Raw genomic sequence first — 56,602 nt, 5'->3', positions numbered from 1 at the left:
GTCCTGGTGCTGGGCGGTGGGGCGATCGGCGTCGAGTACGCCTCGCTGCACCGCTCGATGGGGGCGCGCGTGACCCTGGTGGAGGCGGCGGAGCGGCTGCTGCCGCTCGAGGACGCCGAGGTGTCGCGCCATCTGACGCGCGCGCTGAAGCGGCGCGGGATCGAGGTGCGGGTGGGTGCGCGGCTGCTGGACACGACGCTGCTGGAGGACGGGGTGCGCGCCACGGTCCGCACCCCGCGCGGGGAGAGCCGGACGGTGGAGGCGCGCCGGCTGCTGGTCGCGGTGGGCCGGGTTCCGGTGACGGACGGTCTGGGGCTCGCGGCGGCGGGGCTGGCCCCGGACGGGCGCGGCCATGTGGCACCGGCCGACTGGGCGCGGCTGGAGACCGCGGTGCCGGGCATCCACGTGGTGGGCGATCTGCTGCCGCCGCCCTCACTCGGCCTGGCGCACGCCTCGTTCGCCGAAGCGCTGGTGGTGGCCGAGACGCTGGCCGGGCTGCGCCCCGCGGCGGTGGACTACGCGGCGGTGCCCCGGGTCACGTACTCCGCGCCGCAGACGGCGGCGGTCGGCCTGTCCGAGGCGGCGGCCCGGGACGCCGGGCACGACGTCGTGGTCACCACGATGCCGCTGACGGGGGTGGCCAAGGGTCTGGTGCACGGGCAGGGCGGCATGGTGAAGGTGGTCGCGGAGCGGGGCGGCCGGGTCCTCGGGGTGCATCTGGTGGGGCCGCATGTCTCGGAGATGGTCGCCGAGAGTCAGCTGATCGTCGGCTGGGACGCCGAGCCGTCCGATGTGGCCCGCCATGTCCACGCCCATCCGACGCTCTCCGAGGCGGTCGGCGAGGTCTTCCTGACCCTGGCGGGCCGGGGCCTGCACCAGCGGGTGTGACCGGGGCGCCGGTCCGGGCGTACGCGCGAGGGCGGGCGCGCGGGCGGTCAGACCGGCGGGCGCGGGGCGGGGGCGGCGAGGCGGAAGGCCATCCGTCCGAAGCTCACCTGGTCGCCGTCGCGGACCGGCACGATTCCCGTGACGCGCTGCCCGTTGACGCAGGTGCCGTTGGTCGAGCCGAGGTCGCGCAGGGTCCACCGGCCGCCGTGCGCGAGGAGTTCGGCGTGCATGCGGGAGACCGTCTCATGGGTGAGGCGCAGTCCGTTGCCGGGGTCGCGGCCGATCAGCAGCGGGTGCGGACTCGGGGCCGGCAGCAGGAGTTTCGGCAGCCGCTCCGCGCGCCACGCCCGGCGCACCCGCTCGGGGAAGCCGGAGATCCCGCCCACGACCCGGACCAGGTGCCGCGACCAGCGGCCCTCGCCCTCCAGATCGGCGGTGAGCGCGTCCAGTTCCTCGGCGCGGCTCGCGTGCAGGGCCAGCTCCATGCGGCGCATGAAGGTGTCGTGGGAGAGCCTGCCCTGGGCCGCGCCCTCCCTGAGCACACCGAGGACACGGTCGCGCTGGGCGTCGGACAGCCGCACGGGGTACGTGTGGGACTCGAAGGAGGACGTCACAGCACCGATTGTCGGTCCGACGCCCCCGGGGTGTCCAGAACAACCCCGTTTTCCGCCTGCCCGGACCTCCCCGGGGCTCTGACCTGGGCTGTCGGTGCCGGATATACGCGAGCGGGTATCAGGGGGAGTTGTTAGGGTCGGCCGCCGTGCCGCTCGGCGACCTGCCGTGACGGCCTTTCCGTCCCTGGGGGATACGTGCCCGACGCACCACTCGATCTGACCGTCCGTCCGCTCACCGGGCTCGAGGAGCTGGGCCTGTTCCGCTCGCTGTCCTATGTCCTCGACCACGAACTCGCGGACGATCTCGCGACGGGCCGGCGCCGTCCCGAGTGGATGTGGGTGGCGCTGCGCGGTGACCGGGTGGTGGCCCGGATCGCCTGGTGGAGCAAGGACGGTGCCGCGCCGCTGGTGCTCGACTTCTTCGATCTGGACGACACGCTGCCGGAGCCGGAGCGGGGTGAGGCCGGGCTGCGGCTGGTGGAGGCGGCGACCGCCGCCGTCGTGCCGGCCGGCGCCCCGCGCCCGGAGTACGGGCGGTTCGTCCCGCCGGACTGGCGGGAGGACCCGGTGGCCCGGGACGTCGTGGAGTCCCGGGTCCGGGTCATGGAGCGCACCGGGGCCCGGATGCTGGTGGAGCGGCTGCGGCTGGAGTGGCGGGCGGGGACACCGGTGCCGGCCGGCTCCGGCCGGCTGCGGTTCCGTGAGGTGACCGGGCGGGAGGACCTGCTCGCGCTGATGACCCCGGTGCTGGAGGGCACCCTGGACGCCCACGGGCAGCAGGACCTGGCCTCGGGCCTGACGCCCCGCGAGGCGGCGGAGAAGCACTACGACGGGGAGCTGGCCGGCTACACCACCCCGCGCGCGTGGTGGCGGATCGCGGAACTCCCGGACGGCTCCCCGGTCGGCTTCGTGATCCCGGCTCGCAACAGCTACAACCCCGTCATCGCGTACATCGGGGTGCTGCCGGAGCGGCGCGGCCACGGATACATCGACGACCTGCTGGCCGAGGGCACCCGGGTACTCGCCGCCCAGGACGGGGTGGAGCGCGTCCGGGCGGCCACCGACCTCGGCAACGTCCCCATGGCGAAGTCCTTCGCCCGGCTGGGCTACGTCACCTTCCAGCGGGCCTTCGACATGGTCTGGGACGACTGACGCGAGCTCAGCTCCCCGACGAGCGCTGCGCCTTGATGACGTCGCGGTACCACGCGTACGAGTCCTTCGGGGTGCGGCGCAGCGTCTCGTAGTCGATGTGGACCAGGCCGAAGCGCTTGCTGACGCCCTCGGTCCACTCGATGTTGTCGGTGAGGGACCAGGTGAAGTAGCCGCGGACGTCGACGCCCGCGTCGATGGCCTCGCGCAGCGCCCCGAGGTGGCCGTCGAGGAAGGCGATGCGGCGGGCGTCGTTCGTGGGTTCGTCGACGGCGCAGCCGTTCTCCGTGATGTAGAGCGGCGGGAGCCGGTCGCCGTAGCGGTCCCTGAGCTGGACGAGGGTCTCGCGCAGTCCGTCGGGGACCACGGGCCAGCCGAAGTCCGTCTTCTCGTAGCCCTCGATCTCCCGGATGCCGAAGGGCAGTTCGGCGGGCATGCCGAATCCGGCGAAGGTGTCGAGGGCGTCCGGCCGGGGGGCGCCGACCAGCGTCGGGTTGTAGTAGTTGACGCCGTACCAGTCGAGCCGGGCGGAGATGGTGCGCAGATCGTCCTGGACGGGGCCGGGCATCAGCGCGGCGAGGTTCTCGTCCGGGTAGCGCCCGGTGAGGAGCGGGTCGGCGAACAGCCGGTTGGTGAGGGTGTCGTACAGCTCGGCGGCGAAGCGGTCCTCGTCGGTGTCGCCGGCCGTCCAGACCGGCGAGTGCGAGACCGCTATGCCGATGTTGTCGGCGCCCGCCGCGCGCAGGGCGCGGACCGCCAGTCCGTGGGCGAGGAGCTGGTGGTGGGCGGCGGGGAGCGCGTCGAAGAGGAGGGTGCGGCCGGGGGCGTGCTCGCCGAGCGCGTAGCCGAGCAGGGTCACCTCGGCGGGTTCGTTGAGGGTGATCCACATGGGGACGCGGTCGGCGAGCCGTTCGGCGACGATGCCGGCGTACTCGGCGAAGCGGTAGGCGGTGTCCCGGTCCAGCCAGCCGCCGGCCTCGTCCAGCGGGAGCGGGGTGTCCCAGTGGTAGAGGGTGGGGGCCGGGGTGATGCCGTGGGCGCAGAGTTCGTCGACGAGGCGGTCGTAGAAGTCGAGCCCCTGGGGGTTGACCGGTCCGCTGCCGCCGGGCACCACGCGCGGCCAGCTCACCGAGAAGCGGAAGGCGTCGGCGCCGAGCCCGGCGAGCAGCGCGACGTCCTCGCGGTAGTGCCGGTGGAAGCCGGTGCCCCGGGTGGTGTCGGTGCCGTCCTTGATGCGCCCGGGCTGGGCGGCGAAGGCGTCCCAGCCGGAGGGGCCCTTGCCGTCGGCGTCGACGGCGCCCTCCGTCTGGAAGGCGGAGGCGGAGGCTCCCCAGAGGAAGCCGGGCGGGAACGGCGGGACAGTCATCGCGGCCTCCACAGCCGTACGAGGTGAGTAGGGCAACCTGACCGGGCAGTGATCAGAACCAGACCCTAACGGCCGGTAACGTCCCCGATCCAGCGTCCTGGAGAAGTGAGCGGGGCTTCGGCGGGCCGGCACACGGAGACGAGGGAGCGCCGCATGTTGTTCGAGGTTTGGGCCCCGGAGGCGGAGTCGGCCGTTCTGCGGCTGGCCGGTGAGGCGCGGACGATGCGGCCCGATCCGGAGCGCGCGGGCTGGTGGACGGTCGAGGCGGAGGCCGCCGACGGCGACCGCTACGGCTTCCGGCTCGACGGCGGCCCGGTGCGGCCCGATCCGCGCTCGCGCCGCCAGCCGGACGGCCCGGACGGCGAGAGCGCGGTCGTCGACCACGGGGCGTTCGTCTGGCGGTCCGACTGGGCGGGGCGGGGGCTGCCGGGCGCCGTGCTGTACGAGCTGCACATCGGTACGTACACCCGGGAGGGCACCTTCGACGCGGCGGCGGCCCGGCTGGGGCATCTGGCCGAGCTGGGGGTCACGCATGTGTCGCTGATGCCGGTCTGCCCGTTCCCCGGCGTCCACGGCTGGGGGTACGAGGGGGTGTCGCTGTGGGCCGTGCACGAACCGTACGGCGGCCCGGAGGGGCTGAAGCGCTTTGTCGACACGGCGCACGGGCTGGGGCTCGCCGTGGTCCTGGACGTGGTCCACAACCATCTGGGCCCGTCGGGCAACCATCTGCCCGCCTTCGGCCCGTACTTCACCGAGACGCACCACACCCCGTGGGGCGCCGCGGTCAATCTGGACGCGCCGGGCTCGGACGAGGTGCGGGCGTTCCTGCTGGGCAGCGCGCTGGCCTGGCTGCGCGACTACCGGCTGGACGGGCTGCGGCTGGACGCCGTCCACGCGCTGGCCGACACCCGGGCGCTGACCTTCCTGGAGGAGCTGTCCACCGCCACGGACGCGCTCGCGGCGGAGCTGGGCCGGCCCCTCGCCCTGATCGCGGAGTCCGATCTGTGCGATCCGAGGACGACGGCACCGCGCGAGGAGGGCGGTCTCGGGCTGCACGCGCAGTGGAACGACGACTTCCACCACTGTCTGCACACCGCCCTGACGGGTGAGTCGCAGGGCTACTACGCGGACTTCGCGCGGGCGCCGCTGGCCGGGCTCGCGAAGACGGTGACGCACGCCTTCTTCCACGACGGCACCTACTCCAGCTTCCGGGGCCGCCGGCACGGCCGCCCGGTCGATGTCGCCCGCGTCCCCGCCCACCGCTTCGTCGGCTACGCCCAGACCCACGACCAGATCGGCAACCGGGCCCTCGGTGACCGGCTGTCCGCGTCCCTCTCCCCCGGGCTGCTGGCCTGCGCCGCCGCGCTGGTGCTGACCGGCCCCTTCACCCCGATGCTGTTCATGGGCGAGGAGTGGGGCGCCCGGACGCCCTGGCAGTTCTTCACCGACCACACCGATCCGGAGCTGGCCGAGGCCGTGCGCACCGGCAGGCGGCGGGAGTTCGCCGCGCACGGCTGGGCGGAGGAGGAGATCCCCGACCCGCAGCACCCCGCCACCCGCGACCGCTCCTGCCTGGACTGGGAGGAGCCGGAGCGCGAACCGCACGCCCGGCTGCACGCCTGGTACCGCGAGCTGATCGCGCTGCGCCGGGCCCTGCCGGACCTCGGTGACCCGGACCTGGGCGCGGTGCGCACGGCCTGCGACGAAGCGGCCCGCTGGCTGGTGCTGCGCCGGGGCGATCTGCGGATCGCGGTGAACCTCGGCGAGCGGCCGGCCGCGATCCCGCTGGGCTCCGGGGGCAGGGTGGTGGCCGCCTGGCTGCCGGTCGACCCGCCCGGGGCGGACGGGACGCTGCGGCTGCCGGCGGAGTCGTGCGTGGTGCTGTCCGACGACTGAACGCCGTAGGCCGGCGGGCGCGCTACTCGACGATCGCCATGTCGCGGGCGGTGGCGTTGAGACGGCGCCCGCCGTCCTCGGTGACGGTGACGATGTCCTCGATACGGACGCCGAAGCGGCCCGGCAGATAGATGCCGGGCTCCACGGAGAAGCACATCCCGGGCACCAGCGGCTGCTCCTCGCCCTCGATCATGTACGGCGGCTCATGGGTGGTGACACCGATGCCGTGGCCGGTGCGGTGGATGAAGCGCTCCCCGTAGCCGAACTCGGTGATGACGGCGCGGGCCGCGCGGTCGATCTCCTGGCAGGCGACGCCGGGCCGCACCGCCGCGCACCCCGCCGCCTGGGCCTCGCGCACGATGTCGTGGACCCGCTGCTCCTCGGCGGTGGGCTCGCCGACGTGGACGGTGCGGGAGGTGTCGGAGCCGTAGCCGTGCTTGAGGCCGCCGAAGTCCAGGACGACCATGTCGCCGCGTTCGATGGTGCGCTCCCCCGCCTCGTGGTGCGGGTTGGCGCCGTTGGGCCCGGAGCCGACGACGGTGAAGTCGACCTGGGAATGCCCGTGTTCGGTGAGCAGCCGGGCGAGATCGGCGGCGACCTCGGTCTCCTTGCGGCCGGCGAAGCGGACCCCGAGGATCTCCTCGTACGCGGCGTCGGCGGCGGCGCCCGCCGCGGCGATCCGCTCCAGTTCATGGGCGTCCTTCACCGCGCGGAGCATGGGCAGCGCGTCGGTGAGCGAGGCGTAGGTGGTTTCGGGCAACTGCCCCTGGAAGCCCAGCAGATGCATCGCCCAGGCGTTGTCGCTGATGCCGAAGCGCCCCCGGGCGTCGAGGAGCGGGGCGGTCACGGCGTAGGGGTCCTTGCCGTCGGTCCAGTCGCGAAGGGCCAGCGCGGGGGCGCCGACGGCCCGCTCCGCGTCCGGGGCCTCCAGCGTGGGCACGACGAGCACCGGGTCCTGTCCGGCGGCGAGGACGAGCACGGTGAGGCGTTCGGTGATCGCGGTGGGCTGGTAGCCGGTCAGATAGACGAGATCCGGGCCGGGGGCGACGAGGAGGCCGGCCAGTCCGGCGGCGGCGGCGCTCTCGGCGGCCCGCTCCATCCGGGCCCGGTAGTCGTCTGCGGTGAACGGCGCGGGCGCGTCGGGGCTGGGCATGCGGGACCTCCTGGCGGCACGGAACGGCTCTCCGTATCCTGCCCGTCCGCGCGCCGCGCCGCGAGCCGGAAGGCGGCGGTCCGTCAGGACGGCGGGGGCGGGGCGGGGCGTACGACGAGGTCGGCGCGGTCGCGCCCCGGGGCGACCAGCCGGGCGTTCGCCTCGTCGGAGCGGGCCACCCACCGCTCGGCGGCCTCCCGGGACCGGCCGAACCGCACGTGCCGCTCGACCAGTCGGCGCACCCGGACCCCGTCGTCCGGCTCCAGGTACCACGCCTCGTCGAGCAGGTCCCGCACCGGCGCCCAGGGCCCTTCCCCGTACAGCAGGTAGTTCCCCTCGGTGACGACCAGCGGGACCTCGGGGGGTACGGGGACCGATCCGGCGACCGGCTCCTCCAGGGCGCGGTCGAAGGCGGGGGCGTAGACGACCGTGCCCGGTTCGGGGGTGCGCAGCCGGCGCAGCAGCGCGAGGTACCCGGCCGCGTCGAAGGTGTCGGGGGCGCCCTTGCGGTCCGCCCGGCCGAGCCGGTCCAGTTCGGCCCCGGCGAGGTGGAAGCCGTCCATCGGGACGAGCACGGCGAGCGGTGCGAGCGCCTCGGTGATCCGGGCCGCGAGCGTCGACTTCCCGGCGCCGGGCGGCCCGGCGATGCCGAGCACCCGCCGTCCCCCGGCCGTGGCGAGACGGTGGGCGCGGGCGGTGAGTCCGGGCAGGTCGGCGGGGTCGCTGAGGTCCATGCCGGATAGTCTCCCGTGCGGGGCCCCGGCCCCGTACCCCGTGTCCCCCGACGCACCGCGAGGAATCCGCATCCATGTCCTTCATCGCCCTGGTGACCCTGGTCGTCCGCGACTACGACGAGGCGCGTGCCTTCTACACCGGCGCGCTCGGCTTCGAGCTGGTGGAGGACACCGACCGGGGCGACGGCTCGCGCTGGGTGGTGGTGCGCCCGCGCGGCACCGGCGGCACGGCACTGCTGCTGGCCCGCGCGAAGGGCGGGGAACAGGAGGCCGCCGTCGGGGCGCAGACCGGCGGCCGGGTCGGCTTCTTCCTGCACACCGAGGACTTCGCGGGCGACCACGCGCGCATGGTGGCGGCCGGGGTGCGGTTCCTGGAGGAGCCCCGGCACGAGGCGTACGGCACGGTCGCGGTCTTCGAGGACCTGTACGGCAACCGCTGGGACCTGCTGCAGCCCGCGTGAGGGTCGTCCGGGCCGGCGGCAGGGCGTTGCCGGGAGCCGGACGGAGCGGGTCGGCGCCGTGGCCGGCCGGGCGGCGAACGGGGCCGGGCGTCAGCGGGGCGCTGTTCCGTCCAGGTAGGCGAGGACGGCGAGGACCCGGCGGTGGACGGAGCCGTCGTCGGCCTCCAGGCCGAGCTTGGCGAAGATGGAGCCGATGTGCTTGCTCACCGCCCGTTCGGTGACGACGAGTTTGGCGGCGATGGTGCCGTTCGCCTTGCCCTGGGCCATCAGTTCCAGCACCTCGCGCTCGCGCGGGGTGAGGCTCATCAGGGGTTTCGCGGACGCCTTGCGGGTGAGGAGCTGGCCGACCACCTCGGGGTCGAGCGCGGTGCCGCCCGCCACCACCCGGTCCAGCGCCTCCAGGAACTCGTCGACCCGGCCCACCCGGTCCTTGAGGAGATAGCCGATGCCCTGCGCGCCCCGGGCGAGCAGTTCGGCGGCGTACGTCTCCTCGACGTACTGGGAGAGGACCAGGATCGGCAGCTCCGGCAGCTGTTCGCGGGCGGCGACGGCGGCGCGCAGCCCCTCGTCGCGGAAGGTCGGGGGCAGGCGTACGTCGAGGACGGCGGCGTCCGGGCGGTGCTCCAGGAGGGCCGGCAGGACCTCGGGGCCGGCCGCCGCGTCGGCCACGACCTCATGGCCCGAGCTGGTGAGGAGCAGGATGAGCCCCTCCCGCAGCAGGGCGTTGTCCTCGGCGATCACGATCCGCACGGCAGCTCCACCTCGATGTCCGTCGGCCCCCCGAGGGGGCTGCTGATGCGGGTGGTGCCGTCCAGGGCGGCGATGCGCCGTCTGATCCCGACCAGTCCGCTGCCGCCGCGTTCCTCCGCGCCGCCGTGCCCATCGTCCCCGATGGCGACGGAGAGCGTGCCGGGGGCCCGGTGGATCCGTACGGTCGCGGCCGTGGCGCCGCTGTGCTTGCCGATGTTGGTGAGCGCTTCGGCCACGACGAAATAGGCGGCGGCCTCGACGGCGGCCGGCAGCCGGTTCGTCTCGTCGATCCCGTCGAGGTCCACGGCGACCGGGACGGCGCAGTCGGCCGCCAGCGCCCGTACGGCGCCCGCGAGTCCCCGGTCGGTGAGGACCGGCGGGTGGATGCCGCGCACCACGTGCCGCAGCTCCGCGAGGGCGGCGTCGACCCCGTCCTGGGCCTCGTCCAGGCGCTGCCGGGCGGCGGCCGGATCGCGGTCCAGGAGCTGTTTGGCCAGGCCGATGCGCATCGACAGGGCGACGATCCTCGCCTGGGCGCCGTCGTGCAGATCCCGTTCGATGCGGCGGAGTTCGGCGCCGTGCGCCTCGACCGCGCCCGCCCGGCTCTCCGTCAGTTCCGCGACGCGCGCGGCGAGCGCGGCGGACTGCGGCGGGGTGAGCAGCGCCCGGGTCCAGTCGGCCGCGAGCCGGGCGAGGACGGGGTGCCAGCGCAGCACGAGACCGGGCCGCTCGGGAGGTTCGGTGCCGTACTCGTCGGCGGCCCGCCGATCCAGCAGCAGCATCACGGGCAGCACGGCCCCGTCCACCAGCAGCCCCACCGGCCACAGCACCATCGTGGCGTAGCCCAGGAGGTTGCCCGCGAGCGCCTGGAACGGCAGCCACAGCGCCTCGCGCCGCACCACGGGGTCGGTGAGCACCCGCCGCACCCGCTCGCCGAGTTCGCCGTCGCCGTACGCCGGAGGCGCGATCGGATGGCAGGGAACGCCCAGGTACGCCGCCGCCCTGCGTCGTTCGCACTCCGCCCACCGGTGCAGCACCTTCGCCGCCTCCGGAAGCGCGGGCAGCCCGATGAGCACGGCCGCGAAGAGCAGCACCGCCACCACCAGGAACGTGGCGACGTAGGCGCAGAGCGCGACCGGGATGCCGATGAGCAGATAGCGGGAGGCCCGCCACGATCTTCGGATCGCGGTCGTCAGCGGGGCGGGGGCGGTGCTCATGTCGCACCACGGTACGGGGGCGGGCCCGCCCCCGGAGGAGGGACGGCCCCCGGGCCGGGGGTGTAGCCCGCTGCACCCCCGCCCGGGACCGCGCACCCTCGCCCGCGCCTGGCCGCCGCTTCTACCGTTTACGCAGGTCAGAAGGTACGGGGCAGGAACGAGGGGTTCACGGTGGAGACAACCACGACGGTGCGCGCTGCGGCGCTGGAGCTGACGGCGGTGACCCGGCGGCACGGGCGGCCGGGCAGCGGCCGGGAGACGGTCGCGCTGGACGCGGTGAGCTGCGCGGTGCCGGTGGGCGGCTTCACCGCCGTGGTCGGGCCCTCGGGCTCCGGCAAGAGCACGCTGCTCCAGTGCGCGGCGGGCCTGGACCGGCCGACCTCCGGGACCGTGCGCATCGCGGGCACCGATCTCGGCTCGCTCTCCGAGGCCGCGCTGACCCGGCTGCGCCGGGACCGGATCGGATTCGTCTTCCAGTCCCACGCACTCAATCTGGTGCCCTCGCTGTCCATCGTGGAGAACGTGGTGCTGCCGCTGGTCCTGGCCGGGGCCGACCCCCGGAGCACGCGGGTGCGGGACCGGGGGCGGCTGCTGCTGGAGCGGGTGGGCCTGTCCGGCCGGGCGGACGACGCCCCGGGCACGCTCTCCGGCGGCCAGCAGCAGCGGGTCGCGGTGGCCCGCGCGCTGGTGACCGAGCCCGATGTCGTCTTCGCCGACGAACCGACCGCCTCGCTGGACCCGGAGGCGGCGGCCCTGGTGCTCGGTCTGCTGCGGGACGCGGTGCGGCTGGACGGCCGTACGGTCGTGATGGTCACCCATGACCCGGTGGCGGCGAGCTGGGCGGACACCGTGCTGACCATGGACGGGGGCCGGCTGCGATGAACCGCACCGCTACACGGACGGACCGGAACCACGACGTGCGCCGCACCGGCCCCCCGGCGCGGCACGGGGTGCGGCGGGCCTCGGCCTTCCTGGCCCGCCGTTCCCTGACGCACCACCGCAGGGCCTGGGCGGCGGTGTTCGCGTCGGCGGTCGCCGCCTCGGCGCTGCTGGGCGCGTTCGCGCTGGTGATCGGAACACTGCTGCTGGCGCGGCCCCCGGTGGATCGCTACACCGGGGCGGACGCGGTCGTGGTGGCCGACCAGCGCGTCACGTACACCGCGAAGCCCTGGGGCGGCGAACCGGAGACCGTGCGCGCGGATCTGCCCGAGCGGGTGCGGCTGGACCGTTCGGTCCTGGCCCGGGTGGCCGCCGCCGACGGGGTGGCACGGGCCGTGGCGGACGACACGGTGCCCGTCACGACGGGCACGGGCGAGGCGGCGGAGGGCCGCTCCTGGGAATCCGCGGTGCTCACCCCGTACCGGCTGGCCGAGGGGCGCGCGCCGAGGACCGGGTCCGAGGTGGTCGTGGACCGCTCCCTCGCGGGGTCCGGCGGACCGGGCCGGCGGATCCTGCTCCGGACGGACGGGACGCCCCGGTCCTACACCGTCACCGGGATCGCGTCCGGTGCGCACGGCGGCGGACCGGCCGTGTTCTTCACCGGGGCCCGGCTGACCGCGCTCGCCGGGCACCCCGGCACGGTCGACGCCATCGGCGTGGTCGCCCGGGACGGGGTCTCCGGAGGCGCGCTGCGCGCCTCGCTGGAGAAGGCCGTGTCCGGGCGGCACGGCGGCGAGCGCGGGCCCCGGGTGCTGACGGGTGACGGGCGCGGGGCGGCCGAGCACCTGGGCGCGATCGGCGGACGCGACGCACTGACCGAGATGCTGGCGGCGATCTCCGGGACGGTCGTCATGGTCGCGCTGCTCGTGATCGGCACGACGCTGGCCCAGGCCGTCCACCAGCGCTCCGGCGAGCTGGCGCTGCTGCGTGCGGTCGGGGCCACCCCCCGCCAGCTCCGGTCGGCGATCGGGCGCGAGGCGGGCCGGGTGACGGCCGCCGCGGCGCTGCTGGGCGCGGTCGCCTCGGTGCCGCTGGGGCTGCTGATGCGGTCCGAGCTGGCCACGGACCCGCTGCCGCTGCCGGTCCCCTGGTGGCTGCCGGGCGCGGCGGGGGCGGCCGGTGCGCTGGTCGTCGCGCTGGCGGCGCGGCCGGTGGCGCTGCTCGCCGCCCGTCCGATCACCCGGCTGCGCCCGGCGGCGGCGCTCAGCGCGGCAGGGGCCCCGGAGCCGGACCGGCCGGGCCGGCTGCGGACCGGCGCCGGGGCGCTGGCCGGGTTCGCGGGGCTCGGCTCGGCGGGCGCGGCCGCGGCCCAGGGCGGGCAGGGGGCCGCGATCGCCGCCTCGGGCGCGGCCACCGCGCTGATCATCGCGGTGGCGCTGCTCGGTCCGTGGATCGCCCGGGGCGCGATGCGGGTCCTGGGCGCCCCGGCCCGGCGCGCGGGCGGGGCCTCCGGCTTCCTCGCCGCCCGGTCCGCCGCCACGCACCACCGCAGGCTGGGGGCCGCGCTCACCCCGATCGTGCTGGTCGTCGCGTTCGTCTGCGTGCAGCTCGCGGCGGGCAGCACGCTGGAGCGGGCCTCCGCCCGGCAGGCGGCGGACGCGCTGCGGGCGGACCTCGTGGTGACGGGCCCCGCCACCGGTGTCCCCGGTGGCGCGGCGGACGCCGTGCGCGGGGCCCCCGGGGTCGCGGCGGCGACGGGTGTCCTGCGCTCGACCGTCGTTCTCGCCCACCGGGAGGCCGGCGATCCGGTACTGGACAGCTTCCCCGTCCTCGGCGTCACCCCGGACGGGCTCGCCGCGACGCTCGACCCCCGGGTGACGGCCGGCGCGCTCTCCCGCCTCACCGGCCGCGACACGATCGCCCTCGGCGAGGACCGGGCCGACAGCCTCGGGGCCGGTGTGGGCGACCGGGTGCGGCTGCGGCTCGGCGACGGCACACAGATCCGCCCCACCGTCGTCGCGGTCTACGAACGCTCCCTGGGCGTCGGTGAGTTCCTGCTCCCCCGCCGGGCCCTCACCGGCCATGTCACCGCCCCGCACGACCAGCGGATCCTGGTCCGCTCGGCGGGCGGCGAGGACGCGGCGGCCGCCGTACGGCGCGCGCTCGCCCCCTACGCGGGTCTCTCCGTCCGCCCGGCGGCACCCGACGACGTCCGGATCTCCCCCTCCTCCGACGGGGACGACGCGCTCGTCCTCATCGGCGTCGGCGTGATCGGCGGCTTCGCCCTCCTCTCGGTGGTCAGCACCCTCGCCCTCATCACCGCAGGCCGGCGCCCCGAGTTCCGCCTGCTCCGCCTGGTCGGCGCGAGCCGTGCCCAGGTCCGGCGGATGCGCCTCGTCGAAACCGTCCTGGTCACCGTGGCCGGCCTGCTCATCGGCACCGCGGTCGCGGCCGTCCCCCTCCTCGCGTTCGCCCTCCCCGTGACGGGCGGACCGCCCTATCTGCCCCCCGAGCGGTACGCCCTCCTGGTGGCCGCCGTGGCCACGGCCGCGACGGCGGGCACGCTGCTGGGGCGGGGCGGGGCGGCCAAGCGGCGGGGATAGGGCCTGTCCGGCCGTTCGCCGTCGCCCGCCGGGGCCTCGTCTTCAGGTGTGTGCCACCTGGCTCGTACGCGGGTGTATGGGGGCGGGCGCGCAGGCGCACGAGGCAGCCGGGGATGCCGGACACCGCCCGGGGTCGGGGCCCGAGGGGTCGGGCACACGGGCCATGGGACGGGGCACGGGGCACGGGGCACGGGGCACGGCGAGAGGCCACACGGTCCGAGCCGGGCTCACCGCGCCTCAGCCCGCCCCCTCCCGGTCCGGTCCCGCGCGCAGCGGATCGTCGGCCGCCGCCCCCGCCAGGGCGGCCAGGACCGGGGCGATGAGCGGGTGGGCCTCGGTGCCGCGGCGGACGGCGGCGAAGACGCGGCGGGTCGGGGCGGTGCCCCGGACCGGGCGGACGACGGCGCCGGGCGGGGTGGTGCCGCTGAGGGCGGAGCGGGGGACGAGGGCCACCCCGGCGCCGGCGCCGGCGAGGGCGACGACCGCGTGGAAGTCGTCCGAGGAGTGTTCGAGGTTGGGTGCGAAACCGGCGTACTCGCAGGCCAGAACGACGACGTCGTGGCAGGGGTTGCCGGGGTAGGGGCCGATCCAGCCGTCCTTGGCGAGGTCGGCGACGGCCACCTCGTCCTGTCCGGCCAGCCGGTGCCCGACGGGGAGCACGGCGTCGAAGGGTTCCGAGTACAGGGGAACGCGGGTCAGCCGGCGGTCGTCCTCGCCGGGCGTGCCCCGGTACTCGACGGCGACGGCCACATCGGCCTGCCGGCCGAGGACCATGGGGACGCTGGCATCGCCCTCCGCGTCCTGGACGCGGACCTTGATCCCGGGGGCGGTCCGGCTCAGCCCCGCGATCGCGGGGGCGAGAACCCGTCCGATGCCGGTGGCGAAGGCGGCGACGGTGACCGTGCCGGCCTCGCCCGATCCGTACGCGGCGAGTTCGGCCTCCGCCCGCTCCAGCTGGGCCAGCACCTCATTGGTGTGGGTGAGGAGGATCTCACCGGCCGGGGTGAGCCGGGCGCCGCGCGAACCGCGCTCGACGAGGTGGTGGCCGGTCTCCTGCTCCAGGGCGGCGAGCTGCTGGGAGACGGCGGAGGGGGTCAGGTACAGGGCGGCGGCCGCGGCGGTCACCGTGCCGTGGTCCGCCACCGCGCGCAGGACGCGCAGCCGCCGTGCATCGATCATGTGCCTATTGTCCCAGGTCGCGGGGGCGCCCTGACCGCCCCCGCGACCGGCCGGGATCAGCTCTCCAGAGCCGCGCGGGCGGCGACGAAGGCGTCGACGGCCCGGTTGACGTCGGCCGTCGAGTGGGCCGCCGAGAGCTGGACGCGGATCCGGGCCGCGCCCTGCGGGACGACCGGGTACGAGAACCCGATCACGTACACACCGCGCTCCAGGAGCAGCTCCGCCATCCGGCCTGCCTTCGCCGCGTCCCCGATCATGACGGGGGCGATGGCGTGGTCGCCGGGCAGGATGTCGAAGCCCTCCTCGGTCATCCGGGAACGGAAGAGCGCGGTGTTGGCGTTGAGCCGCTCGCGCAGGTCCCCGGCGGACTCCAGCAGGTCGATGACCTTCAGGGAGGCCGCCGCGATGACCGGGGCGAGCGAGTTGGAGAAGAGGTACGGGCGCGAGCGCTGGCGCAGCAGGGCGACGATCTCGGCGCGGGCGGCGACATAGCCGCCGGAGGCGCCGCCGAGGGCCTTGCCGAGGGTGCCGGTGATGATGTCGACGCGGTCCATGACGTCGTGCAGCTCGGGGGTGCCCCGGCCGCCGGCGCCGACGAAGCCCACGGCGTGCGAGTCGTCGACCATGACCATGGCGTCGTAGCGCTCGGCGAGGTCGCAGATCTCGCGCAGCGGGGCGACGTATCCGTCCATGGAGAAGACGCCGTCGGTGACGATGAGCCGTCGCCGGGCCCCGGACGCCTCCTTGAGCCGCTGCTCCAGGTCGGCCATGTCGCGGTTGGCGTAGCGGAAGCGCTTGGCCTTGGAGAGGCGGATGCCGTCGATGATCGAGGCGTGGTTGAGGGCGTCGGAGACGACCGCGTCCTCGGGGCCGAGGATCGTCTCGAACACGCCGCCGTTGGCGTCGAAGCAGGAGGAGTAGAGGATCGTGTCCTCCTGGCCCAGGAAGGCGGAGAGCCGCTGCTCCAGCTCCTTGTGGACCTCCTGGGTGCCGCAGATGAAGCGGACCGAGGCCATGCCGTAGCCCCAGCGGTCCAGCGCCTCGTGGGCGGCGGCGATCACCTCGGGGTGGTCGGCGAGGCCCAGGTAGTTGTTGGCGCAGAAGTTCAGCACCTCGCCGGGGCGCCCGCCGGAGGTGACGGCCACGGTCGCGGACTGCGGGGTGCCGATGACGCGCTCGGGCTTGTGCAGCCCGGCGGCCTCGATCTCTTCGAGGGTGGTGCGCAGGTCGTCGCGTACGGAGTCGAACATGCCGGTTCCTTAGGGGTCGGGACTGGTACGGACAGGGCTCAGGCGGTCCAGTCGAGGATGACCTTGCCGCCGCGCCCGCTCGCGGCGTCGTCGAAGGCCGCCTCGAAGTCGCGGTAGCCGTACCGGCCGGTGATCACGGGGGCGAGGTCGAGTCCGCCCTCCAGCAGGACGGACATGGCGTACCAGGTCTCGTACATCTCGCGGCCGTAGATGCCCTTGACCGTGATCATGGAGGTGACGATCCGGGCCCAGTCGACGGCGAACTCCTCGGAGGGCAGTCCGAGCATGGCGATCCGGCCGCCGTGGGTCATGTTGGCGATCATGTCGCGCATGGCCTCGGGGCGGCCGGACATCTCCAGGCCGATGTCGAAGCCCTCGCGCAGGCCCAGTTCCTTCTGGCCGTCGGCGATGGTCCGCGCGGAGACGTCGAGGGCGAGGCTGACGCCGACCTTGCGGGCCAGTTCCAGGCGGGCCTCGCTGACGTCGGTGATCATGACGTTGCGGGCGCCGGCGTGCCGGGCGACGGCGGCGGCCATGATGCCGATCGGGCCGGCGCCGGTGATCAGGACGTCCTCGCCGACCAGTGGGAAGGACAGGGCGGTGTGCACGGCGTTGCCGAAGGGGTCGAAGATCGCGGCGACGTCGAGGTCGACGGGGACCCGGTGGACCCACACGTTGGAGGCGGGCAGCGCGACGTACTCCGCGAAGGCCCCGTCGCGGCCGACGCCCAGGCCGACGGTGGAGCGGCACAGGTGGCGGCGGCCGGCCAGGCAGTTGCGGCACTTGCCGCAGACGAGGTGGCCCTCGCCGCTGACCAGGTCGCCCACGGCGACGTCCACGACGTCGGCGCCGATCGCGGCGACCTCGCCCACGAACTCGTGGCCGAGGACGAGCGGGGTGGTGACGGCCTGCTGGGCCCATCCGTCGTAGGCGCGGATGTGGAGGTCGGTGCCGCAGATGCCGGTGCGGAGCACCTTGATCAGCACGTCGGAGGGGCCGGTCTGCGGTTCGGGCACGTCCATCAGCCAGAGTCCCGGCTCGGCCTTCTGCTTCACGAGTGCCTTCACGGCTGCGGCTCCCTGGTGCGTGGTGCGGCGTTGATGTCCCCGGGCCGGGGGCATGCCTGAGGAAGCCTGCGGCCCGGGGAAGTGAGAGGGACGGCATGGCAGCGCGCTTCGTCCGGCTGCCGCGCACCATCCTCCGCCGTCACGGAGCAATCTGCCGTACCCCGCGCCCCAGGTCCATCGAGGTTTTCTTAAGCACGCCCGCAGCCTGGCTTCACGCCCGGCGGCCACTGCTCCGTACGGGGGGCGCGGTGGCCCCGGGACGGTCCGGGGCCACCGCGCTCACTCCTCGGCGCTCACTCCTCGACCAGGAACGCCCTCGGGTGCCGCGCCGGCTCCTGCGGCCGGTCCTCGGGGATGAGGGTGCCGCTGTCCGCGGTCACGGCGACGGCGAGGACGAGCGAGCCGAAGGGTTCGCCGACGCGGTGGGCGATGACCTCGGCGTGGTTCCCGCCGAGAGCTCCAACTCGGCCATTCGGTAACCCCATTGCCCGAGTGGACTGGCGGAGCGCGGCGACCGGGGCCGCCGATCGCCACCGTACTCGGGCGGCGGGTGAAGAGGTCTTGACCACTGGCTCGGCCCCTCCTACGGTGAGCAGGCGTCAGACGTCTGCTGTCCGATTTCAGGCTCGCAAGCCTTCCACCCACACGCGGGAGTCCCCCATGACCGCACGTCGCACCACGCTCCTCCTCGCGGCCCTGTTACCGCCCCTGGCGTCCCTCCTGGCCGCGACGCCCGCGCCCGCGGCCGCCCCGGCCGCCGCACGGTCCTTCTACGTCGACTGCGCGGCGGCGTCCGCCGGCGACGGCAGCGCGTCCGCACCGTGGAACGCGCTGGCGGCGGTGAACGCGCACACGTTCGGGCCGGGTGACTCGATCCTGCTCCGACGGGGTTCCACCTGCACCGGCCAGCAGCTCTTCCCCAAGGGCTCCGGCGCGGCGGGGGCACCGGTCACCGTCGCCGCGTACGGCACGGGCGCGAAGCCCGTCCTGGCGGGCAACGGCCTGGTCACCGATGTGGTCCGGCTCGCGGACCAGCAGTACTGGGAGATCCGTGATCTGGAGATCTCCAACCACGGGGCGGCCGAGGCCACCCGGCGCGGCGTGCACATCACCCGCACGGACTCGGGCACCGGCACCCACTACCGGCTGAGCGGCCTCGACATCCACGACGTGAACGGCAATCGGACGAAGAAGGACGACGACGCCAGCGCCGGCATCTTCTTCGAGGTCCTGGGGAACACGACGCCGACCCGGTTCGACGACGTGGTCGTCGCGGACAACACGGTACGCACGGTGGACCGTTACGGAATCCACTTCTGGACCCGGTGGATGAGCCGTCCGAAACTGAACAACGCCAACTGCGGGACGACCTGCGGGACGTGGACGCCGCAGACCCGGGTGGTGATCCGGGGCAACACCGTCACGGACATCGGCGGCGACGCGATCGTGCCGCACCACACCGAGGGGGCGCTCGTCGAGTACAACCGCGTCGACGGGTTCCGCGAGCGCGAGCCGCAGCACTGCGCGGCGGGCATCTGGGGCTGGAACACGGTTGACGCGCTGTACCAGTTCAACGAGGTGAGCGGCGGCCGGAGCGAGTGCGACGGGCAGGGCCTCGACGTCGACGAGGCCAATATCCGCACGGTCTACCAGTACAACTACAGCCACGACAACGAGGGCGGCTTCATCCTCCTGTGCAACGGCTCGGGCTCGACGACCGACGGCAACGTCGTCCGTTACAACATCAGCCAGAACGACGGGGGCCAGCTCTTCGACCTCGTCTGCGCGAAGACCACGAACACCCGGATCCACAACAACACCTTCTATCTCTCCGATCCGGTGCAGATCGTCAACAACGCGAACGGGTCCACGGCAGCCAACGCCGTGTTCACCAACAACGTCTTCCACGTCGCGACGGCCGAGGCGAGCTATGTGAACGCCACGGCCCTCGGCTTCGACTCGAACGTCTTCTACGGCACGCATCCGGCCGGTGAGCCGACCGACGCCCACAAGGTGACGGCCGACCCGAAGCTGACCGCGCCCGGGACGGCGACCTCGCGCACCGACGCCGACGGCTACCGGCTCGCGGCGGGCTCCTCGGCGCTGGCGAACGGCGCGGTGGTGGCGGACGCGGGTGGGCGCGACTACTTCGGCGGTACGGTCCCGGCGGGCTGCGTCCCCGACCGGGGCGCGCACCAGTCCTCGCCGGGATGCGTCGCGCCGTCCGGACCTCCGACGGGCACCGCCGTGATCACGGCCGGCACCCAGGCGATCGACGTACCGGCGCACGCGACGGCACCGGGCACCCGGCTGGTCGGCTGGCTGCGCAACGGGGGTCCCAACCAGCAGTGGAACGTGACCGCCGCCGGTGACGGCACGTACACGCTGAAGAACGTCGAGAGCGGTCTGTGCGCCGATGTCGAGGGCAACACGACACAGGCGGGCGCCGCGGTCATCCAGTGGCCGTGCGCCGGCACGGACAACCAGCGCTGGACCGCGACACCCGTGCCGGGCGGCGGCTACACCCTGGCGAGCCGGCGCAGCGGGCTGCTGCTGACGGCCGCCTCCTCGGTGAACGGCGCCGCGCTGACCCAGCGGGCGGCGACGTCCTCGGCCATCCAGACGTGGACGTTCACCGGGGCGGGCTGAGACGGAGGGCCGACGGCGGCGGGGCCGGACCCGGCGACGGCGGGACGGAGGCCGGCGACGGCCGGAGGGGGCGGGGCGCCCAGGAGGGCGTCCCGCCCGCCCCCGTTCAGTCGCGCGGCCAGGGCCGCCCGTCCAGGCGCTCGATGTCCCGGTTGAGCCGGGCCAGATCGTCCGCGAAGCGGGCCGCCTCCTGCGGCGTCCACTCGGCCAGCACCCGCTGGAGCCCCTCGCGGTTCTCCGCGCGGTCCTTGTCGAGCCGGCGCCGGCCCTCCTCGGTGATGACGAACTTGCGGGCGATGCCGCCGTCCGGGTCCGCGATGCGCTCGACGACGCCCGCGCGGAGCATGGCGGCGGTCTGCCGGTTGAGGGTCGAGGTGTCCAGTCCGAAGGCGTCGCTCAACTGGCCGATGGACATGGGCCCCTGGACCCGGATCCGGCTGAGGAGGATGTACGCGCTCCGGTCCAGCCGCCCGCCGCCGCGCGAGGTCAGCAGACTCATGTGCCGGCCGAGCAGCATCGTCTCGAACTCGATCCGGTCCACAGGCATGTCCACGCGCGGCTCCCAACGGCTCCGGGCACCGCCCCCTCCTGCCGGGACGGCGACCCCTCTGTGCAGATATATCACAGATTGTGTGCACGATGCATGCAGTATGTACGCTACACATCCACCACACGGCATGGCCGAAAAGGGTTTGAACGGCGATCGCCACCCGAAACGGTTGTCTCCCCGTTCCCGGAGGCCGCGCCTTCCGCTTTCGCCGCGAACCGCCCGCCGCTCCGGCCGTAGACTCGCCGGATGGCGAAGTATTTCGACGTACACCCGGACAACCCCCAGCCCCGCAGCATCACCAGCGTGGCCGAAAGCATCCGCTCCGGAGCACTCGTCGCGTATCCGACGGACTCCTGTTACGCGCTCGGCTGCCAGCTCGGCAGCCGCGACGGCCTCTCCCGCATCCGCACGATCCGCAACCTGGACGACCGTCATCACTTCACCCTGATGTGCCAGAACTTCGCGCAGCTGGGCCAGTTCGTCCACATCGACAACGACGTCTTCCGCGCCGTGAAGGCGGCCACCCCGGGCCAGTACACCTTCATCCTCCCGGCGACGAAGGAGGTGCCGCGCCAGCTCCTGCACCCGAAGAAGAAGACCGTCGGCGTCCGCATCCCCGACCACACCGTCGTCCAGGCCCTCCTGGCCGAACTCGGCGAACCCCTGCTCTCCAGCACCCTCCTCCTGCCCGACGAGGCCGAACCCCTCACCCAGGGCTGGGAGATCAAGGAACGCCTCGACCACGAGGTCGACATCGTCGTGGACTCCGGCGACTGCGGCACCGAACCGACCACCGTCATCGACTTCTCCGGCGGGGAGCCGGAGATCGTACGGCGGGGAGCGGGCGACACCTCGCGCTTCGAGTAGCGGGGAGGGCCGCGCGCGCGGGGGCCGCGCCGCAGGCGTCCGCGGTGTGCTCCGCCGTCTCGCCGCACGGGTGTGCGGGTCCTTGATAGCGTCGCCCCAGCGACTGCGGAGCACTCCCCGCCGGGGTCGCCGCTCTCTGCCGGGACGGCGCTGCCACCGCGGGGGCGGGTGCGGGTGGCAGGGGACCTTCACGGCAGGACGAAGAGAGCCGACGCATGAGCCTCGCACAGTTGCACTACACCTCGGCGGCGGACGGGGAGGGAGCGGTCTCCGGGCGGTTCGGCGCGGTGGACGCGGAGATACCGGCCTCCGTGCTGAGCGAGGCGGAGGCGCTGCTGGCGTACGAGCCGCCCGCCGGAGCGGAATCCGGGCTGTCCGACGCCGCGTTGCGGGCGCTTCCGGAGGCGTACAGCTTCAGCGCGCTGGCCGACGGGGGGCATCTGCTGGCGCGGACCGTGGCGGTGCGGGGCGCGTCGGCGGCCGGGACGGGCTTTCACGCGCACGCGGTGCACCTGCCGCCGGGCAGCCGGCTGCCCGGCGGGACGCTGCCCATCACCGCCTGCCGGAGCGCCCGTTGGGCGGCGTCGACGCCGGAGCGCGGGGCGCCGGGACCGCTGGACGGACCGGCCGCCGGGCGGGCCGGCGACCGGGAGGGACTGAACGATTTCGCGGTGTCCCGGGGGCCGTGGCTCGCCGGGGTGCTGGCGGATCTGCGGCGGCTGTGCCGGGACGAGGGGGCCGGGCGGATCGTGCTGGTCGAGCCCCAGAGCGCGGACGTGGCCCGGTGGATCGCGCTGGCCTGCGTCGCCCTGCCCGCCGACGCCGCCGAGCGGCTGACGTTCACCACGTACACCCGGCACCCGCTGACCGCGCCGCAGCGGGTCGTCGGGGTGCTGCCGCCGGACGCCGACGAGCTGACCGGTCCGGAGCTGTACGTGCACCGCTGCGCCGGGACCCGTCCGGAGGGGCCGGTGACGGACGCCTGGGCGGAGACCGCCGCGCGGATCTGGCGGGGCCGCGCCCCCGAGCTGTTCCGGGAGGCCGCCGCGCTGCCCGGGGAGCCGTTCGCCGCCGGGCCGCTCGCGGTGACGGCCCTGTGCGCGGGCATCGCCCTGGGGCCGGGCGGGCGGGCCGCCGCCGCGTCCTGGGCCGCCGAGCGGCCGTACGCGCTGGACGGCAAGCGGACCCGGCAGCTCGTCGAGGCACTGACCGCCCCGGGCGTCGACGACCGCACCGGCCCCGAATTCGACGCCGCCGGACGGCTGTTCGCCGCACTCGACGGACGCTCCCCCGCCACGACCACCGCCCCGCTGGCCGCGATGCTGGTCACCGAGGCGGTGCGCGGCGGCAACGCCTCCGTGGAACTGCCGGGCCGCAGCGCCTTCGACGGGCCCGAGGGAGCGGCCGTCGCCTCGGTCCTCGGCCCGGAGATCCTGACCGAACTGGGCGGCGCGGGCGTCGGCCTGGACGTGGCGAGGACCGTGCAGCTGCTGCGGGTGGCCCGGCTGCTCGGCGTGGACTGCGCGGAGCTGCTGCCCTCGGTCGTGCGCCGGCTCGCCCCGGCCCTGCTGGCCGGACCCGGCGGCGAACCGGCCTGGGCACCTGCGCTGCTGGAGCTGATGGACGAACAGTTCGACGTCCGTACGGCGCTGCTCGGCGCCCTGGACCGGATCGCGCCGCAGGACCCCTCGGCCGTGGAACGGCTGCTGGGGCGGGTGCCGCTGCCGTTCACCGGCACGCAGTCGCTGCCGCACCTGCGGATGTGCGCGCAGGGGCCGGAGGCGAAGGCCGGCTGCGGGGCGGACCGGGTCGGCGCCATGCACCGGGTGCTGCGCGCCGGCGGCCTGTCTCCCTTCGCGGAGCCGCTGGTGCTGCGGACGGCCGTGGGGCTGGTGTGGGAGGACGGCGCGCCCACGGCGGGCGAGGCCCGGCTGCTCCTGGAAACGGCCACCTCGGACGCCCACCGCACCGCCGGCACCTGGGCCCATCTGGTCGCCGCCGCCCTGGGCGCGCCCGAGGACGACGAGGAGGCGCCGCTCCTCGCCCATGACCTGCTGCGCGCCTTCCCGCGGGAGATCGGGGACCGCGAGCGCGGGGCGCTGCTGCTCCTGGAGTTCGCCGGTGAGCTGCGCGCGGACACAGCCGCGCCCGGATGGACGGAGCGGGCCCTCGGGCTGCGCGGGGACGCCGAGCCGGTCGAGCCGCAGGTCCTCGGCCACGCCTTCGGGGCGCTCGCCGCCCGGCTGCTGGCCCCGGACCGGCCGGAGGCCGAGCTGTACGCGCTGGTGCACAGCTGCGACGCCGATCTCGTCGCCGCCTACGACCGGGCGGCCCGCACCCCCGGTGTCCGGACCCGGCTCGCCGCCGACCCGTCGTACGCCGCCGACTGCTTCACCGTCTGGACCGCCCATCCGCACGCGGGCGCCGACTGGAGCCGGGCCTCGGCCGCCCTGCTGGAGGAGGTGCTGCGCCCGGTCGTGCGCACGCTCTCCGCCGAGCGGGTCGCCGCCGTCGAGGAGGCCGTGGGCCGCTCCGGCAGCAGCGGCCGGGCGGACGCCTTCCGCGACTGGAACCGCCGGGGCCGGCGCACCCTCGGACAGCTCGGCCGCCGCATCGCGGGCCGGGTCCGCCGGGCCTGAGCCGGGGGCGTACGCGCCTCCCGGCCCGGCGCGTGTCGCGGGCCGTGCGCGCCGCCGGGTACCGTGGACGGGTACCGATCTCATGGGCTCCTGGCGGGCTGCGTGAACCCCAGGAGGAACGACGTGACGACGAACCGCGGCCGCAAGGACGTCATCCGCGACCGGATGGCGGCCACCGGTGAGTCGTACAACGTGGCGGCCCGGAACCTCAAGGCGATGAAGGACATGGGCGCCACCCGCGAGGCCGTGCTCACCCAGCGCTGGCGGCCCGCGGACTCCCTCGACGTGCCGTGCCCCTGCGGCGGCACCTGCGAGCCGGGCGAGCGGTGCGCGCGCTGCCACGCGCTCCACCGGCACGTGGCGCGCTACCCGGGGAGCACCACGGACGTGGAGACGTGGGTCGACCGGTACGAGTGCCTGGGCTGCTCCGCCTCGTACACCCTGCTCGTGCGGCTGGCCGGGCGGCCCTGGGGCGTCGCCGAGACGGTGGTGCGGGGCGGTTCGGCGGAGGAGGTCGTGCGGGCCCGGGTCTTCCCCGGGGTGGCGCACCCGCTGTTGAAGCCGGAGACGGACGAGTCCTGACGCGGCACGCCGGGCGGGGTGCGGGCGGGTTCCCCGGGCGGCGTGTGTCACGGCCGGTCGCTGCGTAGGCTTCTGCCTCGTGGTCCGAGGGCCGCACCACCGGGTCCGGGAGCCCGGACACGACGAACGAGGGGGAGAAGCCAGTGCGCGGCGAGGTGCTCGACAACCGCTACCGGCTGGTGGAGAAGCTCGGAGCCGGCGGGATGGGCCAGGTCTGGCGGGCCGTCGACGCGCGGCTCGACCGCGATGTGGCCGTCAAGGTGATCGCCCAGAACGCGCCCGCCACCGGCGAGTCGGCCGCGCGCTTCCGCCAGGAGGCACGGGCCACCGCGCGGCTGACGCACCCGCGGATCGTCACCATCCACGACCACGGCGAGGCCCTGGTCGACGGGCAGCCGATCCTCTTCCTGGTCATGGAGCTGGTCCCCGGCCGCTCCATGGCCTCCTTCGACGCCGTCGAGCGGCGGAGCGTCGAGACGGTGGTGGCCTGGGCGCTCCAGATCTGCGCCGGTCTGGCCGCCGCCCACCGGGCCGGTGTCGTCCACCGGGACATCAAGCCGGCCAACGTCATGGTGTACGGGGACGGCGAACTCGACCTGAAGATCTGCGACTTCGGGATCGCCAGGCTGGTCGAGGAGTCCGGCGCGGGGCTGACGGGCACGGGGGCGGCGATCGGCACGCCCGCGTACATGTCGCCCGAGCAGGTGCGCGGCGAGCGCACCCTCGACGGCCGCAGCGACCTCTACTCGCTGGGCTGTCTGCTGTACCAACTCCTGGTGGGCAGGCCGCCCTTCGAGGGGATGGGCTGGTCGGTGCTGGCCCAGCACCTCAACGGCACGCCGGAGCCGGTGCGGAGCCTGCGCCCGGATGTCCCGGCCGCCCTGGACCGGCTGGTCGCCGCCCTGCTGAACAAGGACCCGGACGACCGGCCGGCGACGGCCGAGGCGGTCTCCGCGAGCCTGCGCGCGCTGCCGGCCGGCACCGTGCGCGAGGTGCGGCCGCCCGCGCCCGGGGCCGTGCCGCCCGACGCTCTGGCGTTCGCGGGGGCGCCCACGGCCGACGCCCCGCGCGGCCGGGGCCGTACCCCCGGGGAGCCGGACCTGCCGCCCCCGCCCCGGGTCACCGGGGAGCCGGACACCGCTCCCCCGCCCCGGGCCGCCGGCCCCGCCGACGCGGCCCCGTCGCCGTCGTCCGCGCGGGCGGACGCGGCGCCCGGCGCCCGTACCCCCGCGCATGCCCCGTCCGTTCCGGGGTCCGGGCGCATCGCGTCGTGGAACGCGGTGCTCGCCACCGGCGGTCTGGGGGCCCAGGTCACGCTGCTGACCGGCTGGTCCGCGTTCTGGACCGTCGCCGTGTGCGTGCCGGTCTTCCTGGTCGCGCTGGCGGCGGCGTTCCTGGGGGCGCCGACCGTGGCGGCGGACGACCGGACGGACCCGGACACGGGCGTGGCCGGCATGGGGGTGCTCTGCACCGTGCTCGCGACCGTGTTCCTGCTGGCCTGGCCCCCGTCGCCGTGGTGGACGGCGCTGCTGGCGGCGGTCCTCGGCGGTCCCGTCCTGATCCTGGGCGGCATGGGCATCCGGGTGGGCGTCGCGACGGTGGCGGGCAGGCCCGCGTGGCAGGCCGCCGCGGGCTCGGCCGCCGGTCTGCTGAACGGTGTCGTGCTGGCGGGTCTGCTGGCCGCCGGGACCGGTCTTTCCGCGTTCGCCTCGGCGGCGATCGGGGTGGGCGCCTGGGCGGCCGTCGCGCTCGTGGTCACCGTGCTCCAGCCCCGTGCCTGGGCGGCGGTCGGGGCGCGGAACGCCGGCTGACGCACGGCGGCCCCGCCGTCGGCCGCCGTGGGAACGGCGCGGGCGCGACGGCGGGGCCGCGGGGGCTCAGCCCTCGTCGGGCGTGAGCCTCAGCGAGATCGAGTTGATGCAGTACCGCTGGTCCGTCGGGGTGGGGTAGCCCTCGCCCTCGAAGACATGGCCCAGGTGCGAGCCGCAGCGGGCGCAGCGCACCTCGGTGCGGACCATGCCGTGGCTGCGGTCCTGGAGCAGTTCGACCGCGTCGGTGTCCTTGGGGTCGTAGAAGGACGGCCAGCCGCAGTGCGACGCGAACTTGGTGTCGGAGCGGAACAGCTCGGCGCCGCAGGCGCGGCAGGAGTAGACGCCCTCGGTCGTGGTGTCGGTGTATTCGCCGACGAAGGCGGGCTCGGTGCCCGCGTCGCGCAGCACGGCGTATTCGGCGGGGGAGAGCTCCGCCCGCCACTGCTCGTCGGACTTCTCGATGTCGTACGGCACGGTGGCTCCCTCAGCTCGACAGGTGGTCCAGGATCCGCGGGCCGAGGTCAGTGACGTCGCCCGCCCCCATGGTGAGAACGAGGTCGCCGGGCTTCGCCATTCCCGCGATGACCTCGGGAATCGTGTCCTTGTCGTGGACGGCGGCGACGTCGGCCCCGGCGGCCTCGGCGGCCTCGATGATCAGGGCGCTGGTGATGCCGGGGATCGGGTCCTCGCGGGCCGGATAGATGTCCAGGACCACGGAGGCGTCGGCCAGGGCCAGGGCGCGGCCCATCTCGGTGCCCAGTTCCTGGGTGCGGGAGAACAGGTGGGGCTGGAAGACGACGAGGAGGCGGGCGTCGGAGGCGGCGCCCCGCATGGCCTCCAGGTCGGCGGTCATCTCGGTGGGGTGGTGGGCGTAGCTGTCGATGACCTGGACGCCGGCGGCCTCGCCCTTGAGCTGGAGGCGGCGCTTGACCCCGGTGTACGTGCCGAGGGCCGAGGCGAGGTTGTGGGCGGGCAGGCCCAGGGCGACGCCGGCGGCGAGGGCGGCGACCGCGTTCAGCGCGTAGTGCCGGCCGGGGACCGAGACGGTGAAGGTGAGGTACTTCCCGTTCAGGACGACCGTGACCTCGCTGGTCAGACCGCGCGGGGTGATCTTCTGGACGCGTACGTCCGCGGTCTCGGCCTCGCCGTAGGTGACGACGGTGAGGTCCGGGAGCGCGCGCACCCGGGCGGTCAGCTCGACGGCGCCGGGCTGGTCGGCGGAGACGACCAGGGTGCCGCCGGGGACGATCTTGCCGGTGAACTTCTCGAAGGACTCGTAGATCTCGTCCATCGAGGCGTAGTTGGCGTGGTGGTCCAGTTCGACGTTGAGGACGATCGCGACCTCGGGGTCGTACTTCTGGAAGCTGCGGTCGCTCTCGTCGGCCTCGGCGACGAAGATGCCGCCCTCGCCGTGGGTGGCGTTGGTGCCGGGTCCGGCCAGGTCGCCGCCGATGGCGTACGACGGGTCGAGGCCCAGCGAGGTCAGGGCGACGGCCAGCATCGAGGTGGTGGTCGTCTTGCCGTGGGTGCCCGCGACGGCGAGGGAGCGCAGCCCGCCCATGAGTGCGGCGAGGGCGTCGGAGCGGTGCACGACGGGGATCGACAGCTCCCCGGCGCGCACCAGCTCCGGATTGTCGGCGCGGATGGCGCTGGAGACGACCACACAGGTGGCGTCGTCGGCGAGGTGGTCCGCGGCGTGTCCGATGTGGACGGTCGCGCCCAGGGAGCGCAGCGCCTCGGCCGTGGGGGACTCCTTGGAGTCGCTGCCCGCGACCTTCGCGCCGCGCTGGGTGAGGATCTTGGCGATGCCCGACATTCCGGCGCCGCCGATGCCGATGAAGTGGGGTCGTTCCATGGCGGCTGGAATGCCGGGTGCCATCTGTGCTCCTCCTGGTGGGCTTCGAGATCTGCGGGCCGGAGCCAACCGGAGCCGCGGAACCAGCCTATTCGCTGTGCGCGAAGAGCTTGAGCACCGGGACGCCGACCTTGTGGCGGGCGCGCGAGGCCCAGTCGCGGTGGAAGAACTCCTCGACGTAGTGGGGCGCGGTCAGGACGATGACCTCGTCGGCGCTCGCCTCGTCGACGACGGACTTCAGCGTGTCCAGGGGGTGCTCCTCGATCACCTGTCCGACGGCCTCGCAGCCGGCCTGGCGCAGCGCCTCCAGCGACACCTCCAGGGCCAGCTCGGCGGAGTCTCTGGCGTTCTTCCCCTCCGGCACCTCGCTCTCGCGGGCCGCCTCCTTCAGCTCGCCCATCGCCAGGTCGTCGATGGCCCGCAACAGGACGTCCGCCTGGTCCCCTCGCGGCTGCATCAGGACGACGAAGGAGATCCGCTCCTCCCCGTGCAGGGTGGTGACGAACTCGACGTCCGCGGAGGTGAGGGGCTTCTCGATCATCAAAACGCTGGTGAACACCACAGGGGCCCTTCTGATTCAGTGACCGTGGCCGATCGCTGCTGAAACCATCCTTCCCCGTGCGCGCACGGGGTCTGCGAGATCCATTCTGCCCACCGAACGCTAACCGGAACGGGATATTCCGCTGTTTGTCAGCCCCGACGGTAGCGAGAGAAGAGGAACCCGGCCTCCTCCAGCAGCGATGTCAGGACGAATCGTTCCGGCACGGCCACCGACGGACCGCCCGCGATCCGCTGCGCGTCGCCCGCCGTGAGCATCGGCGCCAGGGTCAGGCACAGCTCGTCCAGCACGCCCGCCGCGACGAACTGGCCGAGCAGCCGGGGCCCGCCCTCCGTCAGCAGCCTGCGGTGGCCCAGCTCGGCCAGCTCGGCCACCGCGCGGGCGGGGTCCACCCGGGAGCCCTCCCCCGCGATCACCACCTCGGCGCCCGCCTTCCGGGCCGCCGCGATCCGGTCCGGCGGGGCCCCGGCCCCGGTCAGCACCAGGGTGGCGGCCGACGGGGAGACGAAGAGCGGCAGCGAGAAGTCCAGGTCCAGGCTGCCGCTGACCACGGCGATCGCGGGTGCGGGGGTCTGCCCGGCGGCCTCCCGGCGGGCGGCGAACGCCTCCCGCGCCCTGGCCGGGCGGTATCCCTCCAGGCGTACGGTCTGGGCGCCCACGATCACCAGGTCGGCCAGGCCCCGCAGGGTGCCGAAGATCCGCATGTCGCTGTCGCAGGAGATCGGCTGGGAGCGGCCGTCGTGCTGGGCGGCCCCGTCGAGCGTGGACACCATGTTGGCGCGCAGCCACGGTCCGTCACCCCCGGGGTACGCATAGGCGTCGGCGAGGTCGTCGAGGCTCCACTCTCCGCGGTCCTCGGCTGCTGTCGGGTCGGTCACAGGGAACAGGCGTCGCATGATCCGCAGTCTGGCACGGCCCGGCGGCCTCGCCCGCGACGGTCAGCGGGAGAAGGCCCCGGACGCCGTGACGCCGCCGACCATCGCGGGGGAGGCCGTAAGCTGAGTGGTTGTGTCCTCCTTCACTGCCAGTGCGTCCGGGCCGGGTCCGATAGCCGACACGGCCCCGCTGTCCCTGTGCGCCCGCGAACCGCACGTCCCCGCCGACCGGCTGGTCGCCGAGATGGTGCCGCCGCCGCGCTTCGACTCGGTACGTTTCGACACCTACGTCCCCGATCCGCACCAGCCGAGCCAGACCGAGGCCATCGAGGTCCTCTCCGGCTTCGCGGCGGGACTGGGCGGGGCACACGCCTCGGGGGCCGGCAAGCGCAAGTGGTTCGCCAGGAAGGCCGTGGCGCCGAGCGGGCCGCGCGGGGTCTACCTCGACGGGGGCTACGGGGTCGGCAAGACGCATCTGCTGGCCTCGCTCTGGCACGCCACGCCCGCCGCGCCGTCGCTGAAGGCCTTCGGGACCTTCGTGGAGCTGACGAACCTGGTGGGCGCGCTCGGCTTCCAGCAGACCGTCCGCACCCTGAGCGGGCACCGGCTGCTGTGCATCGACGAGTTCGAGCTGGACGACCCGGGCGACACCGTGCTGGTCTCCTCGCTGCTGAGCCGGCTGGTCGAGGCGGGCGTGGCGCTGGCCGCGACCTCCAACACCCTGCCGGGCAAGCTCGGTGAGGGCCGGTTCGCCGCCGCCGACTTCCTGCGGGAGATCCAGGGGCTCTCCGCGCACTTCCGCCCGCTGCGCATCGACGGCGAGGACTACCGCCACCGGGGTCTGCCCGAGGCCCCGCCGCCGTACTCCGACGAGCAGGTCACCAGGGCCGCGTACGCCACCGAGGGCGCCAGCCTGGACGACTTCCCCGCGCTGCTCGACCATCTGGCCCGGGTCCACCCCAGCCGGTACGGCGCGCTGACGGACGGCGTGCGGGCGGTGTGCCTCACCGAGGTGCGGCCGGTGCCGGACCAGTCGACGGCGCTGCGGCTCGTGGTGCTCGCCGACCGGCTGTACGACCGGGAGATCCCCGTGCTCGCCTCCGGGCTGCCCTTCGACCGCCTCTTCAGCGAGGAGATGCTGAACGGCGGGTACCGGAAGAAGTACTTCCGGGCGATCTCCCGGCTGACGGCCCTGGCGCGTGACGCCAAGGGGCTGGTGGCGCAGTAGGTTCGGGGGCGTACACCGGCGCGGTCCGACGCAGTGCCGCGCCGTCCCCGTACAACAGCGCATTCCGTTCGAAGGGAACCAGCATGGCTACCACGCGTCAGGCGCACACGGTCTGGGAAGGCAACCTGCTCGAAGGCACGGGGGTCGTCACCCTCGACTCCTCCGGGATCGGGGAGTACCCGGTCTCCTGGCCGTCCCGCGCGGAACAGGCGAACGGGAAGACCAGCCCCGAGGAGCTGATCGCGGCCGCCCACTCCAGTTGCTTCTCCATGGCGCTGTCCAACGGTCTCGCCAAGGCCGGCACCCCGCCGACCCGGCTGAACACCCAGGCCGAGGTCACCTTCCAGCCGGGCACCGGCATCACCGGTATCCACCTCACCGTGCAGGGCGAGGTGGAGGGTCTCGACGAGGCGGGCTTCGTCAAGGCGGCCGAGGACGCGAAGGCCAACTGCCCGGTCAGCCAGGCGCTGACGGGCACGACGATCACGCTGAGCGCCTCGCTCGTCTGAGTTCTTTCCCGATGCCCCCGGGGGACGGTCGCGGCCGGCCCCCGGGGGCAGAGTCATGTCCGGAACACCTTGTGTTCACCTCCCCGCCTTCCTGAATCCTCCTGCGATACACCCACGATTCTCATGACCTCCTCATGCGCCGTTGGTTGCGTATCGCGGGCCGGCCCGTCCGGCACGGACGACGAAGGAGGCACGCGGTGTCGCAACACGACACGGCCCCGTCCCGGGAGCCCACCCAGGGGCATTCCGAGGACCCCCGACCGCTGCAGGTGGCGAGCAGACTGCACGCGTTCAACCGGTTCGAGCTCAAATACCTGGTCCCGGTGGAGCAGGCGGCCGAACTCCGCGACGAGCTGGCGGAGCGGATGGACCGCGATCTCCACAGCCCCGTCGGCGGGTACGGCGTGTGGAGCCTGTACTACGACTCACCGCAGCTGCGGTTCTACTGGGAGAAGATCGAGGGCCTGAAATTCCGCCGCAAGCTGCGGATCCGGCACTACGGCGAACCCGTCGGGGTCACCGACGACTCCCCGGTCTGCGTCGAGATCAAGCAACGCGTCAACCGGGTCACTCAGAAGCGGCGCATCACCCTGCCGTACGGCACAGCCCGACGGCTCTGCGACGCACGGGAGTTGATCGAGCACGCACCGAACGAGCGGGCGTTCGTCCACGAGGTGCTCGATCTGGTCGTACGGCTGAACCTGCGGCCGACCGCGATCACCGGCTACCAGCGCGAGGCCCTGGTGGGGCGGGCGGCGGACACCGGACTGCGCGTCACCTTCGACCGGCGCATCCGGGGCCGGGACCGGGACTTCCACTTCGGCGGCGCCGACCCGGAGAACCGCTTCACCGTCCCGCCCCACCTCTCGGTGATGGAGATCAAGGTCAACGAACGCACCCCCACCTGGATCACCGATCTGGCGGCCCGCCGCAACCTCAGCCTCATCCGGGTGTCCAAGTACGTCCAGTCCATCGAGGCGTTCGGGCTGGCCCCCCGTTCCGTCTTCCATCTCGACGAGGCGGCCTTCCCGCCTCCCTCGCCCTCCCCCCTCGACACGACGCTGCCGGCCCAGGACGCGCCGGTGAAAGCAGGAGCCCAGTGAACTTCGATCTGCAGGAACTCAGCGGGACGTTCAGCGTCACCGACGTCGTCGCGGCGATGGTGCTGTCCTTCGTCCTGAGCACGGTGATCGGCTACGTCTACCGGTACACCCACCGGAACGTGTCGTACAGCCAGTCCTACGTCCAGACCCTCGTCCTCGTCGGCATGATCGTCGCCCTGATCATGCTCGTCGTCGGGTCCAATCTGGCGCGGGCGTTCTCCCTGGTCGGCGCGCTGTCCGTGGTCCGGTTCCGCAACGCGGTCAAGGAGACCCGGGACGTCGGGTTCATCTTCCTGGCGATGGCGATCGGCATGGCCTGCGGTGCGCGCTTCTACACGCTGGCCGCGGTCGGCGCGGTCGTCATCTGCGTCGTGGTCGTTGTCATGCATAAGTTCGACTGGTTCGCGCTGAACGTCCAGCGCCAGGTGGTCAAGGTCCAGGTCCCGGCGGGCGAGGACCACACCCCGGGCATCCGTGACGTCCTGATCCGCTACACCAGCGAGTTCGAGCTGGTCAGCACGGAGTCGATCCGCGGCGGGGCGCTGAACGAGGTGTTCTACACCGTGCGGATGAAGAAGGGCACCGAGCCCGGCGACCTGGTCACCGCGCTCCAGGAACACACCTCCGGACAGCGGGTGACCGTGCTGACCGGTTACGACACCACCGACCTGTGAGCACCGGCGACGGCAGCGCCGCCCGCCGCCGGAGGCTGCGCGACCGGGTGCCCGTGCGGGTGCGGCACCACTGGAAGCCGGCGGGAGCACTGTGCGCGGGGCTCGTGGTGATGGTGGCCGTCTTCGGCGACGCCCGCATCTCCCCGTACGTCACCTCCGCCTCGCGCGTGGAGGCGGACACCATCACGGAGAACGTCAAGGGCACGGTCGGGCTGTACGACACCTCGGTGCGCCACTCCATTCAACTGGAGTACAACCAGACGGACTTCGACAAGATGATGAAGGAGTTCACGAAGGACGGCACCAAGGAGGCCATCCCGGCCGACCTCACCATCGACGGGGTCTACCTCCAGGACGTCGGCATCCGCCTCAAGGGCAACTCCACGCTGATGTCCCTGCGGGGCGGACGCGGGGTGCCCGGCGGGGCCGGCGGCATGCCCGGGGGCGCCGGAATGCCGGGCGGCGCGGGTATGGCCGGCGGCGCCGGTGCGACCGCCGGGACCGGTCAGAACAATGCGGCTGGTGGTGCCGGTGGTGTGGCTGGTGGACCGGGTGGCGGTCGTGGCGGCGGGATGGTGCAGTACAACCTCTCCGCCGACAAGCCCGAGGAACTGCCCTGGCTCATCAAGATCGACGAGTATGTGGAGGGCCGCGCCTACCAGGGCGAGCGGGAGATCTCGCTCCGTCCGGGCAGCAACGCCCAGGTGCCCGTCAACGAGGCCCTGTCGCTCGCGCTGATCGAGGGAACGGGCGAGCCGGCCGAGCGGTACGGCTTCTCCACGCTGAAGGTCAACAACCGGCCGGCCGCCGTCCGGCTGATGGTGGAGAACCCCGACACCGAGTACGCCGAGGCGGTCGAGGGCGAGTCCGTGGTCTACAAGGCCAGGGCCGGTGGCAGCTTCGCCTACCAGGGCGACGACCCTTCGACGTACGAGACGTCCTTCCGCCAGCTCAACAAGGTGGGCAGCCAGGACCTCGAACCGGTGATGAAGCTGATCAAGTGGGTGGAGAACGCCTCGGACGAGGAGTTCGCCGAGCACCTCGACGACCACGTGGACGTCGACTCGCTCGCCCACTACGTCGCGGCGCAGAACCTGCTGATGAACTTCGACGACATGGCGGGCCCGGGGAAGAACTACCTGCTCGGGTACGACCTGGACACCAAGAAGTTCTCGGTACTGGGCTGGGACTACAACCTCACCTTCAGCGGGAACGCGACCGCCGGACCCGACGACTCGATGAGCATGGGCGGCGGCCGGGGCGGGCCCGGGGGCGGGCAGAACGCCGGACAGCCCGGCGGCGGCACGGCCCAAGGCATGCCGGAGCCCCCCGAAGGCGCGCAGCCGCCCGAGGGCATGCCGGACCTCCCGGAAGGCATGCCGGACCTGCCCGAAGGGGCCGGGACGCCCGACTTCGGGGGCGGTGACGGGGCGCCGGGAGCGGGTCCGGGCGGCCCGATGTCCGGCCACGCGCTCAAGGACCGCTTCCTGGAGCTCGACGCCTTCGACGCTGTCTACAAGGAGGCGTACCGGGACCTGTACGAGAAGTTCTACGGCTCCGGCAAGGCCACCCGGGCGCTCAAGGACATCGCCCGGCAGGCTGGCAGGGCCGGCGTCCCGGCCACGGACGTCGACAAGGCGGTGGGCGCGCTGCGCACCACGGTCACGCAGCGGACCACGGCCCTGGCGAAGAACAATGAGGTCACCGGCTGACCGCGCGCGCTCCGGAGCCCGGACCCCCCTTCCGGGCTCCGGAGCGCGCGGGCGTACGCGCCGCCGGGTCCCGCCCGCTCGGGGCCGGACCCGGCCGTTCCTGTGAATCCGCACAAGTTCGCGGACTACCCTCGCGCGCACCGCACCCTCGGCACCGTCCCGGCCCGGCGTGCGCCCCCGTCCGCCACGCCATGAGGTGATCGCTTTCCATGGGCGACCGGTCCGCTCCGCACACCGTCCTGGTCGTCGAGGACGACCCGGGCATCCGCACCCTGCTCTCCTCGGCCCTGACCGCGGCCGGGTACCGCGTCGTCACGGCGGTGGACGGACGGGCGGCCGTCGAGGCCACCGACCGCTGCCGCCCGGACCTGATCGTCCTCGACGTGATGCTGCCCGACACCGACGGCTTCGCCGTGACGCGCGAACTGCGCGCGCGGGGCGACTACACCCCTGTGCTCTTCCTCACCGCCCGCACCGACATCGAGGACCGCATCATCGGTCTCAGCTCGGGCGGCGACGACTACGTCACCAAGCCGTTCCACATCCAGGAGATCCTGCTGCGGATCCGGGCCATTCTGCGCCGCACGGCCGGCGCGCCGAGGCGGGGGCCGGAGCCGCCGCCGCTCCGCTACGCCGATCTGAGCGTGGACCGCGAGCGCCACACGGTGCACCGGGCGGGCCGCGCCGTGCGACTGTCCCCCACCGAGTTCCGGCTGCTGGTCTGCCTGGTGTCCCATCCGGAGAAGGTGCTGGGCAAACAGGAGATCCTGATGGAGGTGTGGCAGTACGGCTTCGCCGGTGACACCCGCATCGTGGACACGTACATCAAGAACCTGCGCCGCAAGATCGACCGGGCGGACCGGCCACTGATCCACACCGTGCGCGGGGTGGGCTACTGCCTGCGGCTGCCCCGCGAGCAAGCCCCGTGACACGGCCGCCGCGCCGGTTCCGGCCCCGCTCGATCCGCACCCGGCTGGTGCTGATCTCCACCGTGCTCGCCACCGTCGCCGTCCTCGTGTCGCAGGCGGCCGGGATGACGGTGATGCGCGGCTGGCTCACCGGTCAGATCGACGACCGCCTCGGGGAGTTCCGTCCCCCGCCGCTGCCCGCGTACGTCCGTGGGCACGGCACGCTGCCGGGTACCTCGGACGCGGCCGTGCCGCAGAAGGACCTCCTCCCCTCCGACTACCGGGTCTTCTTCTACGACGCCGACGGAACGCTCCTGCCGGACTCGCTGGGCAGCGGCGACGGACGCCCCCGGCTGCCCGGGACCGTGGCGGCGCTGGGGCTGACGACCGGGAAGCCCGCCACCCTGCCCGCCGAGAAGGGCGACGGGAACTGGCGGGTGGTCGTGGACACCGATCCGCAGGGGCGGCGGGTCGTCGTGGCGCTGCCGCTCGACACCGTGGAGGGCGCCACCTCCAAGCTCCTGTGGTTCAGTCTGGCGATCGGGGCCGTCGCCGCCGCCGGTGTCGGACTGCTGAGCAGCGCGGCGGTGCGGCTGGGGCTGCGCCCGCTGGCGCGGATGGAACGCACGGCCCTGCGGATCACCGCGGGCGAGTCGGCGCTCGTGGTCACCGACACCGACCCGCGGACCGAGACCGGGCGGCTCGGCATCGCCTTCAACACCATGCTCGACCAGGTGCGGGCCGCCCTGCACCGCAAGGACGCGTCGGAGCGGCGGCTGCGCCGCTTCATGGCCGACGCCGGTCACGAGCTGCGGACCCCGCTGACGTCCGTCCAGGGCTTCGCCGAACTGCTCGTCGAACAGCCCCGGCTGCCCGCCGCACGGCGCCGTGAGGCCCACGAGCTGATCGTCCGGAACTCCGAGCGGATGAGCCGGCTCGTCGACGACCTCTTCCTGCTGGCCAAACTGGGGTACGCGCCCGTGACGCACCGGGAGAGCGTGGATCTGCTGTCGCTGGCGGCGGACGGGGTCCGCGCGGCGGTCGTCGCCCATCCGGAGCGCGAGGTGCGGCTGGCGCCACTCGCGGGGGACGGTCCGGAGGGGCCGGCGACCGCGCTCGATGTCGTCGAGACGCTGGGCGATCCCCATCAGCTCGCCCAGGTGATCGCCAATCTGCTGGCCAACGCCTGTGTGCACACCCCGCCCGGCGCGAGCGTGGAGGTGCGGGTCGGCACGGCCCTGACCGGGCATCGCGCAGGGGGATGCGACCGGCCGGGTCGCACGAGCGCCACGGCCGCGCTGTCACCGGGGGTGCCGGTGTGCGTGGTGGAGGTGGTGGACGACGGGCCGGGGCTGGCACCGGACGCCGCCCGACAGGCGTTCGAACGGTTCTACCGGGGGCCGTCGGCGGCGGACGGTCCGGAGCCCGGATCCGGCCTCGGTCTGGCCATCGCCTCCACGATCGCGACGGCCCACCAAGGCCGCCTCGAACTCGACACCCGTCCGGGCTACGGCTCCACGTTCCGTCTGTTGCTGCCCCGGGGCGTCGGACCGGAATCGGCCACTGTGGCGTGACAACGTTCGCCCGGGACGTCGAACGGGCAGGGCTGCTCTTGACGTTGCCATGTCACCTGTCCGCCAACAGGGAGTTGCCTCATGTCCGACGAATCCCGCGTCCCCGCCACCCGCCGTCAGATCCTCGCCACGGGCGGCGCGGTCGCCGCGGTCGCCTTCACCGGCGCGTTCGGTGAACTCTTCGCGGGCACCGCGTCCGCCCGGGGCCACGCCGGCTACGGCCCGCTGGTGCCCGACCCGGACGGACTGCTCGACCTGCCGAAGGGGTTCCGCTACCGGGTGCTCTCCCGCGAGGGCGACCCGCTCCGCTCGGGCGAGGGCCCGGTGCCGAGCAACTGCGACGGCATGGCCGCGTTCCCCGGCCGGCGCGGCGGCGTCCGCCTGGTGCGCAACCACGAGAACCGGGTCACCGCGAAGACCGCCGTGCCGACCGTGGACGGACTCACCTACGACCCGATGGGCAAGGGCGGCTGCACCGCGCTCGAACTCGACCGCCACGGCGCCGTCCTCGGCGAGCGCGTCGCCATCGCGGGAACCGCCGTCAACTGCGCCGGCGGGCGCACCCCGTGGAACACCTGGCTCACCTGCGAGGAGACCGAGGACCGGGCCGGAACCAACGGCTACACCAAGGACCACGGTTTCGTCTTCGAGGTGGACGGCGCGGACCCGCACCGCACCGGAGCCGTCCCCCTGACGGCGATGGGCCGCTTCCAGCACGAGGCCGTGGCCGTCGATCCGCGCAGCGGCGTCCTCTACGAGACGGAGGACGCCTTCGAGAGGCCCTTCGGGCTGTTCTACCGCTTCCTGCCGCACAGGCCGCTGGGCGGCACGGGCTCCCTGCGGGCCGGCGGGCGGCTGGAGGCCATGCGGGTCCCGGGCGTCGCCGACCTCTCCGCCGTCCAGACGACCGGAACCGTCTTCGATGGCATCGAGTGGGTCCCCGTACCGGACCCCCTGGCCACCGAAACCCCCATCCGCTTCCAGGACTTCGGGCCGAGGGGCATCACCCACGCCCAGAAGCTGGAGGGCTGTTACTGGGGCGGCTCCAGCGTCTACTTCGTCTCCAGCTTCGCCCACAGCGACGAGGGCTCGGCCGCCGACCACTTCGGGCAGGTCTGGCGCTACGACCCCGCCCGCCGGCGCCTCACCCTCGTCATCGTCTTCGGCCCCGGCACCGACGTCCGACTGCCCGGCGAGTCCCCCGACAACATCTGCCTGGCCGCCGACGGCGGGCTGATGGTGTGCGAGGACGGCAACGGCGCCCAGCACGTCTTCGGCCTGACCCGGCGCGGGGAGGTCTATCCGATGGCGCGCGGCCGGCAGAACATCGGCACGGCCGAGGAGCCGGAGTGGGGCGAGTTCGCCGGCGTCACCTTCGCCCCGGACCTGGCGACGATGTACGTGAACTGCTACACGCCGGGGACGACGTTCGCGGTGACGGGGCCGTGGCGCTGATCCCCTGACCGGACCCGCACCGCCCCGCCCGCCGCTCCGACTCCGCCCACCGCCTGGTGAACGCCCCGTCGTCGGACACTCTGCCGGAGCTGCTGCGGGGCTGCCGGATCGAGGTGCCGCGCCCGCTCGACGACCGAGTGAATCCCGGGGCGGCTTCGCGGCCCCGGGAGCGCCGGGAGCGGGACCCCGCGCCCTGATCGGTTAGTTTCCGTGAGTGATCATGTCTGCACGGAAATTGACGAGTCTGAGCGTTCTGGGTGCGGTGCTGTGCGGCGGGCTCGCCGGCTGCGCGGACGGCTCCCTGGAGGCCGCGCCTCCGGCCGCCCACGCCCCGTCCCCCGCGCACTCCCCCACGCCCGCGTCCGCGCCCGCCTCTCCCGCCGCCCCGCGCACTCCCCCGCCCGCGCCGGAGCCGCCGGTCCTGGCCCCCGGGCCGGGCGGCCTGACCCCGGTGCTGAAGCGCGGCACCGGGCGTACGGACAAGGTCGTGGCGCTCACCTTCGACGCCGACATGACGGCGGACGAGGGGCCGCGCGCGGCGGCGGGCGAACGGTTCGACAATCCGGAGCTGATCGCGCTGCTGCGCCGGCTGAAGGTGCCGGCGACCGTCTTCATGACCGGGCGCTGGGCCGAGGAGTACCCCGGCCAGGCCCGCTCCATCGGCACGGACCCGCTGTTCGAGATCGCCAACCACTCCTACAGCCACCACGCGTTCACCACGCCCTGCTACGGGCTGCCGGCCGTGGACGCGGACCCGGCGGCGATGCGCGGGGAGGTGGAGCGGGCGTTCGGCGCGATCCGGCGGACGGGGGCGCGCCGGGTGGTGCCCTACTTCCGCTTCCCGGGCGGCTGTTACGACCGGGCGGCGCTGCGCGCGATCGGCCCGGAGAAGGTGACGGCCGTGCAGTGGGACGTGGTGAGCGGGGACGCGTTCGCGACCGACGCGGACGCGGTGGCGGACCAGGTGCTGGACGGGGTGGAGCCCGGCTCGCTCGTCGTCATGCACTGCACCCGCAGCGCCGCCCCGGCCACCGCCCGGGCGGTCCGGCGCATCGTGCCCGAACTCCGCGCGCGCGGCTACCGCTTCGTGCGCGTCTCGCAGCTCATCGCCGGGCGGTGAGGGCCGCGGGCGGGGCGCCGGTCAGCCCGAGCAGGCCGTCCGCTGGGCCTCCTGCCACTCGCAGACCGGGCAGAGCGTGATGCCCTTGGCCGACTCCGGGTACTCGGTCGGCTTCCGGCACAGCACGCACTCCGCGTACGGCGGCCCGGCGGGCTCGTCCGGGGACACCTCCGGCCGGTCCACCGGGGTGCCGCAGTACTCCGTGTCCTCGGGATGCGGGGGTTCTGGTCCTTGCTCGTCCATACGTACGAGCCTACTCAGCCCCGCACCGAAGTGAGCCGGCAGGCGAGCGCCCCCGCGACGGCGGCCACCCCGGCCGCCCCGAGCAGCGGCAGCACGGGCACCCGGACCGTTCCGGTGAGCGAACCGGTGACCAGGCCCGTCACCGCGGACTTCGCCGGCGATCCGGTGGTCACCAGGCAGAGCAGCGCCCCGAGCGGGATCACGGTGAGCGACCAGCCGCGACGGTGCAGCAGCGGCCTGCTCCCCAGCGCGCCCACCGCCGCCCCCGTCAGCGCGCAGCAGCAGACGGCGATCAGCCCGGCGAGCCCGGCCGCCGGCAGCGGCACCCGGACCCGGTGATCGGCACTCGCCGGCTCGCTGATCGCCAGTACGACGGCGGTGGCCGCCGCTCCCAGCACCACCGCGCAGCCCAGCGCGGTGAGCAGCGCCGCCAGATGGACCCGGGGCCGTCCGCCGACGGCCGCCGCGACGACGGTCCGGGAGGCGGCCGGCTCCTGGCCCGCGCAGACCCGGACGAGCCACGCGGCGACGGGCAGCAGCGCGGCGGCGACGTAACCGAGCGAGTCCAGCACGGGCTGCCCGGACTGCACGACCGTGCCGACGAAGGCGACGTACAGCAGCACCGGCGCGAGCCAGCGCTGGGAGCGCAGCAGCAGGGCGGCCTGGTAGCGGAGCAGTGCGTTCATACGGTCGTGTCCGAGGGGTCCGGCGGGGCCGCGCCCCGGCGCCGTGCCCGGGGCGAACGGGCAGGGGGCGGGGCGGTAGGGGATCAACGCGTTCACACTCTCTCGTCCGAGGGGTCCGGCGGGGCCGCGCCCCGGCGCCGTGCCCGGGGCGGCCGGGCGGGAGACGGGGCGGGCCGGGAGGCGGTCAACGCGTTCATACGCTCCCGTCCGAGAGGTCCGGCACGGCCGCGACGCCGACGACGTGCCAGGGCGGCCGGGCGGTGAGCAGGGCGGTGAGCAGCGCGTCGGAGTGCGCGGCGGCCACGGTGAGCCGCAGGGTGCCGTTCGCGGCGGCGGTGTGCTCGGGGGCTCCGGGGAGGCGGTCCGGCAGCGGGGTGCCGGGCGGTCCCGTCACCTCGATCCGGACCCGGGGGCCGGTCGGTGTCCCGGCCGGGGCCGCGGGCATCGTGCGCAGCCCGGTGCCCTCGACGCGCAGGACCGTGTCGGCGGCGTCCGCCGGCCGGTGCGGGGCGTGGTCGACGAGGACGGCGGTGGCCCCGGCGGCGACACGGGCGGCGACGGCCCGGTCCAGTTCGACGCGGGCGGTGGCGTCCAGCCCGGTCCACGCCTCGTCCAGCACCAGCAGCTCCGGCTCGGCCAGCAGCGCCTGGGCGACCGCGACCTTCTGGGCGGTGCCCTTGGACAGCTCCGCCAGGGGCGTACGGGCATGGCCGGCGGCCCCGAAGCGGGTCAGCCACTCCTCCGCCCGGCGGGCCGCCTCGGCGCGCCGCAGCCCGTGGATCCGGCCGAGGTGGACGAGGTAGCCGGCGGCCGTGAACGGCAGGGCCGCCGGGAACCGTTCGGGGATGTACGCGGTGCGCGGCCGGCGCCCGGTGATCCGGCCCTCGGTCGGGGCGTCCGCCCCCGCGACCAGCCGCAGCAGCGTGGACTTGCCGGTGCCGTTGGCGCCCTCGACCCGGACCAGGGCGCCGGCCGGCAGATCGAGGTCGATGCCGCGCAGCACCCAGGGCCCGGCCGGTCCGTACCGGCGGCCCACCGCCTCCAGCCGCAGCAGGGGCCGGTTCAGTTGGACGACGCCTTCTCGGGCTTCAGCTCGCTGGGCCGCACGATCACGAAGCCCTCGCCCTCCAGCCGCAGCTGGACGGCCTCGCCGGAGCCGCCGCGCAGCATGGATCCGACGCTCTGCGAGCGGTGCAGCGAGGTGGCGAGGTGGGCGCTCCAGCCGACGACCGCGTCGGTGTCGACGCAGACCGGCTGCTGCGGGCTGACGGGGATGACGATCGGGTGGCCCTCGCACATCAGGGCGAGCTTGCCGTACCCGGTGAAGACGCTGTTGAAGAGCCCGCCCCCGGCCATGCCGGCGCCCTTCACGGTCTTGATCTCGTAGGCGAGCGTGGGATCGAAGCAGAGCACGTTGCGGCCGTTGACGGTGAGCGCGTCGCCCTGCTCGATGTCCACGATGAAGCAGTTGTGCGCCTCGTGGGCGAACCATGCCTCGCCCTGGCCGCGCACCGCCATCAGCGGCAGCCCCTCGCCGGTGACGGCCCGCTTGAGCATGCCGCCGATGCCCTGGCCCTTGCGTTCGAACTGGAGATTGCCCCGGAAGGCGATCATCGATCCCTGGCGGGCGTGCATCTCGCCGTTGATTGCGTACTTCACCGATTTGGGGTTCTGCAGGGTCATGCCGGGCACGGTCGCCTGCTGAGCCATGTGCTCACTGGAAAAGAGATCGCTCTTCATGGCGTGCATCCTCGCCCGGAGGGTTTCATTCCGCCAAGAAGCCCGGGACGGGCGGCTGGCAGACTGGACAGGTGAGCAGCAACGACACCTCCTCCCCCGCGTCCGGCACCTCCTCCCCCGCGGCCGATTCCGCCGGCCTGTCCGAGGACAGCCCGTTCCGCACCGAACGGACGGACCGGGACGAAGCACCCCAGTACGTCCTGCCCTTGGTCGTGCACATCGAGAAGACGGCGCCCCCGGCGCGCACCGACGCGCTGCGCACGGCCGCCCGCGCGGTGCTGGTGATGCTCTCCGACGAGCGTTCCGTGGGCGAGGGCGAGTGGGCGCGGGCGATGCGCGACTGGCAGGACGCCCGGATCCGCAAGGTGGTCCGGCGGGCGCGGGGCGCCGAGTGGCGCAAGGCAGCGGCGCTGCCCGGGATCACCGTCACCGGCGAGGAGGCGGAGGTGCGGGTCTATCCTCCGGTCCCGCTGAACGGCTGGCCCAAGGAGCTGGCGAAGCTCCAGGTCTCGGGGACGGACCTGGACGATCCGGAGCCGCCCGCCGCCCCGGACCTCTCGGGCCCGGTCCTCTGGCTCAACCCGGAGCTGGGCATGTCCGCCGGCAAGGAGATGGCGCAGGCCGGGCACGGGGCGCAGCTCGCCTGGTGGGAGCTGTCCGACACGGAGCGCGCGGCCTGGCGCGCGGCCGGCTTCCCGCTCTCGGTCGCCACCCCGGACCCAGTGCGCTGGAAGGAGCTGACGGTGAGCGGGCTTCCCGTGGTCCGGGACGCGGGGTTCACGGAGATCGCCCCCGGTTCCTGCACGGTGGTCGCCGACCATCCGGCGCTGCGGCGCTGAGCGGCCGGGCGGCGGAACCTCAAATCATGCTCTGAACGTCCCCCTTCACGGATTCGATGGCGTGTCGCGGGGCCATCACCCCTGCACGGAACGGAGACGGGGGACGGCATGGACCTGGGAATCGGCATCGGCTGGCGGCCGGAGATCGCCGAGGCGGTGGAGGCGCTGCCGGGCATCGACTGGGTGGAGGCGGTCGCGGAGAACCTCTGCGGCGACCACCTGCCCGACGCGCTGGTGCGGCTGAGGGAGCGCGGGGTCACCGTGGTGCCGCACGGCGTCTCGCTGGGGCTGGGCGGGGCCGACCGGCCCGACCCCGGCCGGCTCGCGGCTCTCGCGGAGCGCGCCGCGCTGCTGGAGGCACCCCTGGTGACGGAGCACATCGCGTTCGTCCGGGCGGGCGGCGTCCGCACCGGCTCCCCGGCCCTGGAGGCGGGGCATCTGCTGCCCGTCCCCCGCACCCGGGCCGCCCTGGACGTGCTCTGCGAGAACGTGGCGATCGCGCAGGACGCGCTGCCCGTGCCGCTGGCGCTGGAGAACATCGCGGCGCTGGTCTCCTGGCCGGACGAGGAGCTGACCGAGGGGCAGTTCCTGGCCGAGCTGGTCGAGCGCACCGGGGTGCGGCTCCTCATCGACGTGGCCAATCTGCACACCAATCATGTCAACCGGGGCGAGGACCCGGCCGAGGCGCTGGCCGCGCTGCCGGTGGACTCCCTGGCGTACGTCCATGTCGCGGGCGGCGTCGAGAAGGACGGCGTCTGGCACGACACCCACGCCCACCCCGTCACCGCCCCGGTCCTGGACGTGCTGGCCGAGTTGCGCTCCCGGGTCTCCCCGCCCGGCGTCCTCCTGGAACGCGACGACGCCTTCCCGCCCACCGCCGAACTCGCCGGTGAACTGGACGCGATCCGCGCGGTCCTGGACCGGGCCGGGGCCGACGGGCCGGGCGGCCCGGCGCGCGGGACGGTGCGGCAGGCCCCCGCGCGGTCCGCCGCCGCACCGTCCGAGGCCGTACGGGACCGGCTCGCGGTCGCCCAGACCGCGCTGCTCTCCGCCCTGGTCGCGGGCACCCCCGCCCCGGAGGGCTTCGACCGGCGCCGGCTCGGGGTGCAGAGCCGGGCGCTGGCCGCGAAGCGGGCCGATGTGGTGGCGAAGGTGGCGCCGGAGCTGCCGGAGATCCTGGGGCGCGGCTACCGGGAGGCGTTCCTGGCGTACGCGGGGGCGCGGCCGATGTCCGGCGGATACCGGCGCGACGCGCTGGACTTCGCCGAGCATCTGCTGATCGCCGGACGGCCGGCGGACGACGCGGCGCGGCGCCGGCTCACCGCGTGGTGGCGGGACCGCTCCGGTCCCCGGCCGCCCGGCCGGGCCGTCCGGCTGGCCCGCGCGGCCCGCTCCGTGCTGGTGGGGCGGTGAACGGGATGACGACGCTCGCCGTGCTGTTCTCGCTGGCCGTCACCGTGTCCTCGGTGCTGCTGGTCACCGGGCTCGTCCGCGACCGCCGGCCGTCCGGCGGCCCGGTCCACGATCCGGCCGAGGCGGCCTTCCTCGGCGGCGGCCCCGGACGGGTCGTCGACGCCGCGCTCGCCGCGATGTGCGAGGACGGCCGGATTCTCGTCGGCGGCCCCGGCATCGTGGCGGTGCGGCGGGCCGTCGCCCACGACCCGGTGGAGCGCGCCGTGCTCCACGCGCACGCCGCCGCGCCGAACGGGGCGCTCCACGCGCTGCGGGACGCCGTGATGCGCCACCCCGCCGTCCAGGAGATCGGGGACGGCCTCGCGGCGCGCGGGCTGCTCCGGGTCCCCGGCTCGCACCGGCTCCAGCAGCGCTGGGGGACGACGCAGGGGGTGCTCTGCCTGCTCGCGCTGCCCGTCGCGTTCGCGCTGACCGTCGCGGAGTGGATGGCCTCGGACGGCTTCGTGGACGAGGGTGTCCCGTTCGTCCTCAAGGTGCTGCCCGCCCTGGTCGCCGGCAGCGTCGTGGGCCTGGCCTCGGCGGCCGTCGCGCGCTCCCGGATAACCCGGGCCGGGCGCCGGGCCGCCGCCGCGTTCCGAACCGCCCACCTCGGCCGCGGGGGCGCAGCCCATCTGGTGGCGACGGCCGGGCCCCGCGCCCACCCCGACCCGGTGCTGCGCGCGCATCTGCTCACGGCGGCCCGCGCCGGGGCCGGGGCGCCCCGGCGCTCCGGCTCCACACCGTCCCCGTCGTCTCCGTCGTCCCACGACGCCTCCTCGGCGCTGCTGCTCGCCCCGGCGGTCTGGTGCGCCGGCTCCGCGCCGGGCGGCGGGAGCTGCGGCGGCTCCTCGGGGAGCGGCGGTTCGGGGTGCGGGGGCGGGTCGGGCTGCGGCGGGGGGTCCGGTTCGAGCTGCGGGGGCGGCGGGTCCAGTTGTGGCGGCGGCGGGTCGAGCTGCGGGGGCGGCAGCAGTTGCGGATCGAGCTGCGGCGGCGGTTCCTGAGCGCTCCGGCGTCCGCATGGTGAACAGCCCATGGCGCGAAATGCGCGTGTCGCATAGAAATCGGACATGCTCTGGGTTCTGTTCCTGCTGGTCGCGTGGGGTGCGGCTGCCGTCTCCTGCATCCGCCTCTGTCTGGCCACCGCCCGGCCGGCCATCCCCTCGCAACCCGCGCCGCGCACCACCACGCGGGCCGAACTTAGCCTGTACGAGACGGCGTTCCTGGCCGGAGGCCCGCACCGGGTGGCCGATCTCGCGCTCGTCTCCATGCATCTGCGCCGCCGGCTGCTGCTCGCCCACACGGGCTGGGCCACGGTGGTCGATCCGGAGGGCCGGGACGACATGGAGCGCACGGTGATCCGTGCCATCGGGCCGCAGGGGCAGTCGCCGATACCGCCGGTCCGGGCGGCGGCCGCGACGGCGGACGCGGTACGGGCGCTCGCGGACCGGCTCGTCGCCGCGGGCCTGGCCCTGCCGGGCGGCGGATCGGACATCGCCGCGGCGGTGCACGCGGTGCGCCGGGCCGCCGCGCTGGTGCTCGTGATGGGGGCCGCCGCGCTGACCGTGCCCATCGAGGGGGCGCGTCCGACCGGATCGCAGGTGCCGGTGGCCGTCTGGTTCGCGATGCCGCTGGTGCTGACCGTGGGCTGTCTGCTCATCGCCCGGATCGAATCGGGCCCGCACAGTCCCTGGGCCTCACCGGCCGGGCAGCGGCTGCTGGACGCCCGCCGGCTCGCGGCGTCCGGGCCCGAGGGCGATGTGCTGGCGGCGGTCGCCGTACGGGGCGTGGCGGCGGTCGCCGACCCGGCGCTGCGGGCCGCGCTCACCGGCCGGACGGCCCGCGCCGTCCCGTGAACGACACCGGTGCGGCGCGCCGGAGGCGCGCCGCACCGTGAGCCGAACCCGGTGTCGCTGGAGCGGCGGGCGGCACGTGGTGCCGCTCGGTCCGCCGTCTGATCTTCCGGGCTGGGGTGACCGGGTCCCGCTCGCTACGCGAGCCCGGCCACCAGGTCCGCGACCGACTTGCGCCGGCCGGTGAAGAAGGGGACCTCCTCGCGGACGTGCATCCGCGCCTCGGAGGCCCGCAGGTGACGCATCAGGTCGACGATGCGGTACAGCTCGTCCGCCTCGAAGGCCAGCACCCACTCGTAGTCTCCCAGGGAGAACGAGGCGACGGTGTTGGCACGCACGTCGGGGTAGCCGCGGGCCATCTTGCCGTGGTCGGCGAGCATCCGGCGGCGGTCCTCGTCGGGCAGCAGGTACCAGTCGTAGGAGCGCACGAACGGGTACACGCTGACGTAGTCGCGCGCGTTCTCGTCGGCGAGGAAGGCCGGGATGTGCGACTTGTTGAACTCGGCGGGGCGGTGCAGCGCCATGTTCGACCAGACCGGTTCGAGGTTCCTGCCCAGCCGGGTGCGGCGGAAGAGGTTGTACGCCTCCTGGAGCTCGTCCGCCGTCTCCGCGTGCCACCAGATCATCATGTCGGCGTCGGCGCGCAGGCCCGAGACGTCGTAGGTGCCGCGGATCGTGATGTCCTTGGCCGCGAGCTGGTCGAACAGCTCCTGGACCTCGCCGGCCACGGCTGCCCGGTCCGTGTCGGCGGGCAGGACGTCGCGCAGCTTGAACACGGACCACAGCGTGTAGCGGATGACCTCGTTGAGGTCCTTCGCCTTCTTCCCGGCGTTCGGACTCTTGCTGGATGTCGCAGTCTCAGGAGCACTCATACGGCTATTGTCCCGCCTCGCTCCCTGTGCCCTGAACCAGGGGTGGGGTGGCGGTGATCTCGTCGCCGTCCGCCGTCCGGACGGCCCCGAGGTCCCGGGCGATCTCGTCCGCGGCGCGCCGCGCGCTCGCGATGCAGGCGGGGATGCCGACGCCGTCGTAGACCGCTCCGCAGACGCGCAGCGCGGGCAGTTTGGCGACCTCCTCGCGGATCCGGGCGACCCGGGTGAGGTGACCCACGGGGTACTGGGGCAGTCCGCCGATCCACCGGGTGACCTCGGTGCCGACGGGACGGGCGGTCAGTCCGGTGGCGTCGGCGAGGTCGGCCAGCGAGACGGCGACGAGGTCGGCGTCCTCGCGGTGCAGATGGTCCTCCTCGCCGTAGCGGCCCACCGAGGTCCGCAGCACGAAGAGCCCGGGGGCGGCGTCGGCGACCCACTGCCACTTGTGCGTGGAGAACGTGGATGCCTTGATCGTGCGGCCCTCGGCCGGGGGCACCAGGAAGCCGGAGCGCCCCTGGAAAGCCGGGAGCCCGGCCACGTCGGAGCGCGTGAACGCCATCGTGACCAGCGCCATCGAGGCGTACTCGACGCCCGCCAGCTCGGCCGAGGCGGCCGGTGACTCGGCGGCGAGCAGGGTGGACGCCGACCAGGCGGGGGCGGCGAGGACGATGCCGTCGGCGGCGATCACCCGGGCGTCGGTGCGCACGTCCCAGCCGTCGGCGGTACGGGTCAGGCCCAGCACCGGGGTCTCGGTGAGGATCTCCCCGCCGGCCGCGCGCACGGTGTCCGCGACGGCCCCCGGCAGGGTGCCGATGCCGCCCTCGATGCCCTGGAAGACCGGACCGGTGAGCCGCCGGGCGGCCGCTTCCCGCTGGATCCGGGCGACGCCGTCGAGGAGCGAGCCGGCGCCCCGGGCGACCTCGAAGAGCTGCGGTACGGCGGCGCGCATCGAGATCCGGTAGGCGTCGCCCGCGTACACCCCGCCGAGCAGCGGTTCGACGAGCTGGTCGACGACCTCGCGGCCCAGCCGGTCCGCGACGTACGCGCCGACGGCGACGTCCTCGCCGACGGCGGTGGGGGTCAGCTCGCGCTCCTGGGCGATCCGGGCCAGGCCCTCGGGCGTCAGGACGTCGCCCAGGACCGCCGGATCGCCCGGGACGCCCATCACATGGCCCTGGGGCATGGGGCGCAGGGCGTCGCGCGTCCAGAGCGCGGCGGTGGCGGTGGCGGGCGGCTGGAGCCGGTCGGCGAGGCCGGCGGCGCGGGCCAGGTCGACCGCCTCGGGGCGGCGGGCGAGCACGGACTCGGCGCCGAGGTCGACCCGGACGCCCGCGACCTCACCGGTCATGAGCTTGCCGCCGAGCCGGGCCGTCGCCTCCAGGAGGGTGACCCGCAGACCGCTGCCGAGGAGCCGGTGGGCGGCCGCGAGTCCGGCGATGCCGCCGCCGATGACGACCACATGGGCCGGGGCCCGGTCCGCACGCTGTGTTGAACGCTGCATGCCCCCACTCTCTCAAACCCTGTCCGAGTCCTGAACGTGACCGCTTCGCAACCCCGGGGACGAAACCGGTGACGCCCCCTCATCCGTCGAACCGGCACCATCAACCACCTGTCCTGGGGGGACCGTTATGCATCCCGTGCCCGACCTCCGTTCCGGCCCGCCGGCGTCCGCCGCCCGCCGCTCCCGTCTCGCGCTCGCCGCTGGACTGCTCGCCGCCGCCCTCGCGGTCGCGGGCTGCGGCGCCGCCTCCGACGACGCCGGCGGGAGCGCCGACAGACCCGCCCTGTCGTCCCAGGCCCGGGGCAAGGCCGACGCCGCCGGCGGGGAGGCGGACGGTTCCGGGAAGGGCGCGGCCGGCTCGACGGCGCGGAAGCAGCCGAAACCGGCCGCCACCCACGTCATCCGCACCGCGTCCCTGTCCGTCGAGGTGAAGAGCGCCTCCCGCGCGGCGGCGAGCGCCCGGACCGTGGCGCGGAACGCGGGCGGGCTGGTCGCCGAGGAGAGCACCGAACGGGTGGACGGCGACCGCTCCACCTCGCATCTCGTGCTGCGCGTCCCGCAGGACGCGTACGACCGGGTGCTGCGGGAGCTGTCGGGGGCCGGGAAGCTGCTGTCGCGCACCTCGGAGGCGAAGGACGTCACGGACCAGGTCGTCGACACCGACAGCCGGATCGCCACCCAGCGCTCCAGCGTGGCCCGGGTGCGTGCGCTGATGGACCGGGCCGACAAGCTCACCGACGTGGTCGCCCTGGAGGGCGAACTGAGCAGCCGCCAGGCCGCGTTGGAGTCGCTGCTCGCCCAGCAGGCCTCTCTCAAGGACCGCACCACGATGGCCACGGTCACCCTCGACCTCATCGAGCCGGAGTCCCCGGCCGCCGCGTCCGACGACGATCCCGGGTTCCTGGACGCCCTGGCGGGCGGCTGGCACGCCTTCACGACGATGCTGCGGTGGCTGGCGATGGCCGTGGGGGCCTCGGCGCCGTTCCTGGCCGCGGCCGCCGCCGCACTGGTCCTGTGGCGGTTCGCCGTCCGCCGGAAGCGGAAGGCGGCGCCGCCGGCCGGCGGATGAGCGCGTCCCGGGGGCGCCGCCGCGCCCCCGGGTTACCCGGCGCCGTAGCGTGGGCCTTTTCGGACGGGCGCGGAGGTACGGGCATGGCGGCGGAACGACTGGTGGTCATCGGGGGCGACGCGGCGGGCATGTCCGCCGCGTCCCAGGCGCGCCGGCTCAGGGGTCCCGAGGAACTGGAGATCATCGCCTTCGAGCGCGGTCACTTCACCTCGTTCTCGGCCTGCGGCATCCCGTACTGGGTGGGCGGCGACGTGGCGGAGCGGGACGATCTGATCGCCCGTACGCCCGAGGAGCACCGGGCCCGGGGCATCGATCTGCGGATGCGCACCGAGGTGACGGAGATCGACGTCGCGGGCCGGCGGGTGCGCGCCCGGGACCGGGACTCGGGCGAGACGTACTGGACGGGCTTCGACAAGCTGGTGATCGCCACGGGCGCCCGCCCGGTCCGCCCGGAGCTGCCGGGGACGGACGCGCCCGGGGTGCACGGGGTGCAGACCCTGGACGACGGGCAGGCCCTGCTGGACTCGCTGGACCGCACGGAGGGGAGGCGGCGGGCCGTCGTCGTCGGCGCCGGGTACATCGGCGTCGAGATGGCCGAGGCGATGCTGAACCGGGGCTTCGAGGTGACGGTCCTCAACCGGGGCGAGCAGCCGATGGCGACGCTCGACCCGGACATGGGGCGGCTGGTCGGCGAGGCGATGGCCGGGCTGGGCATCACGACGGTGAACGGGGCGGCGGTCACGGCGATCCGCACCGGGGCGGACGGCCGGGTGAGCTCCGTGGAGACGGCGAACGGCTCGTATCCGGCGGACGTGGTGGTGCTCGGCATCGGGGTCGCGCCGGAGACGGAGCTGGCCCGCGCGGCGGGTCTGCCGGTGGGGCCGCACGGCGGGCTGCTCACCGATCTGTCGATGCGGGTCGTGGGCCACCAGGACATCTGGGCGGGCGGTGACTGCGTGGAGGTCCTGGACCTGGTGGCGGGCCGCACCCGGCACATCGCGCTGGGCACGCACGCCAACAAGCACGGCCAGGTCATCGGGTCCAACGTGGGCGGCGGCTACGGCACGTTCCCCGGGGTGGTCGGCACCGCGGTGAGCAAGGTCTGCGATCTGGAGATCGCCCGGACGGGGCTGCGGGAGAAGGACGCCCGCGCGGTGGGGCTGCGGTTCGTCACGGCGACGGTCGAGTCGACGGGCCGGGCGGGCTACTACCCGGGGGCGCGGCCGATGACGGTGAAGATGATCGCGGAGTACCGCACGGGACGGCTGCTGGGGGTGCAGATCGTCGGCCGGGACGGGGCGGCGAAGCGGGTGGACGTGGCGGCGGTGGCGCTGACCGCCGGGATGACGGTCGACCAGATGACCGCCCTCGATCTGGGGTACGCGCCGCCGTTCTCACCGGTCTGGGACCCGGTCCTGGTGGCGGCGCGCAAGACGGTGGCCGCGGTGCGCAGGGCCGGCACGGTCTGAGCGGTGCCGGCCCCGGGCGCGGGTCAGCGGGCGCTGCTGCGGTGGACGTACTCGACGAGACGGGTCAGGGCGTCGGGGTCCATGGTCGGCATGACCCCGTGGCCCAGGTTGAAGATGTGGCCCTCCAGACCGGCCGCGGCGTCCAGCACCTCCTGCGCCTTGGCCTCCACGACGGAGGTGGGGGCGTAGAGCACGGCGGGGTCGAGGTTGCCCTGGAGCGCCTTGCCGGGGCCGACGCGGCGGGCGGCCTCGTCGAGCGGGACCCGCCAGTCGACCCCGACGACGTCCGCGCCGGCCTCGCCCATGAGGCCGAGCAGTTCGCCGGTGCCGACGCCGAAGTGGATGCGCGGGACGCCGTACGGGGCGACGGCGTCGAAGACCTTCGCGGAGGCGGACAGCACCGAGCGGCGGTAGTCGGCGGGGGCGAGCGCGCCGACCCAGGAGTCGAAGAGCTGCACGGCGCTCGCGCCGGCCTCGATCTGGACCTTGAGGAACGCTCCGGTGATCTCCGCGAGCCGGTCGAGGAGGTCGGCCCAGAGCTCCGGGTCGCCGTACATCATGGCCTTGGTGTGCTCGTGGTTGCGGGAGGGCCCGCCCTCCACGAGGTAGCTCGCGAGGGTGAACGGGGCGCCCGCGAAACCGATCAGCGGGGTGGCGCCCAGTTCGGCGGTGAGCATGCCGATGGCCTCGGTGACGTACGGGACGTCCTCGGGGCTGAGGTCGCGCAGCCGGGCGAGGTCGGCGCGGGTGCGGATCGGCTCGGCGATGACGGGGCCGACGCCGGGCTTGATGTCCAGGTCGACGCCGATGGCCTTGAGCGGGACGACGATGTCGCTGAAGTAGATCGCGGCGTCCACCTTGTGGCGGCGCACGGGCTGCAGGGTGATCTCGGCGATGAGGTCCGGGATCGTGCAGGAGTCCAGCATCGGGATGCCCTCGCGCACCTTGAGGTACTCGGGGAGCGAGCGCCCCGCCTGGCGCATGAACCAGACCGGCGTGTGCGGCACGGGTTCGCGGCGGCACGCCTTCAGGAACACCGAGTCGTGGGGGGCGGAGGTCGTCGTCTGCTGGCCCGAGGGGCGGTCAATGGCGCTCACGTACAGAATCTTCGCATGTACGCGCAATGAGCCCGCCGCCGCACGGGTGTCCTTCCGGACGCGGGGCTCCGGTTCCGCCTACTCTTCCCCGCATGGCTGCGGCTCAGGGACACTTCTCCGAACAATCCGACGGCGCCGGCGAGCAGAGCGGCGCGGAGGGTGGATCCGTCCCGCCCGCGTTCCGTGCGGCGGTGGACGCCCTGCGCACGGCGCGGCTCCGCCCCGAGCTGGAGGTGGAGCCGACGCGTCCGCCGAAACGGCTGGCGCCGTTCGCGTACGCGCTGGAGGCGGCGGTCGTCGACGGCGAGGACGACCTCGCGGACGGGCGGCTGGTGCTGCTGCACGATCCGGCCGGGCACGACGCCTGGCAGGGCGCCTTCCGGCTGGTGACGCTGGTGCGCGCGGAGCTGGAGCCGGAGATGGCCTCCGATCCGCTGCTGCCGGAGGTGTGCTGGTCCTGGCTGACCGGTGCGCTGGAGGCGCGCGGGCTGTCGTACGGCGAGGCCGGCGGCACGGTCACGCGGGCGGGCTCGCACTACTTCGGCGCGCTGGAGACCCGGCGCCCGGCGACGCAGATCGAGATCCGGGCGTCCTGGACGCCGCGCGAGGGCCGGGGCGGGGTGCCGGACACGGGGGCGCATCTGATGGCGTGGGGCGATCTGCTGTGCCAGATCGCCGGGCTGCCGCCGTCGGGTCCGGTGGACGCGGCCGTGGTGACGCTGCCGCAGCGGCGCGGCCCGCAGGCGCCGTAGCGGTCCGGATCGCCGGGTTCGCGATCCGCCGGCGGGGCCGTGTGTGCCGTCGGCGGACCGTGTGACGCTCTGTCACGTCACCCCGTCCCACCAGCGGTGTTCTTTTCGTACAATCGATCGCGCGTCCTATTTGCCCGAATTGTTACTCACCAAATCGTGATCTTCCCCTAAAGGAGCAGGGGTCCCCTGCCGAAGGAGTCAATGACCCTTCAAGCACGGTTCGCCCCGGCTTCATCCCCGAGCCGGCCGTCCCGCCACTCCCCCAGGAGGCCTGGTGTCCGTTCTCCTAGAGCAGCCCGCAAGCCTGGTCGCCTACCGCCCGAACAAGCCGACGGCCATGGTCGTCGTGGCCGACCCGCGCGTCCGTTCCACCGTCACCCGCCATCTGTGGGCCCTCGGAGTACGTGACGTCATCGAGGCGTCGTCCATCGCGGAGGCCCGTCCCCGCGTCGGCAACCCGCGCGACATCTGCGTTGCCGACGTCCATCTGCCCGACGGTTCCGGGCTGACCCTGCTGTCCGAAACCCGAGCCGCCGGCTGGCCCAACGGCCTCGCCCTCTCGGCCGCCGACGACATCGGCGCCGTGCGCAACGCCCTCGCGGGCGGTGTCAAGGGCTATGTCGTCACCGGCACCCGTACCAACATCGGCCACCCCGCCCGCCCCGGTGTCGCCCCCATCGGCGCCACCGCCGCCCGTATGCACCGCCGGCCCCCCGGCACCCCGAGCCACCCGGGCGGCTACCGGGAACTCTCCGGCCGCGAGGTGGAGGTCCTGCGCCTCGTCGCCGAGGGCCAGTCCAACAAGGCCATCGGTGTCTCCATGGGGCTCTCCGCCCTGACCGTCAAGAGCCACCTCGCCCGCATCGCCCGCAAGCTCGGCACCGGCGACCGGGCCGGCATGGTCGCCGTCGCCCTGCGCACGGGCATCATCCACTGACCCCGGCCCCCGGGCCACGAGTCCATCCGCCCCGACGACACCGCACCCCCGCCAGCCCGCGGCCATGCGGATCCGGCCGGAATACATGCATCGGCGCCCGTCAACGGATCATTCCGTCGACGGGCGCCGCACATCCCCGGATACCCTTGACACGTGACCGACGCCCAAGAGACCGCAGCAGACAGTTCACTGCGAACCACCGGGGGCGCCCCCCCGGACGACGTCGCCCCGGCGCCGATCCCCTTGCTCGAACCTCGCGAGGGCATTCCGCCGGTGGTGGCCACCGACGACGCCCTGGCCGGGGTGATCGCGGCCTTCGCCGCGGGCTCCGGCCCGGTGGCCGTGGACGCCGAGCGCGCCTCGGGCTACCGCTACGGTCAGCGCGCCTACCTGGTGCAACTGCGCCGCGACGGGGCGGGCAGCGCCCTGGTCGACCCCGTCGGCTGCCCCGACCTGTCCGGGCTCGGCGAGGCCCTGCACGGCACCGAATGGATCCTGCACGCGGCCACCCAGGACCTGCCCTGTCTGCGCGAGATAGGGATGACCCCGACCGGCCTCTTCGACACCGAGCTGGCCGGACGGCTCGCCGGGTTCCCCCGGGTCGGCCTCGGCGCCATGGTCGAGAGCGTCCTCGGCTACTCCCTGGAGAAGGGCCATTCGGCGGTCGACTGGTCGACCCGTCCGCTGCCCGACCCCTGGCTGCGCTACGCGGCACTCGACGTCGAACTGCTCATCGATCTGCGCAACGCGCTGGAGGAGGAGCTCGACCGCCAGGGCAAGCTGGAATGGGCGCGGGAGGAGTTCGCGGCCATCGCCTCCGCGCCGCCCGCTCCCCCGCGCCAGGACCCGTGGCGCCGCACCTCCGGGATGCACAAGGTCCGCCGCCGCCGGCAGATGGCCGTGGTCCGCGAGCTGTGGAACCTGCGCGACCAGGTCGCCCGGCGCCGCGACATCTCGCCCGGCAAGGTCCTCGGCGACGCCGCGATCGTGGAGGCCGCGCTCGCGCTGCCGTCCAGCACCCACGCCCTGACCGCGCTGCCCGGCTTCGGCCACCGCATGGGCCGGCGCCAGCTGGAGCAGTGGCAGGGCGCCGTGGACCGGGCCAAGGCGCTGCCGGACACGGAGCTTCCGCAGCCCGGCCAGTCACTGGCCGGTCCGCCGCCGCCCCGGGCCTGGGCGGAGAAGGACCCGGCGGCCGCCGCCCGGCTGTCGGCCGCCCGCGCCGCCGTCTCCGAGCTGGCCGAGCGGCTGCACATGCCGCAGGAGAACCTGATCACTCCGGACACCGTGCGCCGGGTGTGCTGGGAGCCGCCGAAGCGACTGACGCCCGAGACCGTCGAGGACGCGCTCGCCGGACACGGCGCGCGGCACTGGCAGATCGAACAGGTGGCCCCGCTCCTGGTCCGCGCGCTCGCTGCGGAGGGCTGAGCGCGCCCGGGCGGATGCGCCGTCAGGGTCGTATTCACGCCAGGTTCGCGTGGTGTCCGCCCAGCGGACGCACCGGGCCCGGACCGTTCTCTCCCCGAGGCGGTCCGGGCCCTTTCGCGCATCCGGCCGGACGGCGCACGGCCCGTTTCCCGTGTGTGACCTTCGCCGCTCCCGGCGCAGGGACTGGGCAGTCTGGTTACCCGCTAGTAGCATGTGAGGGCGGCGCGCCTTCGGGCGTGCCTCGCAGCAGTGCCATCCCGCACCCTGGAGGAGAGCCATCGTGCCTCGTACCATCCGGGACGTCGTCTTCGTCGACGGCGTCCGCACCCCGTTCGGCAAGGCGGGCCCGAAGGGCATCTACCACGAGACCCGAGCCGACGATCTCGTCGTGAAGGCCATCCGGGAGCTGCTGCGACGCAACCCGGACCTGGACCCCAAGAAGATCGACGAGGTCGCCATCGCCGCGACCACCCAGATCGGTGACCAGGGCCTCACCCTCGGCCGCACCGCCGGGATCCTCGCCGGACTGCCGCAGTCGGTCCCGGGCTACTCCATCGACCGCATGTGCGCGGGCGCGCTGACCGCCGTGACCTCGACGGCCGGCTCCATCGCCTTCGGCGCGTACGACGTCGTCGTCGCCGGCGGTGTCGAGCACATGGGCCGCCACCCGATGGGCGAGGGCGTGGACCCGAACCCGCGCTTCGTGTCGGAGAAGCTGGTCGACGAGTCCGCGCTGTTCATGGGCATGACCGCGGAGAACCTCCACGACCGCTACCCCACGATCACCAAGG

General features: G+C 74.3%; 52 protein-coding genes (2 of these 52 only partly in view). 30 read left to right on the top strand and 22 right to left on the bottom strand.

Features of this window, described 5'->3' with window-relative positions; genetic code table 11:
* Positions 1-888, top strand: the 3' portion of a protein-coding gene (locus tag ACWCXC_RS12030) for an FAD-dependent oxidoreductase (RefSeq protein WP_450685010.1). It extends 534 nt beyond the left edge of the window; 888 of the gene's 1,422 nt are visible here — the last part of the coding sequence; its start codon lies off the left edge, out of view; its stop codon occupies positions 886-888.
* A 47-nt stretch (positions 889-935) separates the two neighbouring features.
* On the opposite strand, the gene ACWCXC_RS12025 is transcribed toward ACWCXC_RS12030, so the two are convergent.
* Positions 936-1,502: an FHA domain-containing protein gene (locus tag ACWCXC_RS12025; RefSeq protein ID WP_450685009.1), complete on the bottom strand. Its 567-nt coding sequence runs from the start codon at positions 1,500-1,502 to the stop codon at positions 936-938.
* Positions 1,503-1,697: 195 nt separating this feature from the next.
* On the opposite strand from ACWCXC_RS12025, the gene ACWCXC_RS12020 reads away from it, so the two are divergent.
* Positions 1,698-2,654, top strand: a complete 957-nt coding sequence (locus tag ACWCXC_RS12020) for a GNAT family N-acetyltransferase (RefSeq protein WP_450888397.1) — start codon at positions 1,698-1,700, stop codon at positions 2,652-2,654.
* 7 nt (positions 2,655-2,661) lie between these two features.
* Here the strand turns inward: ACWCXC_RS12020 and ACWCXC_RS12015 are convergent, their stop codons facing one another.
* Positions 2,662-4,017 carry a GH1 family beta-glucosidase gene (locus ACWCXC_RS12015; protein WP_450888395.1) on the bottom strand — a complete coding sequence of 452 codons (1,356 nt, stop codon included), beginning with the start codon at positions 4,015-4,017 and terminating at the stop codon, positions 2,662-2,664.
* Positions 4,018-4,170: 153 nt separating this feature from the next.
* Between ACWCXC_RS12015 and treZ the strand changes: the two genes are divergently transcribed.
* Complete coding sequence (treZ, locus tag ACWCXC_RS12010; RefSeq protein ID WP_450888393.1) at positions 4,171-5,913, top strand: malto-oligosyltrehalose trehalohydrolase; 1,743 nt, start codon at positions 4,171-4,173, stop codon at positions 5,911-5,913.
* Between the two features lie 22 nt (positions 5,914-5,935).
* On the opposite strand, the gene ACWCXC_RS12005 is transcribed toward treZ, so the two are convergent.
* The gene (locus tag ACWCXC_RS12005) at positions 5,936-7,066 is read right to left on the bottom strand and encodes a M24 family metallopeptidase (protein WP_450888391.1); all 1,131 of its coding nucleotides are present in this window, start codon (positions 7,064-7,066) and stop codon (positions 5,936-5,938) included.
* 83 nt (positions 7,067-7,149) lie between these two features.
* Positions 7,150-7,800, bottom strand: a complete 651-nt coding sequence (locus ACWCXC_RS12000) for a nucleoside/nucleotide kinase family protein (protein WP_450685004.1) — start codon at positions 7,798-7,800, stop codon at positions 7,150-7,152.
* 74 nt (positions 7,801-7,874) lie between these two features.
* On the opposite strand from ACWCXC_RS12000, the gene ACWCXC_RS11995 reads away from it, so the two are divergent.
* Positions 7,875-8,261 carry a VOC family protein gene (locus tag ACWCXC_RS11995; protein WP_450685003.1) on the top strand — a complete coding sequence of 129 codons (387 nt, stop codon included), beginning with the start codon at positions 7,875-7,877 and terminating at the stop codon, positions 8,259-8,261.
* A 90-nt stretch (positions 8,262-8,351) separates the two neighbouring features.
* On the opposite strand, the gene ACWCXC_RS11990 is transcribed toward ACWCXC_RS11995, so the two are convergent.
* Positions 8,352-9,011: a LuxR C-terminal-related transcriptional regulator gene (locus ACWCXC_RS11990; protein WP_450888389.1), complete on the bottom strand. Its 660-nt coding sequence runs from the start codon at positions 9,009-9,011 to the stop codon at positions 8,352-8,354.
* Positions 8,999-10,228 (bottom strand): sensor histidine kinase, encoded by a 1,230-nt coding sequence (locus ACWCXC_RS11985; RefSeq protein ID WP_450685001.1) that lies wholly within the window; start codon positions 10,226-10,228, stop codon positions 8,999-9,001. The genes ACWCXC_RS11990 and ACWCXC_RS11985 overlap by 13 nt, the downstream gene beginning before the upstream one ends.
* Positions 10,229-10,399: 171 nt before the next feature.
* Here ACWCXC_RS11985 and ACWCXC_RS11980 point away from each other — a divergent pair, with 171 nt between their 5' ends.
* The gene (locus tag ACWCXC_RS11980; RefSeq protein ID WP_450888386.1) at positions 10,400-11,110 is read left to right on the top strand and encodes an ABC transporter ATP-binding protein; all 711 of its coding nucleotides are present in this window, start codon (positions 10,400-10,402) and stop codon (positions 11,108-11,110) included.
* Positions 11,107-13,710, top strand: coding sequence for an FtsX-like permease family protein (locus ACWCXC_RS11975; protein WP_450888384.1), 2,604 nt, complete (start codon positions 11,107-11,109; stop codon positions 13,708-13,710). The genes ACWCXC_RS11980 and ACWCXC_RS11975 overlap by 4 nt, the downstream gene beginning before the upstream one ends.
* Before the next feature lie 237 nt (positions 13,711-13,947).
* Here ACWCXC_RS11975 and ACWCXC_RS11970 read toward each other — a convergent pair whose 3' ends face one another.
* From ACWCXC_RS11970 to ACWCXC_RS11955, 4 genes are all read right to left on the bottom strand, one after another.
* Positions 13,948-14,889: a LysR family transcriptional regulator gene (locus ACWCXC_RS11970; RefSeq protein ID WP_450888382.1), complete on the bottom strand. Its 942-nt coding sequence runs from the start codon at positions 14,887-14,889 to the stop codon at positions 13,948-13,950.
* A gap of 56 nt (positions 14,890-14,945) precedes the next feature.
* Positions 14,946-16,139: a glycine C-acetyltransferase gene (locus ACWCXC_RS11965; protein ID WP_450888380.1), complete on the bottom strand. Its 1,194-nt coding sequence runs from the start codon at positions 16,137-16,139 to the stop codon at positions 14,946-14,948.
* Between the two features lie 38 nt (positions 16,140-16,177).
* A complete protein-coding gene (tdh, locus tag ACWCXC_RS11960) occupies positions 16,178-17,206 on the bottom strand; it encodes an L-threonine 3-dehydrogenase (RefSeq protein WP_450888378.1) in 1,029 nt (342 codons plus the stop codon).
* A gap of 293 nt (positions 17,207-17,499) precedes the next feature.
* Positions 17,500-17,691 carry a hypothetical protein gene (locus ACWCXC_RS11955; RefSeq protein WP_450684995.1) on the bottom strand — a complete coding sequence of 64 codons (192 nt, stop codon included), beginning with the start codon at positions 17,689-17,691 and terminating at the stop codon, positions 17,500-17,502.
* Between the two features lie 175 nt (positions 17,692-17,866).
* On the opposite strand from ACWCXC_RS11955, the gene ACWCXC_RS11950 reads away from it, so the two are divergent.
* The gene (locus ACWCXC_RS11950) at positions 17,867-19,855 is read left to right on the top strand and encodes an RICIN domain-containing protein (protein WP_450888376.1); all 1,989 of its coding nucleotides are present in this window, start codon (positions 17,867-17,869) and stop codon (positions 19,853-19,855) included.
* Positions 19,856-19,961: 106 nt separating this feature from the next.
* Here ACWCXC_RS11950 and ACWCXC_RS11945 read toward each other — a convergent pair whose 3' ends face one another.
* The gene (locus tag ACWCXC_RS11945; protein WP_450684993.1) at positions 19,962-20,408 is read right to left on the bottom strand and encodes a MarR family winged helix-turn-helix transcriptional regulator; all 447 of its coding nucleotides are present in this window, start codon (positions 20,406-20,408) and stop codon (positions 19,962-19,964) included.
* A 243-nt stretch (positions 20,409-20,651) separates the two neighbouring features.
* Here ACWCXC_RS11945 and ACWCXC_RS11940 point away from each other — a divergent pair, with 243 nt between their 5' ends.
* The 4 genes from ACWCXC_RS11940 (at position 20,652) to ACWCXC_RS11925 (ending at position 26,304) form a co-directional block, all read left to right on the top strand.
* Entirely contained in the window at positions 20,652-21,272 is a 621-nt protein-coding gene (locus tag ACWCXC_RS11940; RefSeq protein ID WP_450684992.1) for an L-threonylcarbamoyladenylate synthase, read from the top strand.
* Between the two features lie 215 nt (positions 21,273-21,487).
* Positions 21,488-23,911 (top strand): GTPase-associated protein 1-related protein, encoded by a 2,424-nt coding sequence (locus tag ACWCXC_RS11935; protein ID WP_450888373.1) that lies wholly within the window; start codon positions 21,488-21,490, stop codon positions 23,909-23,911.
* Between the two features lie 123 nt (positions 23,912-24,034).
* Entirely contained in the window at positions 24,035-24,493 is a 459-nt protein-coding gene (locus ACWCXC_RS11930) for a hypothetical protein (RefSeq protein WP_450684990.1), read from the top strand.
* A 143-nt stretch (positions 24,494-24,636) separates the two neighbouring features.
* On the top strand, positions 24,637-26,304 hold the full coding sequence (locus ACWCXC_RS11925) for a serine/threonine-protein kinase (RefSeq protein ID WP_450888371.1): 1,668 nt from the start codon (positions 24,637-24,639) through the stop codon (positions 26,302-26,304).
* A 66-nt stretch (positions 26,305-26,370) separates the two neighbouring features.
* Here ACWCXC_RS11925 and msrB read toward each other — a convergent pair whose 3' ends face one another.
* From msrB to ACWCXC_RS11905, 4 genes are all read right to left on the bottom strand, one after another.
* The gene (gene msrB, locus ACWCXC_RS11920) at positions 26,371-26,778 is read right to left on the bottom strand and encodes a peptide-methionine (R)-S-oxide reductase MsrB (RefSeq protein ID WP_450684988.1); all 408 of its coding nucleotides are present in this window, start codon (positions 26,776-26,778) and stop codon (positions 26,371-26,373) included.
* A gap of 10 nt (positions 26,779-26,788) precedes the next feature.
* On the bottom strand, positions 26,789-28,183 hold the full coding sequence (murC, locus tag ACWCXC_RS11915) for a UDP-N-acetylmuramate--L-alanine ligase (RefSeq protein WP_450888369.1): 1,395 nt from the start codon (positions 28,181-28,183) through the stop codon (positions 26,789-26,791).
* A 64-nt stretch (positions 28,184-28,247) separates the two neighbouring features.
* The gene (locus tag ACWCXC_RS11910; RefSeq protein WP_450685015.1) at positions 28,248-28,700 is read right to left on the bottom strand and encodes an indole-3-glycerol phosphate synthase; all 453 of its coding nucleotides are present in this window, start codon (positions 28,698-28,700) and stop codon (positions 28,248-28,250) included.
* 149 nt (positions 28,701-28,849) lie between these two features.
* A complete protein-coding gene (locus tag ACWCXC_RS11905; protein WP_450888367.1) occupies positions 28,850-29,614 on the bottom strand; it encodes a pyrimidine reductase family protein in 765 nt (254 codons plus the stop codon).
* 112 nt (positions 29,615-29,726) lie between these two features.
* Between ACWCXC_RS11905 and zapE the strand changes: the two genes are divergently transcribed.
* The 9 genes from zapE to ACWCXC_RS11860 all read left to right on the top strand — a co-directional run bounded on the left by zapE (position 29,727) and on the right by ACWCXC_RS11860 (position 39,876).
* Entirely contained in the window at positions 29,727-30,821 is a 1,095-nt protein-coding gene (zapE, locus tag ACWCXC_RS11900) for a cell division protein ZapE (protein ID WP_450888365.1), read from the top strand.
* Between the two features lie 83 nt (positions 30,822-30,904).
* Positions 30,905-31,330 carry an OsmC family protein gene (locus tag ACWCXC_RS11895; protein WP_450684984.1) on the top strand — a complete coding sequence of 142 codons (426 nt, stop codon included), beginning with the start codon at positions 30,905-30,907 and terminating at the stop codon, positions 31,328-31,330.
* Between the two features lie 269 nt (positions 31,331-31,599).
* Positions 31,600-32,433 carry a VTC domain-containing protein gene (locus ACWCXC_RS11890; protein ID WP_450685014.1) on the top strand — a complete coding sequence of 278 codons (834 nt, stop codon included), beginning with the start codon at positions 31,600-31,602 and terminating at the stop codon, positions 32,431-32,433.
* Entirely contained in the window at positions 32,430-33,107 is a 678-nt protein-coding gene (locus tag ACWCXC_RS11885; RefSeq protein WP_450684983.1) for a DUF4956 domain-containing protein, read from the top strand. Before ACWCXC_RS11890 ends, ACWCXC_RS11885 begins: the two co-directional genes overlap by 4 nt.
* Complete coding sequence (locus ACWCXC_RS11880) at positions 33,104-34,819, top strand: CotH kinase family protein (RefSeq protein ID WP_450888363.1); 1,716 nt, start codon at positions 33,104-33,106, stop codon at positions 34,817-34,819. The genes ACWCXC_RS11885 and ACWCXC_RS11880 overlap by 4 nt, the downstream gene beginning before the upstream one ends.
* Before the next feature lie 209 nt (positions 34,820-35,028).
* A complete protein-coding gene (locus ACWCXC_RS11875) occupies positions 35,029-35,748 on the top strand; it encodes a response regulator transcription factor (protein ID WP_450888361.1) in 720 nt (239 codons plus the stop codon).
* Positions 35,745-37,301: a sensor histidine kinase gene (locus tag ACWCXC_RS11870; RefSeq protein WP_450888359.1), complete on the top strand. Its 1,557-nt coding sequence runs from the start codon at positions 35,745-35,747 to the stop codon at positions 37,299-37,301. The genes ACWCXC_RS11875 and ACWCXC_RS11870 overlap by 4 nt, the downstream gene beginning before the upstream one ends.
* Positions 37,302-37,382: 81 nt before the next feature.
* Positions 37,383-38,756 carry an alkaline phosphatase PhoX gene (locus tag ACWCXC_RS11865; protein ID WP_450888357.1) on the top strand — a complete coding sequence of 458 codons (1,374 nt, stop codon included), beginning with the start codon at positions 37,383-37,385 and terminating at the stop codon, positions 38,754-38,756.
* Positions 38,757-38,976: 220 nt separating this feature from the next.
* Positions 38,977-39,876 carry a polysaccharide deacetylase family protein gene (locus ACWCXC_RS11860; protein WP_450888355.1) on the top strand — a complete coding sequence of 300 codons (900 nt, stop codon included), beginning with the start codon at positions 38,977-38,979 and terminating at the stop codon, positions 39,874-39,876.
* 21 nt (positions 39,877-39,897) lie between these two features.
* Here the strand turns inward: ACWCXC_RS11860 and ACWCXC_RS11855 are convergent, their stop codons facing one another.
* The 4 genes from ACWCXC_RS11855 to ACWCXC_RS11840 form a co-directional block, all read right to left on the bottom strand.
* Entirely contained in the window at positions 39,898-40,119 is a 222-nt protein-coding gene (locus ACWCXC_RS11855; RefSeq protein ID WP_450888353.1) for a hypothetical protein, read from the bottom strand.
* Positions 40,120-40,133: 14 nt separating this feature from the next.
* Positions 40,134-40,805, bottom strand: a complete 672-nt coding sequence (locus ACWCXC_RS11850; protein WP_450888351.1) for an ABC transporter — start codon at positions 40,803-40,805, stop codon at positions 40,134-40,136.
* A 193-nt stretch (positions 40,806-40,998) separates the two neighbouring features.
* A complete protein-coding gene (locus ACWCXC_RS11845; RefSeq protein ID WP_450888406.1) occupies positions 40,999-41,856 on the bottom strand; it encodes an ATP-binding cassette domain-containing protein in 858 nt (285 codons plus the stop codon).
* Positions 41,857-41,867: 11 nt separating this feature from the next.
* Positions 41,868-42,545 carry an AIM24 family protein gene (locus tag ACWCXC_RS11840; RefSeq protein WP_450888349.1) on the bottom strand — a complete coding sequence of 226 codons (678 nt, stop codon included), beginning with the start codon at positions 42,543-42,545 and terminating at the stop codon, positions 41,868-41,870.
* Between the two features lie 71 nt (positions 42,546-42,616).
* Between ACWCXC_RS11840 and ACWCXC_RS11835 the strand changes: the two genes are divergently transcribed.
* From ACWCXC_RS11835 to ACWCXC_RS11820, 4 genes are all read left to right on the top strand, one after another.
* Positions 42,617-43,384 (top strand): peptidyl-tRNA hydrolase, encoded by a 768-nt coding sequence (locus ACWCXC_RS11835; RefSeq protein WP_450683698.1) that lies wholly within the window; start codon positions 42,617-42,619, stop codon positions 43,382-43,384.
* 108 nt (positions 43,385-43,492) lie between these two features.
* Positions 43,493-44,797 (top strand): DUF692 domain-containing protein, encoded by a 1,305-nt coding sequence (locus tag ACWCXC_RS11830; RefSeq protein WP_450683699.1) that lies wholly within the window; start codon positions 43,493-43,495, stop codon positions 44,795-44,797.
* A 5-nt stretch (positions 44,798-44,802) separates the two neighbouring features.
* On the top strand, positions 44,803-45,837 hold the full coding sequence (locus ACWCXC_RS11825) for a TIGR04222 domain-containing membrane protein (RefSeq protein ID WP_450888347.1): 1,035 nt from the start codon (positions 44,803-44,805) through the stop codon (positions 45,835-45,837).
* A gap of 66 nt (positions 45,838-45,903) precedes the next feature.
* Entirely contained in the window at positions 45,904-46,689 is a 786-nt protein-coding gene (locus tag ACWCXC_RS11820; RefSeq protein ID WP_450888345.1) for a TIGR04222 domain-containing membrane protein, read from the top strand.
* A 134-nt stretch (positions 46,690-46,823) separates the two neighbouring features.
* Here the strand turns inward: ACWCXC_RS11820 and hemQ are convergent, their stop codons facing one another.
* Together hemQ and hemG are read right to left on the bottom strand one after the other, a co-directional pair.
* The gene (hemQ, locus tag ACWCXC_RS11815; protein WP_450683702.1) at positions 46,824-47,558 is read right to left on the bottom strand and encodes a hydrogen peroxide-dependent heme synthase; all 735 of its coding nucleotides are present in this window, start codon (positions 47,556-47,558) and stop codon (positions 46,824-46,826) included.
* Between the two features lie 4 nt (positions 47,559-47,562).
* Positions 47,563-49,059: a protoporphyrinogen oxidase gene (hemG, locus tag ACWCXC_RS11810; RefSeq protein ID WP_450683703.1), complete on the bottom strand. Its 1,497-nt coding sequence runs from the start codon at positions 49,057-49,059 to the stop codon at positions 47,563-47,565.
* A 136-nt stretch (positions 49,060-49,195) separates the two neighbouring features.
* Here hemG and ACWCXC_RS11805 point away from each other — a divergent pair, with 136 nt between their 5' ends.
* Together ACWCXC_RS11805 and ACWCXC_RS11800 are read left to right on the top strand one after the other, a co-directional pair.
* The gene (locus ACWCXC_RS11805; protein WP_450888342.1) at positions 49,196-50,128 is read left to right on the top strand and encodes a DUF4349 domain-containing protein; all 933 of its coding nucleotides are present in this window, start codon (positions 49,196-49,198) and stop codon (positions 50,126-50,128) included.
* Positions 50,129-50,211: 83 nt separating this feature from the next.
* On the top strand, positions 50,212-51,597 hold the full coding sequence (locus tag ACWCXC_RS11800; RefSeq protein WP_450683705.1) for an FAD-dependent oxidoreductase: 1,386 nt from the start codon (positions 50,212-50,214) through the stop codon (positions 51,595-51,597).
* A gap of 23 nt (positions 51,598-51,620) precedes the next feature.
* Here ACWCXC_RS11800 and hemE read toward each other — a convergent pair whose 3' ends face one another.
* Positions 51,621-52,694 carry a uroporphyrinogen decarboxylase gene (hemE, locus tag ACWCXC_RS11795; protein WP_450888340.1) on the bottom strand — a complete coding sequence of 358 codons (1,074 nt, stop codon included), beginning with the start codon at positions 52,692-52,694 and terminating at the stop codon, positions 51,621-51,623.
* A 92-nt stretch (positions 52,695-52,786) separates the two neighbouring features.
* Between hemE and ACWCXC_RS11790 the strand changes: the two genes are divergently transcribed.
* The 4 genes from ACWCXC_RS11790 to ACWCXC_RS11775 all read left to right on the top strand — a co-directional run.
* Positions 52,787-53,446: a DUF3000 domain-containing protein gene (locus ACWCXC_RS11790; RefSeq protein WP_450683707.1), complete on the top strand. Its 660-nt coding sequence runs from the start codon at positions 52,787-52,789 to the stop codon at positions 53,444-53,446.
* 274 nt (positions 53,447-53,720) lie between these two features.
* Positions 53,721-54,383, top strand: coding sequence for a helix-turn-helix transcriptional regulator (locus ACWCXC_RS11785; protein WP_018100712.1), 663 nt, complete (start codon positions 53,721-53,723; stop codon positions 54,381-54,383).
* Between the two features lie 153 nt (positions 54,384-54,536).
* On the top strand, positions 54,537-55,811 hold the full coding sequence (locus ACWCXC_RS11780) for an HRDC domain-containing protein (protein WP_450683708.1): 1,275 nt from the start codon (positions 54,537-54,539) through the stop codon (positions 55,809-55,811).
* A gap of 280 nt (positions 55,812-56,091) precedes the next feature.
* Positions 56,092-56,602: the 5' end (the start) of a thiolase family protein gene (locus tag ACWCXC_RS11775; RefSeq protein WP_385108348.1), read on the top strand. Its footprint extends 716 nt past the window's final position; the window shows 511 of its 1,227 coding nt (coding positions 1-511); the start codon lies at positions 56,092-56,094; its stop codon lies beyond the right edge, outside the window.

It is taken from the genome of Streptomyces sp. NPDC001515 (assembly GCF_053597115.1).
Note: the sequence above shows the minus strand (reverse complement) of the source record. Positions and strands in the feature narration are given on the sequence as shown.

Bases quoted from the DNA above. Each gene is read 5' to 3' on its own strand.
- ACWCXC_RS11970 (WP_450888382.1), bottom strand. From the start codon at position 14,889: ATGATCGATGCACGGCGGCTGCGCGTCCTGCGCGCGGTGGCGGACCAC.
- ACWCXC_RS11820 (WP_450888345.1), top strand. From the start codon at position 45,904: ATGCTCTGGGTTCTGTTCCTGCTGGTCGCGTGGGGTGCGGCTGCCGTC.
- ACWCXC_RS11905 (WP_450888367.1), bottom strand. From the start codon at position 29,614: ATGCGACGCCTGTTCCCTGTGACCGACCCGACAGCAGCCGAGGACCGC.
- ACWCXC_RS11860 (WP_450888355.1), top strand. From the start codon at position 38,977: ATGTCTGCACGGAAATTGACGAGTCTGAGCGTTCTGGGTGCGGTGCTG.
- ACWCXC_RS11985 (WP_450685001.1), bottom strand. From the start codon at position 10,228: ATGAGCACCGCCCCCGCCCCGCTGACGACCGCGATCCGAAGATCGTGG.
- ACWCXC_RS11955 (WP_450684995.1), bottom strand. From the start codon at position 17,691: ATGGGGTTACCGAATGGCCGAGTTGGAGCTCTCGGCGGGAACCACGCC.
- hemQ (WP_450683702.1), bottom strand. From the start codon at position 47,558: ATGAGTGCTCCTGAGACTGCGACATCCAGCAAGAGTCCGAACGCCGGG.
- ACWCXC_RS11875 (WP_450888361.1), top strand. From the start codon at position 35,029: ATGGGCGACCGGTCCGCTCCGCACACCGTCCTGGTCGTCGAGGACGAC.
- ACWCXC_RS11840 (WP_450888349.1), bottom strand. From the start codon at position 42,545: ATGAAGAGCGATCTCTTTTCCAGTGAGCACATGGCTCAGCAGGCGACC.
- ACWCXC_RS11850 (WP_450888351.1), bottom strand. From the start codon at position 40,805: ATGAACGCACTGCTCCGCTACCAGGCCGCCCTGCTGCTGCGCTCCCAG.
- ACWCXC_RS11800 (WP_450683705.1), top strand. From the start codon at position 50,212: ATGGCGGCGGAACGACTGGTGGTCATCGGGGGCGACGCGGCGGGCATG.
- hemG (WP_450683703.1), bottom strand. From the start codon at position 49,059: ATGCAGCGTTCAACACAGCGTGCGGACCGGGCCCCGGCCCATGTGGTC.
- ACWCXC_RS11975 (WP_450888384.1), top strand. From the start codon at position 11,107: ATGAACCGCACCGCTACACGGACGGACCGGAACCACGACGTGCGCCGC.
- treZ (WP_450888393.1), top strand. From the start codon at position 4,171: ATGTTGTTCGAGGTTTGGGCCCCGGAGGCGGAGTCGGCCGTTCTGCGG.
- ACWCXC_RS11910 (WP_450685015.1), bottom strand. From the start codon at position 28,700: ATGATCGAGAAGCCCCTCACCTCCGCGGACGTCGAGTTCGTCACCACC.
- ACWCXC_RS11965 (WP_450888380.1), bottom strand. From the start codon at position 16,139: ATGTTCGACTCCGTACGCGACGACCTGCGCACCACCCTCGAAGAGATC.
- ACWCXC_RS11855 (WP_450888353.1), bottom strand. From the start codon at position 40,119: ATGGACGAGCAAGGACCAGAACCCCCGCATCCCGAGGACACGGAGTAC.
- ACWCXC_RS11950 (WP_450888376.1), top strand. From the start codon at position 17,867: ATGACCGCACGTCGCACCACGCTCCTCCTCGCGGCCCTGTTACCGCCC.
- ACWCXC_RS11895 (WP_450684984.1), top strand. From the start codon at position 30,905: ATGGCTACCACGCGTCAGGCGCACACGGTCTGGGAAGGCAACCTGCTC.
- murC (WP_450888369.1), bottom strand. From the start codon at position 28,183: ATGGCACCCGGCATTCCAGCCGCCATGGAACGACCCCACTTCATCGGC.
- ACWCXC_RS11825 (WP_450888347.1), top strand. From the start codon at position 44,803: ATGACGACGCTCGCCGTGCTGTTCTCGCTGGCCGTCACCGTGTCCTCG.
- ACWCXC_RS12015 (WP_450888395.1), bottom strand. From the start codon at position 4,017: ATGACTGTCCCGCCGTTCCCGCCCGGCTTCCTCTGGGGAGCCTCCGCC.
- ACWCXC_RS11865 (WP_450888357.1), top strand. From the start codon at position 37,383: ATGTCCGACGAATCCCGCGTCCCCGCCACCCGCCGTCAGATCCTCGCC.
- ACWCXC_RS11935 (WP_450888373.1), top strand. From the start codon at position 21,488: ATGAGCCTCGCACAGTTGCACTACACCTCGGCGGCGGACGGGGAGGGA.
- ACWCXC_RS11790 (WP_450683707.1), top strand. From the start codon at position 52,787: ATGGCTGCGGCTCAGGGACACTTCTCCGAACAATCCGACGGCGCCGGC.
- ACWCXC_RS11830 (WP_450683699.1), top strand. From the start codon at position 43,493: ATGGACCTGGGAATCGGCATCGGCTGGCGGCCGGAGATCGCCGAGGCG.
- ACWCXC_RS11995 (WP_450685003.1), top strand. From the start codon at position 7,875: ATGTCCTTCATCGCCCTGGTGACCCTGGTCGTCCGCGACTACGACGAG.
- ACWCXC_RS12000 (WP_450685004.1), bottom strand. From the start codon at position 7,800: ATGGACCTCAGCGACCCCGCCGACCTGCCCGGACTCACCGCCCGCGCC.
- ACWCXC_RS11940 (WP_450684992.1), top strand. From the start codon at position 20,652: ATGGCGAAGTATTTCGACGTACACCCGGACAACCCCCAGCCCCGCAGC.
- ACWCXC_RS12005 (WP_450888391.1), bottom strand. From the start codon at position 7,066: ATGCCCAGCCCCGACGCGCCCGCGCCGTTCACCGCAGACGACTACCGG.